Source organism: Metaclostridioides mangenotii (genome assembly GCF_018917235.1).
Taxonomy (GTDB): domain Bacteria; phylum Bacillota; class Clostridia; order Peptostreptococcales; family Peptostreptococcaceae; genus Metaclostridioides.
The window spans coordinates 403,699-461,369 of record NZ_JAHLOF010000002.1; the positions used below are offsets into that span (position 1 = coordinate 403,699).

Below are 57,671 nucleotides of genomic sequence, written 5' to 3' on the forward strand. Positions count from 1 at the left end.
GTATGATGATCTTGCTGCAATTGTTAAATTAATTATTAAAGATTTTTGTTCTTTAATTGCAATATCTATAGAATAAGAAACAGCTGCTAAAAAGTCTGATGCAGTGTAGTTTTCCTTTTCAACATAATATTTTCCGGGATATGTCCTTAATTTAACTACGATTAAGTCGGCTCCTTCAGATATACCTTTATTATTGGAATCCAACCTGCCTTCTCCTACAACTATCCCAGCTGCCATTGTGCCAGTGCCTACATCATCTCTACTTAAACTTGCATCATTTCTTGCTATAGCTGCATTTATTTCATCGCTAGTAAACTCGCTACCAAATAAATATCCCTCAGGAGGTGGATTTATACTACCTTCTTGATCCCAAAGATTTATTATCTTACTGGTTCCATTATTTCTAATCAGATCTGGATGTAGGTAGTCAACCCCTGAATCAATAATTGCAATTAAAACACCATCACCCGTAATATCATTGTAGACATTATTATATATATAATCTACTCCTGAAACTTCCCTTGCACTATCTCCTGAAGAGTTATATTCTGACATTTCTATCATTGAACTCATCGGAATAGATTCGCCATACCAAGATACTTCATATATATTGTTTAATATTTTATAATTAAAATCTTCTGGTGTATATAAAACAGCCAATCTTTCATTTAATATAATAAAATTATTTAGACCTAACGCAAAAAAAGCAGAAGCAATATCATCCTGATAAACTATATAAAAAGACTTCTCCATATTTCCCTCCTATCTAAAAACATCAAACATTTTTCTGATATCTAATACTCCGTAACCATAACTATTATTTGGGTACTGTATATTCTGATTTTGATTAGCGCCTAATTTTAAAAATGTTTTTAAATTTGACAAATATGCTTGTTTAGGATAAAATCCATCGACAAGAGTGTATTGAAAGTACATTGCCGCACCGCCAGACACGTGAGCTGCTGCAGCTCCTGTCCCTGTGATAGTTCCATATCTATTATTTGGGAATGGAGCTATTATACTTACCCCAGGAGCTATTATATCGGGCTTTAACCAATTTTGTATTGTTGGGCCTCTTGACGAACCATTCCACAAACTTCTATTTAGAGAATTATATGCTCCTATAGTAATAATTTCTTCCCTTATTCCCGGATAATTGATCGTATAATCCGGTTGCGGATTTCTAAATCTAGTTCCACTTTTTATAAATACTCTATTCGGAAGATATAAGTTATATCTTCCATTAATTATACTTATACCTGTAAGTCTAATACTCCAAACTCCACGTTTAACATTTTTTAAATATATTTGAGTATACTGTTGACCTGATAGAGCAGTCGGATATGTTGAAATTAGAGTGTATTCGGTACCTTCTAAATCAAATAAACCGCTAACTTCTAAATAACTTGAATAAGCACCTATATTTCTCGTATATTCTCCTGAAGGCGAATATACTCTAACATCCATTTGATCTGGACTTTCTACCCATAGATCTATAGTTAATTCTTCCTCATCTTCACTAAGCTCAAATTCTACATTTGCCTCTTCACCCTTAAAATTAATTCTACCAGATGTATGTGTCTGTGTATCACCTTCATCTCCCGCTCCTACAACTTCGCAGTATCCCCTATCATAATATCTTGTAGTATCGATATTTGTAAGGCCTAATAGATTATTACTTCCAAAAGATAAATTTATAACTATAGGTCTTCTCAACTGAGCTGCCTTTTTATATGCGTATTCTGATGAAACATGTAACATTGCATCATTATAAAAACCATCTATAGTAGCTAATTTTACAATAATAAGTTCTGCATCTTCTGCAATACCAGCATACTCTGCATTGATATTTCCCATACCCGCGCATATTCCACTTATCATTGTTCCTCGTCCAATCTCATCTTGTGATAGACTTGCATCGTTTTCTTGAATAGCTTTATTAATATCTTCTCTCGTATATTCTGTTCCAATGTAAAATCCCTCAGGAGGATTACCATCCTTTGTTTGATCCCATAAATAGAGTATTTTTGATGTTCCATCTGGATATATAAAGTCTTGGTGTAAATAGTCTATCCCGCTATCAGCAACTGCAATTATTACTCCTCTTCCCGTTATTGAAATGTTAGGGTTATTCTTAAAATAATTTACACCTATGTCTTCAGTTGAAACAATACCATTTGTTATATCTTCAGATACTTTAGACAATGGAGCCATCCTTACTGTTTTCTTAACATTTGAAACTGATCTCATACTTAGTATATCTTCGAGACCTCTTACGAAGTTTCTGCTATTTAAACGTAATACGCCATAATTATCACCTAGTCTAAGGAATTCATATTGATATCCAGCTGCTGTATACTCGTTAAAAAATTCAGGTGAAAATGTAATATTAAGATCATATAAAACACTGGTTTGCCTCTTGAGACTATGATTTATATTTTTATTCATTATATCATTCCTTTTTTAATTAATACATTAATAAAATACGAATTATATTATATGATAAATTGTTTAATGTTTATAAAAAATAAATTAGTATAATATTAATGTATATAATAAAAAATTGAAAAATATAACTCTATAGCTTAGCTATATTTAGAATCTTCCTATTAAAGTAGTTCCCACCTTTATATTTTCCATATATAACTTTATGCATTATAATAATATTTCCTATTAATAACATCTAAGTATAAGCCAAACACCATACATTTTATTTTCGATTATAATAATGGTACTTATTATAGTATATACATTTAAATATTGTATCATAATATAAAATTATTGATATACAATAAATTAATATTGTTTTTTGTTGAGTAACATGATAAAATGTATTTATAATAATCAAAGAAGGTGGATACAATATGGAAAATAGTAATATTAATTAAAAAATTTAATATTAAAATATATATTTATAACTTCAAAGAAAGTTGAGGAAACGTTATGAAAAAAGACTCAAGTATAAAAATATTAGATAAAATTGTTTTGATAGGAATTATTTTAACTATAATTACTCTTTTAGCTACACCATTAATATTAACAGCTTATTTTAAATCTGGTTTAGGGATATTAGGAAGTAACATGCCAATGAATATATCAATCGGAATATATATATGCGCAACACCTTATGTTATTGCATTGTTTTATTTAAAAAACTTATGCAAAATAATATCAATGGGACAAATATTTTCAAGAGAAATACCTAGATATTTAAAACAAATATCATTTTGCGCATTTAGTGAAATTTTATTATTTAATATTGTACAAATATCATTATATTACTTTTTTGATTTATACATGTATGGACTAACTGTCGTGTCATCAGTTATAATTTCTTTTGTTTCTTTAGCAATTGGATTTTTATGTTTTGTTTTAGCCAATTTTTTTGAAACTGCTATAGAAATAAAAGAAGAAAATGATCACACTATATAAGAGGTGTAATATATAATCTTAATAAAATAAAAAGACGCCAAGTTCTATAAAAAATGTAGAAGTTGGCGTTTATATTTTAATGTAAATAGAAATGGATTAAAAGAATTCCCTTTTTAATAAAATTTATTAGATTTTAAAATTTAAGCAAAATTTTATAGAGTATAGATGAAATTTGATTTTGTGGTACGATTAATCCATCATTCAACCACTCTACTAATACACCCACAACTCCAGAAACAATAAATATAGATTCAACTTCATCAAATTCAGATATATTTTTACATAATCCCTCTTGTAATACTTTATTATTAAAAAAATTCTTAAGTTTATTAAGGTTTTTTCCATTTGAATCTGACTGAATAAGAAGTAAAAAAATATCTTGATTATTTTGAAAATATTCTGTAATATTTATTGTAAATGTTAAAAGGTTTGTTGGATTACAACTCGGATAGGACGCATCAAATAATCGTCCAAGTTCACAATACAATTCATCTTCTATATGATCGTACAGATCATAAACATCATTATAGTGTAAGTAAAATGTGCCTCTACCAAGATCAGCTTTTCTTGATATTTCAGACACTGTTATGCGGTTAAGTTTCTTTTCCTTCATAAGGGATAAGAATGCTTCACGGATAGCTTTTTTTGTTTTAATTGATCGTCTATCTTTCATATATTCCTCCTAAACAATACACTTTTCAGTTAAGTGTGCAATATTGAACACTTAATAGGTAATTGCCGATTGTATGAATTAATAACTAAAAGTATAATGAACACATGAGCATAAGTCAACATATGTTCATTATATTGTAAATAGATTTTTAGGAGAGATAATTATGATTTTATATTTTACCGGTACAGGTAATAGTAGGTATGTAGCTCAAAATATTGCAAAAGAAATAAATGATGAAATAGTTTCAATAAATCATCTTATGAAACAAAAAATTAAAAAGCAACTGGTGTCAAAAGATCGTCCATTTGTATTCGTATGCCCAACATATGCATGGAGACTTCCCCATGTTGTGACTGAGTTTATCACAACAATGACTTACTCTGGAAGTAACAAGGTATATTTCATAATGATATGTGGAGCTGATACATCGAACTCAATAAGCTATATTAAACAGTTATGCGAAGATAAAAACTGGGATTTGAAAGGTATAGCAGAGGTTATAATGCCTGATAATTATATAGCTTTATTTCCTTCATCTGATGAAAATACCGCAAAACAAATAATTCAAAGAGCTAATCCTCTGATACATCAAATTGCTTCAGATATACGTAATGAACATAATTTTATCAAAATTGCTCCAAGTGGATTTAAGGGAAAAATAAAGAGCGGAATTGTAAATGTACTTTTCTATAAATTATTTGTGAATGCGAACGGCTTTCATACTACTAAACGCTGTACTGGTTGTGGAAAGTGCGTAAAGTTATGTCCTCTTAATAATATTGAGCTGAATAACAATAGGCCTTATTGGTCAAGTAATTGTACCCATTGTATGGCATGTATTTCTTGTTGTCCTAATGAAGCCATTGAGTACAAAAATAAAACACAAGGTAAAACTAGATATTATTTGAAATAAAAAAAAGGGTAGCAAAATTAGCTACCCTTTCCTATACTCAGAAAGCAGTTTATCGTCTTTTTCTCCTCTTAGTACTGTAAAACTAAGCGACTTATACATACATTTCTATTAATAAAAAAGCAAACATAATAGTGCAATAGAAAAATGAAATAACTATTTGTTTTTATGTTGCAAAATTTAATCAATAAAAATCTGTAGGCCTCAATATACTAAACCTACAGATTTTTTAAGTATAATTTTTATCCTCGTTTAAATTAAATCTCGATATTTACAACGCTTGTTGCTTAGTAAAACGATCTGTTATACCCCTAGATATCTCTGTTAGGTCATACCTTTCCGCCTTTAATTTTTCTTCTAAAAACTTAAAGGCGGTAAAAGGTTTTATTGTGTTCCCACAAGTAAATAAATCTACAGCAGCATATCCATATTCAGGCCAAGTATGAATTGCTAAATGTGATTCTTCAATAACGATAACCCCACTAACACCCCAGGGACTAAATGTATGAAATACGCTTTCCACTATTGTAGCTTGAGCCACTTTAGCAGATTCTATCATATATTTTTCAATTAGCGATGTATTTTTTAATATTTTACTATCGCATTCATAGTACTCAATTAAAAGATGTTTTCCCAATTGTTTTAGTTTCATCATGATTTCTGCTCCTTTTCAATTGTTTATTACCTTTAACTAGTTCATTTTTTTTCTTTGAATTAAATCAAATATTTGACTATTGCATTTGTAACATCCTTTTGACTTTAATATTTCTATATTAATAAATTTTTCAGAACGCCCTACCTTTATTATTTGACCACATTGTCTACATCTGTAAGAGCGTACTGTTTCCTTAATTTCTCCTGTATACATAGCTCCTTTATAAGGGGCTTTTATTAATGCTTTAGTTATATTGGTAGTTTTAAGAATAACCATTTGTCCTGTATTTCCAATTATGCTAGCTCCTTCATAGATGTTAAACCTAGGTTTTACCTCTGAAATTGTAAGTCCCATGCTTAAAAAATATTTTTGCATAGATAATTGAAATTCTTGTGAATTGTGAGCATATGAAAAATAAATATTAAGCCCGCTATCGTCTTTTAAGGCATCTATTCCTCTTGAAATAAATAGATTCATTCCTTCAATAGTATAAGGTGGATCTGTAAAAAAACAATCAAATTGATTTTTAAAATCATTGTCTAATGGATTCCTAAAATCTACGTACTCACATTTAATTGGAAGAGATTCTTTTATAGCTATATTGTTTATATAGTCTAAAATCCTTTTATCAATATCCATTACTGTAATCAATGTATTATGATGAATATTATTATCAAAAAGTTTTTTTAGTAAAAACCCTAAAGCTATGCTTACTAAATCATCGTCTCCCAAACACAAAATTCTCTTTCCTGCTAAGTTATGATTTTCTAGACACAATATAGCCCTTTTTAAAGATGTATCTATACTGGATTTCGATTGATCTATAGTTACATCTACCTGTGGACGATTGTTAAAGACCTCCTGAAGTTTCTCTTTTATTTCGGTAACTTCTATATGTTCATCCCAAGGTTCCATTAATAATCTCATATATAAATCTTTATTTATCTTCTTAAACCCTAATCCTTCTTCTACAAAATGTCTCCCCTTATCTGTAAGTCTTGTTCCCCTATCTTGAATAACTAACCCATTATTAATAAATTCTTTTTTTGTAGCGGCAACAATAGGAATAGGTAGGAGATTCTTTCTTGCTAATTCTTTAGTAGAAATTCCTTCTTTAAGGTATATTGTTATTAATATATTCTCTATGGCTTTCTTGCCCTCTTCTATATTTATATTCTTATTTATTTTTTCTATATAATTAAGCATCGTCTATTATCCTTCCATGTTTATAGATATTATTTTTATTGTTTAGTTTCTTAAAAACTAAAATACTGATTTTTATCTATGAAAATATTTAAAAGTAAAAAAAGAAACATGGACAAAAACAAAAAAGGCCATAGTAACATAAAGTCACTATAACCTTTACCATTTAATTTATATGCAAAATAGTACCCTATATTGAAATTCAAAAATAATATGTTAAAAAACATATTAAAATAAGAATTTAAAACATTTATAATATAGAGTATATAATATTTCATATAGATATAAAATAATCTTAATAAATATTAATTATTTTATTGTTATACGGTTACGGTTTAATGATATCCATGTTTCTAACTTATCCTTAAAAAGTTATCAATAAATAAACCTAGATTGTATAGGTTCAAAAACTTTTTAAGATACAACTATTTAGTTGATTTAGTTAAAAACAAATGCGGACATCAACTTCCCTCCCTAAATCTTTCTTATCATTACTCTTTCAAACTTATTATAACATATAAAAATATCTGCTTCAAGTTAACATTGTGGTACCAAATTATTAGAAATTACTATTTTATTGTAAAATATGGGTAGCTAATTAGACTACCCTATTTACATTACATTAGTTTTCTCATTTCCAACCACTCAACTACTTTTCTATAAGTCTCTTTAAAGTCTTTACCCACGAACTCAGTTACATTGTCAGGAAACTTTTCTAATCCTTTGCCAGCTTCGCCACCTATAGCGTAAGCTTTTCTACACATGTAACTCTTATAGTCTGCTATATCTACTATAGTTGCATTAGGGAGAAATTCTTTCATTATTATAGCGATTGCTTTGTCTTTACCTCCACTATATATTATAGCATTTTCAAATATCTGAGGTTTAGTTTCTTTATTACATTCACTCTCTATAGACTTATTTAAAATACCTTCTGCTATTAATTTAGCAACTTCTCCATAACCAAATTTTGTGGCTATTTCATAGTCATCTTTACTGTCACAAAAGAAAGTTTCTATCATTATAGCTGGACTATCTGTAGAGTTAAGCATGTACAAATCTGGTCTGTCTTTTACCCCTCTACTTGTAAATACAGTTCCTAATCTATTTACTACTCTTTGAGCATACATCTTGCCCGTGTTGTTGAAATAAAGCACCTCAGTGCCTTTAGCTATACCATTGTAGCTATTAAGATGTAATTCTATTACAAGATCATATTTCTTTCGGTTTATCCTACTTAATTTATAATCTTTTTCTTGATTTTTACTCGTAAATTCTCTTTCAGGACATATAATTACATCTACTTCATATCCTTCTTTTATTAAAATATCTGCTAAGATATGTGCTAATATTTTACAGTATTGGTATTCATTGAATAGTCCATCAGCACTTGTACACAAACCATTTTTTAATATACTATGACCTACCGTAATTGCTGTTTTCATTAATTATCTTCCTCCTTAATACCGATAAATGTATCTAACTTTCTTCCAATACATTTATTTCCTTCCTTTAGATTTTCGATTCCCAGACTAAGAGCATGTATACTTTCAGAAAACTGTTTTGATGTTTCCGTAAATGTCTCAACACTATGTATATATATTGCCCTATCTTCCTTCTTTTCATCTAACGTATTTTTAAATAGTATGTACTATAATCCCTACTACACCAATGTTCACGAATTGTACAACAAAATCTTCCATAAATACCTCCGGTTTTGAAAATATATATAAGGAAAAGATTAGTCTATTCTTTATTTACAATAAAAAAGCACCTACCATTTGTAGATGCTTTAATTAATGGAATTATTCTCAAAGTTATATAATTCCATTAATTTTAAAAATAAAAACATCCGCTTGGGGAACGGATGCTTTTTTAGGTCTAAACTTTTGAAAACACTTAATATATGTTTTTATCTATTCTAATAAGAATTATAACAGTTGTTATATATAAGCTGGTTAAAATTACGTTAATTTTTCAATTATAATATAATATAAAGCCCAGATAAGTAGTAAAAGAGTAGCATCAAGCTACTCTTTTACTATTTACTATTATTATCTTTTATTCAAAAATATATCGCTATCACTAATCGTTACGGCGGCAGTGACAGTGACAGTGACATTCACATCTTCTGTCTCTATCTCTATCTCTATCTCTGTCTCTATCTCTGTCTCTATCTCTATCTCTATCTCTGTCTCTATCTCTGTCTCTATCGCAACGGTCGTCTCTATCACAACGGTCGTCTCTATCGTCCCACCAATTTCTATGTCTACCACAACATCTTATACACCAATGCCAATCATTATTACATCTGTGGCAACAACGACATCTTCTTCTTCTATCTCTATCGCAGCGGTCTCTGTCTCTATCGCAACGGTCTCTATCTCTGTCTCTATCTCTATCTCTATCTCTATCGCAACGGTCTCTATCTCTGTCTCTATCTCTATCCCAATTATTACACATAAAATATCCATCCCCTTTTAGAATTTGTTGTGAGACCTATTTATATCTCACAATACTATAATATGATCTTATGTATAAAATTGTTCTAGATTATGACACTTTACAACAAGAAAATTACAAAAATTAATTTATACAATCTATGGATAGTTTTAGTAAAATGTTACGTATAATGTAAAATTAACGGAAATAATGTAATTTGAATACTATACTTTAGGAGTATTTTTATACTTCTATTAATTTAATAGGAAGGTGTGTATTTATGGAAAGATTTTTCATCTCATGTATAAGATGTTCTCGCTGTAGAAGAAGATTCTCAAGAAGACGTATATGCAACAGATGTGGTTGCTGTTCAAGATGTTGCAGATGTTGCAGAGACTAAAATTTTAAGGGTAGCAATTAGCTACCCTTTTACTTACTTTTACACTATTTTCCAACCACTCGACCACTTTTCTATATGTTTCCTTAAAATCATTCCCTACAAACTTATTTACATTATAATAAGGTTTGTACTAATGATAATGGTAAGATGGTTAATGTATTAATTTTTATTATATCAGTAAAATAGGGAAAATATTTACAATTTTATCCATAATCAAAGATAATAAAAAAGAGCAGTTTTTATCTGCTCTTATTCTTTTTAATCTTTCAGATAGTTTTTTATAAGCACAGTCAACTCATCTTGTATACCCTTTTTTGTATTATAGGTACCCAGATTAAGTGTCCCTATTTTGTCTACTTCGATGGCATTATTATAACAGGTTGCTATATCTGCAATTTCCAACCCATATTCTGCATCTCTAAGTATTCCTACTTTTTTATGTCCTTTACTTGCCATGTCTTCCAGTTTGCTTGATATTTTATCTAAGTTTATCTCTTTCATTTTTTAATCCTCCATTTTTAATCATATTTAATACATATTTATTTCTCTACGCAATCTTTTTATAGTTTATCCTCCCTTATTCCTTTTAATACAGGTTGCCTTTTGCCATGTAGTCAAACGCTTCTTGCATTTCTGCTATTAACATTGGTTTATTCCTTTTTCATCGAATATATCCATATAATCTCCTCTTAGGAATAGTATTGGCAATGAAGAATCGATATAAACGCATGATTTATTAATCTTATTCAAACTCTTATTCAAGTTTAATGAATAAGATATTAATTTATGTTATATTAAAGCTAATAGAAATAAAGGAGGATATGAAATGGCTAGAATTATTGATTTTCTATGCATACTATTTGTAGTCGGGATATTATGTGCCGGAGCATGTTTCGGATTACTTTATTTATTAGCTACATTTCAATTTTTTGACGGCGGCTGGAGTGCTACTTTAAATGTTCTGATATATCCATTTAGAATAATATGGTACATTATAAGCGAACTATTATACGGGATAATAGGAATTGTACTGATCTAATAGAAAAAATATTTGTTAAATTAATTTCAATTATATGTTTTATTTAAAAGGGTAGCTTATTTGCTACTCCTCCATTTTATCTATAAATTTATCTAGTTTTTATTCAATTCTTCCATTACCTAGCTTGTCTTTCATTATCATCTCCTTTTGTTACATTAAAAAAGAACTCTATTTCTAGAGTCCTTGTCTGTTATATTTTCTATTTAGCATTCTTTTTACCTATAAAATATCCTGTTACATGAACTACAAAATATATAACTGTTAGATCGGTTGTAACATTCCAACTTCAGTTTATGAGAAATAATTATAAATTATCAGCATTATAATTATTGGTATTTTCCAATCTATTTTTTTATAGATACAAAAGATATTTATAAATATTAAAATAGCTGGCTATCCCAAGAAGAGACCGAATATAATAATATCCATAAACTCCGAATGCATGATATTAAACTAATATAACCATAATTAATTATAACAAAAAAGACAAAGAAATTAATCTAATACTTTAATGCTACTAATATATAGTCAATAGATCTACATCTTTTCGCTCTCTATATTGCCTTTTAATCTATAAGTAATTATATATAAAATTAATAAAACCGCTAATGATATCCCTAATGATATATATAACCATGTAGGCACATATCTATCATAACTTTGTATACCTGTAATCGATGTAACTAATAAAATGATGCCAAATATTTTTAAAACAAGAGATCTAAACTTTAACAGTTTCGTTAGAAATATTTTTTTATTTTCTATATCTTCCATGTTAGCCACCACCTTTTACATAGATAATAATTTCTAATCTAATACTATAATAACAGAATTAATAATAGAATTGTGTTTGGCGACAAAAAAAGACCTAGAAATTAATCTAAGTCTCAAGAGGAGTTGTATTTAACTAAAATACAATTGTTGTTAACTCATACAGGATTCGAACCTGTTTTGACATCTACACGGATTCCCCCGCCTGCTCTTCTTATTATGTTAGTGTGCCATTTTTGTTTTTAGGCTCACAATATGGCACACATTTACATTTTTCATCACTACAAAACAGGTGAAACCAAGCTATACTATCACAAGTTTAGCAACACTTTCCACATGAGTTGAAAGTTGAGTATGCTTTATTTATTATTATTTACTATTATTTTACGTTATTTAATATTTATCTGGAATGTATTTTTGAAAGAAACAATGTTACTTATCATTATTTAACATAACTTACCAAATTTTATTATTACATCCTCATGGTTGGCAAACTGTAGGCATTGCCAACGTGATATAAAAAGAGTTAGAATCCTTTTATCTAACTCTTTTTTATTATCCTATTAAACATATTAACTGCTATTTATACCTTTATAATTTTATTATTTTTGTTGCAACATTTTCACAAAATGCACTATCATGCTCAACAAACAAAATTGTAGGCTTATGTTCAATTAACAAATTCTCAATCTGCATACGAGAGATGACATCAATAAAATTCAATGGTTCATCCCAAATATATAAATGTGCCCGTTCACACAAACTTGCAGCAAGCAATACCTTTTTCTTCTGTCCTCCACTAAAATCCTCTATATTCTTTTCGAACTGTTCTCTTGAAAAATCAAGTTTTCTAAGCATCGATTTAAATAAACTCTCGTCAATACATTGTTCATCTGCATACTCAGATAAGTTACCATATAAATCTGAAGTATCTTGTGAAACATACGAAATGATTAACTTATTATTCTTTCCTACAATTCCACTATGGGGGATGTCTTCTCCAGAAATTAATTTCAATATACTTGATTTTCCGCTGCCATTCTTTCCTTGAATAGCAATTTTTTCACCTTGCTCTATAGTGAAGTTTACACCTTCACAGACAATTCTATCATCATATTTAATTGCAACATCTATAAGTTCTACAAGCTTTTTATCATGGAAAGTAAGCGGTACTATTTTTAAGCTTTCATTAGATTCAATATTTTTAAGAAGCTTTGATTTTTTCTCAATCATGTTTTTTTGTCTAGCTTCTATATTTTTAGCACGCTTCATCATTTTTGCAGCTTTATGTCCAACATATCCTTTATCTAATTTGCTACCAGAATTAGTAGTTCCATGCTTGCTGCTTTCAACACTATCTGACCACGTAGATGAACGTTTTGCCGAGCTAGAAAGTCTGCTAATATCTTTTTTCAGTTTTTCGTTTTCTGCTAGCTCAAAACCATCTTGTAATTCTTTGTTTCTCCACCATGAAGAAAAATTACCTTTTTGTATTTCAATATTAGTTTTATTAATAGACAAGATATGGTCAACACAGTTATCCAAAAAAGACCTATCATGTGAAATAAGAATAAATCCTTTCTTTTTTTTCAAGTAATTACTTAGTTTTTGCCTAGCTTCAGTATCCAAATGATTGGTAGGCTCATCAATAAGTAAGAAGGAGTTCTCCTTCAAAAACATAGCAGCCAACAATGCTTTGGTCTGCTCTCCTTTAGATAGTGTATAAAACTGTCTATATAAAGCATCGCAGTCCATATCTAACAGAGATAATTCTTTTACTATTTCCCAATCCATTGAATTTGGACTAATCTCCTTTATTACATCTATAGTGAAATTGCTTTGTTCCTGCACCTCATAAGGAAAATATTCAAAAGTCACATCAGCTGAAATGATTCCATTATATTCGTACTTCCCAAGCAAAAGATTTAGAAAAGTTGTCTTTCCTCTTCCGTTTCTTCCAGTAAATCCTAATTTCCAATCGGTATCGATTTGAAAACAAATATTTTCAAAAATATTATCATAGCTTCCTTCATAAGCAAAGGTTAGGTTTGTAACATTTATTAAAGACATATTTTTGTCCTCCTCTGTATTTAATAGTATAAATAACAAAGTCGGAACAATAGGCTACCTTGTTATTACTCCATATAAGTATAGCCTTCAGTATCCGACTCTATATGGAGATTATCATGTGTTAGCGAAGTGTCTTTATTTATCATAATATTATTTATCCTCCTTATTCGAATTATTTATAAAAAAGTAAGAGCCGCAAGAATTAAATATTCTTACAGCTCATAGATATACATAGTTAAGCTAATCAATAGCATAACACAAGTGTATATATTAAGAGAAAAAAGAATAACTTTCTTGCATAAGTACAACAAAACAAACAGAATGCACCTGTTTATCTTTGTATTAAATGTACTTTAAAAATTAGCAAGAAAAATTAATCATTTTTTCACCTCAGATTTCAATTTTTTATAATTATACTATTATACGTCGAAAAAGTCAACTAAGAGTGAATCAAGAAAATCTATTTCTTCTCTATCTTTACAACACACTCTACATGAGTTGATAGAGATACAATGACTAATATAATTTCTGACGAATTACATCATATAAATTTATATAATTCTTTAATTAATCAATTCGCAAATATAGAGTAAATAAAAATAGGGTAGCAATTAAGCTACCCTTGTTTACTGTCTGCATTCATTCGGTAATTTATCTTCTCTAATACCCTTTAATACTGGTTGCCTTAAACTTCATTATCATTAGGCATATACTCCACTGTACATACTAAGGTAGGCTCTAGCCAGACAGCATCTTCGTTATTAGATCCAGTAGGTACGTACTTAATTGGTGGTTCACTAACTTTTTTATATTTATATTGATTAAGTTTTCTAAGACTAACACCTAATGTAACATGTCCTTTATATATCAATTCGTTTTCTTCATTATATTGCGCAATTACTAAACTAGTCATGTTGTTTTCTTTTAATATATAACCACATACAACAAAGTCTTCATCTTTCATGTATTTAATCTTAATCCAGTCTCTACTCTTTTTACCAAACCAGTATTTACTTTGTTTGTCTTTAGCGACTATACCTTCTAGCTTTTGATTTACTGCAACTTGTTATAAGGCTTTTCCCTTTCCTTCTATATATCTAGATATTGCAAATCTATCCATTTCTTTAACAGTCTTCTCTAATAACTTCTTACGTTCTATTAGTGGTAAATCTGTTACTAATTCATCTTTATAATAAATAATATCGTATGCAATAAAAGATACTGGATATTTCTTGGCAGATAATTGCATTTTAAAAGGATCACTTAATAAAGTTCTTCTTTGTAATTCGTAAAAGTCTGGTACTCCATTGTTCATAGCGATTAGTTTTCCATCAAGTATACACTTTTCATTTACATACTTATGTAGATATTCTAGTTCTGGAAATCTTGGTATCAACTTAAAATCCCTTTTATTTATCAAATCCGTACTATCTTTATCTAAATATGCTATGCATCTAATTCCATCTAATTTTAATTCAAATATATAACCCTCTGAGTCAAAAGCCTCTTGCATTTCTGCTATTAACATTGGTTTGATTCCTTTTTCATCGAATATATCCATACTATCAACCTCCTGATTTTAGTATGGTCAATGTATGGTTATTTTAAGCCTCTTTTCAATGTATGTACCCAAACTTTAAAACATATACCTATAGTAAAACACTTTGGAGGTATATTATGTATCAAAATATTTACCCAAATCCCATCCAATTACAAAACTCAATAAATTTAATATCAGAAACAATAAATTATATGGAGAAAGATTTACTTATAGTAGATTGGATAAATGATAAATTACCTATTTCACAATTACAAACACTTCCCTTACCTAATGCCCAAAAGGTTAATGAAATTATAGAAATTTTTGAATCAATAGAAACTAATATCATTAAAAATATCAATTTGTTGAAAGAAATTTATTATCAACTGACAGGTACTTATGCACAAATTGATCAAGGTTATTATTTCGTTCCACCTAGGGATTTATTTATTGCTATAGACTATTCCATTGTGAGAAGTACAGAATATGTAAAACAATTAGAATTAATAATGTTCGGATTACCAAATTTCTACTATAGAGATGCACTTTTCAGTATAATATCTGACGAGTTAAATTATGGAACTTTGTTTAATTATGTGTATATAAAAATAATCCAAATTCAAATTGAGCAAAATTTAAACTTACCTATACCTATACAATTATAATAACTTAATTATATGTTATATAATATGGCTGACAAGAATCACAAAAATTAAGAGTAGCAAAAATTTTGCTACTCCTTAAAACTAATCTTAAGATGGTTTGTATTGTTTCATACTTTCACAACATCTACATCAATTTACTATTTTTTAACCACTCTACTACTTTTCTATATGTATCATTAAAGTCATTCCCTACAAACTTAGTCACATTATTAGGATGCTTCTCTAATCCTTTTTCATCGAATATATCCATCTAATCACCTCTTAGATTAGTATGGTCAATGATATGTGATTTTAAGCAATTAATGATAACGGAAAGTATACAAAATTCAATTATATCATATATCTATAGTAAAACGTCTAGGAGGTTTAATATGTATGAAGGTCTATACCCAGATCCGAATTCTTTTCAGAATACAATAGATATGCTAGTGGAATCTATAATATTAAAAGAAAGACACTTACAGTTTTATCAGTGGTTGATTGATCAAATTAAAATAGATGAACTTTCTCCTATACCTACTCTTTCTCCAGCTCAGACAAAAGAATTATTAGCGATTTTAGAATTTATTAAAGATGAAGAGTTAGATCACGCAAACATACTGTATAATATGTATTATCGACTTACAGGCACTCACGCACCATTATATGAAGGAATTTTTCAGCCACCTGAAAATCTTATAGGAGGATTGCGAAACATTCTTGTAGAAACTTTAGAATCTGTCCAAAAATATAGAAGCATTATGAATGGATTACAATATCCTTCTGATAGATATTTGATTTCAAATATAATATCTGAAGAACTAAATCACGTTGACTTGCTGTCTAAATTACTTTCTACTTAAATAATCTGTTAACTTAGATATAGTATAGTATAAAAATAAAAAAATAGGGTAGCAATTTAGCTACCTTTTTACGTTACATTAATTTTCAAGTACGCATCTAGAGTTATACATTATAGTCTGGGTATAATTTTTAATTTTCATAGCTTAAGGCATACTCACGCTACTACTCTTATTGAAAACGGTGCTAATATTAAAGATGTTCAAGCAAGACTTGGACACAATAATATCGAAACTACTTTAGGAACATATACACACGCTACTACAAAAATGGCTGAACAGTTGTAGATATTTTCGAGAATGCAGTTAATAAAATTTCAATTATAAAATAATTTGCCAACGAGAAATATTTCACGTTGGCAATATGTTGGCAAATCATATATTTTTAATGTATTTAAATTCTGAACCCAAGCTATACTATCACGAGTTTAGCTACACTTTCCACATGAGTTGAGTGTGGAAACATATCAACTGGTTGTATCTCTTCACATTTAAACCCATGTTCTTCAAGGTATCCAAGATCTCTAGCAAGAGTGGCAGGATTACAAGAGACGTAAACAACTTTTTCAGGCTTCATAGATATTATTGTATCTAATACCACTTGATCACAACCTTTTCTAGGAGGATCAACTACTACAACATTTGCAACTTTTCCCTCTTTATACAACCTCGGTACTACTTCCTCAGCTTTACCTGCATAAAACTCTGTATTGAATATATTATTAAGCTCAGCATTGATTTTTGCGTCTCTTATAGCTTCTTCAACTATTTCAATTCCATATACTTTTTTTGCATGTTTTGCTAAAAATAGTGATATAGTTCCTATCCCACAGTAAATATCGTATACAATATCATCTTTTTTTAGATTAGCGTACTCAAGCGCTTTGCTGTATAATACTTCCGTCTGTACAGGATTCACTTGATAAAAAGATAGCGGTGATATTTTAAACTCCAATTCACCTATAGTATCACTTATTTTTCCGTCTCCATAGATTACTATATTTTCTTTTCCGAGTACTACATTTGTATCCTTTTTGTTTACATTTAGGACCAATGTTTTAAACCCTGGTATATTCTCTCTAAGTATTGAACAAAGCTCATTTAAGTAAGGCAATTCACGACCGTTTATTACAAGTATTATCATTACTTCATTTGTAGAAAATCCAACCTTCGTCACTAAATGTCTTATAAGACCTTTATGAGTCTTTTCATTGTATAAACTAATTTTGTATGCTCTAATATATGTCTTAATAATTTTAACAATTTTATCGTTTACTTCATGCTGAATAACACACTTGTCAGTCGCCACTATATTATGACTCTTCTTCTTATAAAATCCTACAGCTGGTAAACCGTCTATATTCTGTATAGGAAATTGGGCTTTATTTCTGTATCTATAAGGTTTTTTCATACCAAGAGTACTCTTTATATTTATATCCTCTAATTTTCCAATTCTCTCTACAGCCTGTTTTACTTCGTTAGCCTTTAATTCAAGTTGCTTGCTATAATCTAACTCTTGAATCTGGCATCCTCCACATTGTCTTAAATCTTCACTGCACTCTCTCGTTACTCTAAATGGAGATTTTTCTATAATATTTACTATATCTCCTACAGCGTAATTTTTTTTAGATTTTTTTATTTTTACCTTTATTTTATCTTGAATTAGTCCACCCTCGACAAAGACGGTAAATCCATTATATTTTCCTACTCCTACTCCGCCTTGACCTATGTCGACTATATCAACGACATACTCCTCGTTTTCTAAAAGCATATTTCTTCCTCCGTACAATTTTCACCTAAGCCAAACCATTTATCTTAGTTTGATTTAGGTGAATTGATTCTTCTTATTAAACCACAATACTTTATTTTAACAAATATTGTCGTACTATTAAAGGTCTAAAACCTATAATTATTTAAAATAGAGAAATTATTTAATGTATAAGTCTTATTTGGGCGGTTATAGTTAAACATATCATTTTATAAACTAATTTATAGAACTCTAGATGACCCTCTATATACTACTCCTCTAGATGCATCAACAGTAATAGTTTCACCTGTTTTAACTTTTTCTAGTATCCCAGTAGCATTTAATATTACCGGTATGTCCATAGATAGCCCAAAAATAGCGGCATGTGAAGTCATTCCACCTTCTTCAGTTACTATAGCACTTGATCTCTCCAAATAAGAGTTCATATCTGTATTTATCACAGGAGCTACCAAAATATCACCATCTTTGAAATCCTCTGCCTCTCCTTTGGCATTCATTAAACAAACTCTGCCTTCTACAGTTTGAGTTCCTACACCCATGCCTTTTACAATTTCTTCACTAATAACATGAACTTTAATTAAATTTGTAGTACCGCTTACTCCAACTGGGACACCTGCAGTTACTACAACAAGTTGGCCATCATATATATATCCAGCACCTCTTGCACTGTCAATTGCAAGTTCTATAACCTCATCAGTATCTTTTCCTTGAGGACATTTAACCGGGTATACTCCCCAAGTTAAAGCTAGTTTTCTCATGACTTTATCATCGCTAGTTGTAGCTATAATTGGAGCCTTAGGTCTAAATTTAGAAACCATTCTAGCTGTATGGCCAGAAGCTGTAGCCGTAATTATAGAAGATGCATTTAAATCAACTGCAGTTGAACAAGTCGCATGACTTATTGCATCAGTAACACTTATCTCGGCGAATTCACTAGTCTTAAGTGACTTGACATATTCTAATGTTTCTTCAGTCCTTTTAGCTATTGTAGCCATCATTTTAACAGCTTCAACAGGGTATTTACCGGCAGCAGTTTCACCTGACAACATAATAGCATCTGTTCCATCGTAAATAGCATTTGCTACATCAGTAACCTCAGCTCTAGTAGGTCTTGGGTTCCTAATCATAGAATCCAGCATTTGAGTTGCAGTTATTACTGGCTTCGCAAGCTCATTACATTTTTTTATCATCATTTTTTGAACTATTGGCATTTCTTCTGTAGGTATTTCGACACCAAGATCTCCTCTTGCAACCATAAGTCCATCTGAAACCTTTAGTATTTCATCTAGATTTTCAACACCCTCTTGATTTTCTATTTTTGAAATTATTTGGATATCTGTAGCATTATTGTTCTCCAGTAATTCTCTAATCTCAAGTACGTCTGATGCTTTTCTAACAAATGATGCCGCAATATAGTCAATTCCTTCGCTTATTCCAAATTTTATATCTTCGACATCCTTCTCTGTAAGAGCTGGTAGGTTTATCTTAACTCCTGGTACATTAACTCCTTTGTGATTTTTAACCACACCTGAGTTTTCAACTACACAGTTAATTTTTTTTCCATCAATATTCTTTACTCTAAGTCCAACTAAACCGTCATCAATTAATATAACATCGCCAGCTTTAACATCATTAACAAGATTTTTGTAGCTTACTGTACATATACTTTTGTCACCAATTACTTCTTCCATTGTAATTGTAAAGTCTTGTCCATCTTCTAAAAGCACTTCCGGATCTTTAAAATTTCCTGTTCTTATTTCTGGACCTTTGGTATCTAAAAGCATTGCAACAGGTTTATTCAGTTTGGAACTAACTTTTTTTGCTATGTCTATTCTCTCTTTTTGCTCTTCATGGTTACCATGTGAAAAGTTAAATCTACATACATTTAATCCCTCTTCCATGAGTTTAGTCAGTATTTCTTCACTTTGTGAAGATGGACCTAATGTACACACTATTTTGGTTTTATTTTTCTTTTCTAACATCTAAATCCCTCCTTGCCACGTCTATAATGTATTTTGTAAATGCTACAACATCTATTAAATAGAAAGTATCTTCGCCATTTCGTAGACATCTCTATCAAATTTTTTCTCTTTAGATAGTGCATCTAATATTCCTAAATCCACTATGTCGTTATCTTTAATTCCAACAACTCTATTGCTAATTCCATCTAGAAGTAATTCTACCGCTCTTACTCCCATTTTACTTGCAAGAATTCTGTCAAATACAGTAGGACTTCCACCTCTTTGTACATGGCCTAAAATAGTAACTCTTAGTTCAAGTCCAGACGCGTCTTCTATCTTTTGTTTGAGATTTCCTGCACTATCCGCCCCTTCTGCTAGTACAATAATACTGTGTCTCTTACCTCTTTTTTGAGTAGTCTTAAGTCTGAATGCGATATCATCAATATTTATAGGCTCTTCTGGAACTACAATTGTCTCTGCACCACCTGCAAGCCCTGCGAAAAGAGCTATATCGCCACAATGTCTACCCATAACTTCGACTATATTTACTCTCTCATGAGAAGATGATGTGTCTCTTATCTTACTTATCGCATCTACAACAGTGTTCATGGCAGTGTCAAAACCAATTGTGTAATCCGTATACGCAAGATCATTATCTATAGTTGCTGGTATACCTATTGTAGATATACCTAATTCACTTAATTTACTTGCCCCTATAAATGAACCATCTCCACCAATTACAATAAGGCAGTCAATATTATGTTTTTGTAAGATTTTAACAGCTTTAATTCTACCTTGATTAGTTTTAAACTCTTCACTTCTAGAAGATTTTAAGATTGTCCCGCCTCTGTGAATTATATCCCCAACAGAAGATAAATTAAGCTCCTCAAAATCTTCCTCCAAAAGTCCATTATAACCTCTGTTGATTCCATAGACTTTACAACCATAATAAATTCCCGACCTAACAACAGCCCTTATTGCTGCATTCATACCAGGAGCATCTCCACCACTAGTCAACACGCCTATACTTTTCATCCGATTAGCCTCCTTATACTTGTCATTCATCTTAATAAGTTTTGGTATTAATTTTTTATAAATATTTATAATAAGTATCTCTAATATAAATTAATTTATTTAATAGATTAATGTAACTTAATTCTACTTTTTGTATTAATATATTTAGCTTACTTAATTTTTATATTTTCACTTGGCATTATCTTCCCTAAACTGTATATAAGTTTATCATCTGCGCTCGTACCCACATCAGTAATTTTATATGTCTTCTTATTTCCTGAAGCATTTTCATCTTCAGGGAATAAATATATTTCATCATGTCCCGGATGTCTATACGCTATATCTGTGATAGTATCTGTCAATTCTGTATTTTTCAAACTATCTATTTTTAAATATATTTTTTTTGAATGAATAGCTTTTTTAAACTGTACAAAATTTCCATTAGGTCTTTTGTAATTATTTTCATCAAACTCACTATAATCCGAAATATCTTTAATTTCCCTCGCTATAAGTTTTGCTTCTTCCTCTTCTTTTATACTTAAAGTTCCTTTTATTACAACGATTCCGTCTTCATTTAAAACATCATTGTACTTTTGAAGTAATTGCGGAAATACTATTACTTCTATAGATCCGTATAAATCCTCTAAATCAACAAATGCCATCAAATCATTTTTTCTAGTAGTTTTTACTGATTTTTTGACTATCATACCGCCCATTATTACATTGGTATCATTTAATCTTAAGAAACCTACTTCATCGTCTTTTAATGCATTTAGCTTTCCGTTATCAGTTGAAGTTCTCTCTAAAAGTTCTTCCTCGTATTCAGACAGTGGATGTCCACTTACATATATTCCAAGAACTTCTTTTTCAAGGTTTAATTTCACTTTTTCATTGTATTCTTTTACAACAGGCATCGTATATAGATCTTGAATCGTATTGGATTCTTCATCTGTTCCAAGCCCATCAAATAGAGATATTTGACCTTTTATATTTTTCTTTCTATCCATTGCTATACTATCTAAAAGAGGTTCGTATCCTACCATCAGACTTGCCCTATTTTCACTTATTCCATCAAATGATCCACATTTTATAAGACTCTCTATTACCCTCTTATTGGTATCTTTTTGATCGAGTCTTTTAATAAAATCCATAAAATCCGTAAACTCTCCAACACTTTCTCTTTCATCTATTATATTGTTAATTATATTTATACCTACATTTTTAACTGCAGCCAATCCAAATCTAATATTATTCCCTTCAACCGAGAATTTAGAGAAACTTTTATTGATATTAGGCGGAAGAACTTCTATACCCATAGATTTGCATTCTCTAATATACTCAACAACTTTATCGGTATTTCCCATAATACTAGTTATTAAGGCCGCCATAAATTCAACAGGATAATAGGTTTTAAGATAAGCTGTCTCATACGCTAAAACTCCGTATGCAGCTGCATGTGATTTATTAAATGCGTACTTAGCAAAGTCAATCATATCATCAAATATCTCATTTGCAATTTCTTCAGGAACGCCATTTCTTACACAACCCATTATTTCTACATTACCTTCATTGTCGTATTTCCCATGTATAAAATACTGTCTCTCTTCTTCCATGACATCCATTTTTTTCTTACTCATAGCTCTTCTAACTAAGTCACTTCTTCCATAGCTGTACCCACCTAGATCACGTACCACTTGCATTACCTGTTCTTGATAAACTAGACAACCATATGTAACGTCCATTATAGGTCTGAGTTTATCATGAAGATAAGTAACTTTCTCAGGATTGTTTTTGTTTTCTACATACTTTGGTATTGAATCCATTGGACCTGGTCTGTAAAGTGATATTCCGGCAATTATATCCTCAAATTTATCAGGTTTAAGTTGCTTCATAAAACTTCTCATACCAGCACTTTCCAGTTGAAATACTCCAAGTGTGTTTCCAGATGCTAGTAGCTCGTACACTTTTGGATCGTCGTAGTCCATCTTTGAGAAATCTATAAATTCAGTATAACCTTTAGCTTCTCTATTTTTCTCAATTAACTCTAAAGCATCGTTAATAACTGTAAGAGTCCTAAGTCCTAGGAAATCCATTTTTAATAGTCCCAATTCTTCAAGTGTAGTCATAGTGAATTGAGTTGTTATAGAATCTTGATGCTTGTAAAGTGGAACGTACTCATCAACTGGGTTTTTAGATATAACTACACCAGCTGCATGTGTTGATGCATGTCTAAGCATACCTTCTATCTGTTTTGATAATTCTATGATTTCTTTGGTTTCACCATCCTCATCATACATAGATTGTAAATTCGGATTTGTGTCTAAAGCCTTATCTATAGTCATTCCTAATGCAAAAGGAATCTCTTTTGCTATTCTATCAACTTTGTTGTATGGAGTATCTAAAACCCTTCCAACATCTCTAATTGCAGCCTTTGCACCCATTGTCCCAAATGTAATAATTTGGGCAACGTGATCTTCGCCATATTTCCTCTTAACATAGTCTATAACTTCCTCTCTTCTCTCATAACAGAAGTCGATATCTATATCGGGCATGGATACACGCTCAGGGTTTAGGAAACGTTCAAATAGTAGTGAATACTTAATTGGGTCTATATCTGTAATCTTAAGTGTATATGCAACTATTGATCCAGCAGCACTACCCCTCCCCGGGCCAACTATAATATTGTTTTGTTTAGAAAAATTTATAAAATCCCAAACTATAAGGAAGTATTCAACATATCCCATTTTTACTATTACATCAAGTTCAAAATTTAGTCTATCTACTGCATCCTGTGAAGGATCTCCATATCTCTCTTCAAGTCCTTTGAAACAAAGTTCTCTCAAATAACTTTCGGGTGTTTTTCCATCGGGTACATCGTATTTTGGAAGGTGAATAGTATTGAAATCAAACTCTACATTACACATTTCCGCAATTTTAACTGTATTATCTAAAGCCTCTTCTATATATGAAAATGAATCTTCCATTTCTTCTCGAGATTTTAGGTAAAATTCATCGCTACCAAATCTCATTCTATTTGGATCGTCTACTGTCTTGCCCATTTGAATACACATGAGCACATCGTGTGTCTTTGAATCCTCTTTTCTCACATAGTGCACATCATTTGTAGCTACTAAAGGTATACCGGTCTCCTTAGATAATTTTACTATACCTGCATTAACCTCTTTTTGCTCTGGTATATTGTGATCCTGAACCTCTAAAAAGAAGTTTCCCTCACCAAATATTTCATTGTATTTTGTTGCATAGAATTTTGCTTTATTATAATTTCTATTCATTAGAGATTTGGCTACATCCCCTGCTAAACAAGCGGATAAAGCTATTATCCCTTCGCTGTGTTTTTCTAATTCTTCTAAATCTACCCTTGGTTTATAATAAAATCCCTCTGTATAGGAAATTGAAACAAGCTTTATCAAATTTTTATAACCCTGCATGTTTTTTGCAAGTAGTATTAAATGGCCTTGATATTTATCGTAATTCGGATCCTTATCCCTAATCGTTCTAGGTGATGTATACACCTCACATCCAATGATTGGTTTGATCCCTTCTTTCTTTGCTGTTTTATAAAAATCTATAACACCAAACATGTTTCCATGATCTGTTATAGCAATCGCGTTCATATTAAGTTCTTTTGCCCTATTTATAAGATTTGAAACCCTTGAAAATCCATCTAGCAAACTGTATTCCGTATGCACATGAAGATGAACAAAATTTTTACTCATTTAGACACCTCCTCCTGTATATTAATTTTACCATAAAAGTCTAGTCTAAAACTTCCTATACAAAATATAACTAGTAATTAAAATAGATTTTTATATACTTCATTTATAGACTCTTCTAGCCTTAATTCATCAATACCCAATATTGGAATATCTATTTTATATTCATCTAAAAGTTCAACTAATTCTTCGATAAATACCCCTGTACCATTTATTAATTTAATATTTTCTATTTTCTCATCTAAATTTTTACATCCGCTAAGCTCTCCATACCAAAGTTTAGAAGAACACGTTCTGTTGTATCCACAACTAGGACTTCCATCTATTGCTATTACAGCCTTTACCTCATATGCATTATCTATATACATCTTAATTTGATATATATAGCCTAATAATAACTCTCTGCACTTTTCTCTATATATAATATTATCAAACTGTTCTTTTGAATGCCCCCATCTATTGATTCCGTACATCATTAATTCAGGGCACGGAAGTTGAATAATTCCAAATCCATTGTCAATTAATTTCTTATTAAAGTACATTGCCCCTTCGTAATCTGAAGATCCTTCTACTTTGCTATTACAATTTAAAATACAATGGCATAGCACAACAATTTTTTTATTTCTCTTCATGGTCTACCTCCAATATATAGATATAGAAATGTGTTATAAAAGCAACATCTAAATAGTTATTATCTATACTTCATACTTTCTTTTGTAGAGTCTTGTATAATTATATAGTAATAATATCATATTATGAGTTTAATTTATACGAAAGGATTTAGATTATGAGAACAAAAGCCTTAACTTTTAGTGCAATGTGCATAGTTTTAAATGTAGTTGTTGGTTCTATTATGCAAGTTATAAACATACCCCTATTATTTTTAGATACCTTTGGAACTATAATGGGTGCTATTTTACTTGGGCCAGTATACGGAGCGGCTATAGGCGGGGGTACAAACTTAGTTCTTGGAATAATACTAGGGCCTATAAACTTTCCTTTTGCTTTAGTTAATATTGCTCTTGGGCTTTTTGTAGGATTTATATCAAAGAGATGGAAGTTTAACTACATGACTGCTATATTGACAGGAGTAGGACTAGCTGTTTTATGTCCTTTAATTGGAACTCCTATATCTATAGCTGTCAGCGGTGGATTAAGTGGAAGTGGCGCTGATCTATTGGTTGGATTTTTAAGACAGAGTGGAGAAAGTATATTTCAAGCCGCATTTATCGGTAGAATCACAAGTAACATAATCGATAAACCAGTATCATGTATACTTGCAGTATTTTTAATTTCTAGATTGCCTAAATATTATTTAAATCAACTTAAAAAAGCTGTAGCATAGACTCAGTTTATTAAAATAAAATGGACTCCGTATATTAGTAACTTAAGTTCCTAATATACGGAGTCCATTTTTATTTAATATATATTCTTTACAATTTATTCTCTTCTCTAAGCTTTTCAGCAATTACCCCGATTTTTCTAAGCCTGTGATTTACACCTGATTTACCAATTGGTGGATCAAGTATCTCACCTAATTCCTTTAGAGTCATATCTTCGTACTCAACTCTTATCAGTGCAATTTCTTGTAAGTTTTTGGGTAAATTGCTAATTCCGATTGTCTTCTGTATTAAATTTATATCCTCAACTTGTCTAACTGAAGCGTTGACAGTCTTTGAAAGATTTGCCGTCTCACAATTTACGATTCTATTTACATTATTTCTCATTTCTTTTAAAACCTTTGTGTTTTGCAAGCTTAAAAGCGCTTTATGAGCCCCAATTACGCTCAGAAGATCCGAAATTTGTTCACTCTCTTTGAGATAAACAATATAATTGCTTTTACGAGGAACAATCTTACTGTTTAATCCCAGTGAATTTATTAAATCTTTTAATGAGATGGCAAATTCCTCAGAGTTTGTCACAAATTCCATGTGATAGCTCTTATCAGGATCGCTTATAGATCCTCCTCCTAAAAAAGCACCTCTTAAAAATGCTCTTTTACATTCATCTTCTTCTACTAATTTTTCTGGAACCTTGTTAACAGTGAAAAATCCATCCCCTGGTTCTAACACTCCAAGCTCTCTAAGCAGTTCTGTAGCTCCCATTTCGTCCGTAACTGTAAGTACATAACTGTTATTTCTTTTTAACATTTGGTTTTTGTTTATAGAAATAGTAGTATTGATGTCAAAATTTACTTTAAGTAATTTAAAAACTTTACGTGCTATCGAATTAAGCTCAGTTATTATTTTTAGGTTTATTTTTTTATAACCTACTATTTGTATACTCCCAGCTGATTTGATTATTGCAGCTAATTCTGCAATAGCTACTTTGCGTCCATCAGGTAAAATCCTAGCTAATTCATTTTTTGCATCTGTAGAAAACGACATGTCAATCACCTATTAATTAGTTTTTCTTGATTCTCTTTTTTATCTCTTCTAAAGCAACTTTTATAATTTCCTTCTCGTCGTCATATCTAGCCATATCCACTACTCTATCCAAATGTACAAATTTAGCATCTATAAAACCCTCTTCTTTTTGAGGAACTGTATCCATATTTTTAGATTGCATTAAATACCAAAATACTGTCTTGTGAACTGCTTTATTTTCATCCCAATTTTCTTTAAATGTGTAATGAATCTCACCTAGATATTTGAGTATATCCGCTTTTACTCCTGTTTCTTCACTAACCTCTCTAAGAGCTGCCTCCTCGTTACTTTCGCCTTCTTCTACCTTACCTTTTGGCAATACCCAATCGCCATTAAACTTCCTCAGCAGAAGAACCGCGTTACCAAATAAGACAACACCTCCAGCACTGACCTCTTCTCTCATAGATGTTCACTCCTTAAAACTAACATAATAATAAGGATTTCTACATTTAATTTTAAAACCCTTTTATAACGACTACATATAGTTGTGATTTAGTGCTAGCTCTATTATTATGTTAGATATGTATTTTGCATCATGTCTAATGTAGTTATTCTTTATCTCAACCATATTTTTCTCAATACATTTAATACCCATATTTTTTAACCCCTCAGTTTGCTTTTTATCTAACAAAACTTGTTGTGCTCCATCATGTTTATACAAATTTAAGACTTTATTTGGTAGCTTTTCATTATTCACAATAACATAATCTATTATATTGCTACCCGCGTGCTTTTCTATAGCTTTTACGTGATCTAATACATTGTATCCGTCTGTCTCTCCGGGTTGAGTCATTATATTAGATATGTAAACTTTAGGTGCTGAAGAGGCTTTTATAGCCTTTACAACATCATCAATTAATAAATTAGGTATTATACTAGTATACAGGCTTCCTGGTCCTATGACAATAATATCTGACTCATAAATTGAATTTATCACATCTTTTAATGGCTTTACATCAGCTGGTTCGAGACTTATTTTATATATAGAAGTTTTTCTTGCTTTTGCTTCTTTTGGAATAACAGACTCCCCTTTTATAACACATCCGTCTTTAAGCTCAGCTATTAATTTAACGTCTTCTAGAGTTACAGGGAGTACCCTACCAGTTATTGCGAATATTTCACTCATTTTATATACTGCAGTTTCAAAATTTCCGTATAGTCCATTCATAGCAGCTAAAAAGAGGTTTCCAAAACTTTGACCCTTAAGCTGACCATCTGAAAATCTATACTGCATAATTTCATTCATAGTAGGTTCAATATTTGCTAGTGCCAGCAGACAATTTCTTATATCTCCAGGAGGTAACATCCCCAAATCCTCTCTTAAGACTCCAGAACCTCCCCCATCATCTGAAACTGTAACTACTGCTGTAATATTTTGAGTATTGTGTTTTAGCCCCCTCAAAAATACTGATTGACCTGTTCCCCCTCCTATTACTACTACTTTGGGATCATAGCACTCTGTAGTTGATCTAGTAAATAGCTTTATTTTCTCACGCTTGGCTTTTTGGTACAAAAATAGTGTAACAAATAAGCCGAGCCATCCTAGTATACCTACTAAAATAAGTATTTTATTCATAATAGCCTCCACACTATCTCAACATAGAATCTCTGTGCTTTTTAACAACTCTATAGCCTTTGTCAATCAAATCGTCTGCTAAAAGATTTGTAATTGTTACAGATCTATGTCTACCACCAGTACAACCAATTCCGATTACTAGATGTTGTTTTCCTTCTTCAATATACTGCGGAATTAGAAAATGTACCATATCCAATAGTTTATTATAAAATTCTTTACTTACTGGAGAATTCATAACATAGTTTCTGACTTCTTCATCATCACCTGTCTTAAGTTTAAGCTCTTCAAGGTAATATGGATTTGGTAAAAATCTTACATCAAATACTAAATCCGCATCTGAAAGTATACCGTGTTTAAATCCGAAAGAAACTACTGATATTGTAATATTTAAATTATCTTCACCTTTATAATAAATTCTCTTTATCTCATCCTGTAAATCTTTTGGCTTCATATTAGAAGTATCAATTATACAACTCGCTGAATCCTTAAATGGCTTCATTATATCTCGTTCTTTTTTTATACCTTCTGAGATCTGCATGTTTCTTGCCAAAGGATGATTCCTTCTTGTTATCTTATATCTCTTTATTAAAACATCATCATTACAGTTTAAATAAAGCATTTCATAAGCATAATTTTCTTTTTTTAGATAGTTTAAACTCTCATGAAAATCTTTAAAGAACTGTAGTCCTCTTATATCTACTCCAAGAGCAACTTTATCGATACTAGAATTAGGTTGGTAGCATATCTCTGCAAATTTAGTTATTAATGCAGGCGGTAAGTTATCTACACAGTAAAATCCTAAGTCTTCCAAAGCTCTCATTACTTCACTTTTTCCAGATCCTGATAACCCTGTAACTATAACAAATTTCATGATACTACCTCCCTCTTATAATATAATATTTTCTATCAGTGAAACATCTAACCCTGATTCTCTTACAGTCTTCATAGCCAGATTGAAGTTCCCAACTTTAATTGGTGCATGTGCATCTGATCCAATTATAAATTTATTATTTATATGCTTTATATTTTGTATCTGATTCACATTTAAAAATCTATGACTGCTATTAATCTCTAGTCTAGTATCTGTCTCAAATGCTATCTTTGCAATCTCTTCAATATAAACATCCCCTTTATCACCTGGGTGAGTTATACAAAATATGTCGTTGTTTTTTATAGCATTTATTACTGCATTTGTATTGTAAATTTTTGCTTTTTCACTCTTTATAGTATAGTTGTCGAAGTGATTTAATGCCGCTACTAACGATGTAGGCTTAGATCCAAAATGGTAGCCTGCCATTACATAGTCTAGAAATTTTCTATCATCGTCATCAACATCTATATTACCTTTATCATCAAGCACATTACATTCAAGACCCAGAAGAATTTTTATATTGGGATATTTCTCATTTAACATGTCTATTTCTTCTCTCATTACTGGGATATCACTCTTCTTTACACCATAAGTCATATGTTTATAACTGTGGTCTGAGATTCCAAGTATCTCTATTCCCTTTTCTAGGGCTACCTTTACATTATCCTCAATAGTCCCCTTGCCATGGCTAAATACTGTATGTGTATGATAATCAGCTAATATTTTCATTTTCTAGTCCTCTCCAAGTATCTTTACTTCTTCTTCTAACATAACTCCAAATTTTCTATATACTGTACTTTTTACTATATATATAAGATCTAACAAATCTTTTGCTGTCGCATCTCCAAGATTTATAACAAATCCACAATGCTTTTGTGAAACTTGTGCCCCTCTAAGTGTAAGACCTCTAAGCCCACTTTCATCTATTAATTGACCAGCGTAGTGACCAACTGGCCTTTTAAATGTACTACCCGCACTAGGATAGTTTAATGGCTGCTTTGTAACCCTTCTGTCTGTAAGGTCGTCTATATGGGCTTTTATATCATCGTAATTGCCCTTTTCTAGCTCTAATTTACAAGATAAAACTATGCACTTTATGTTAGCTACAAGACTGTTTCTATACTTAAACTCCATCTCTTCATTAGAAAGATCTTTAATGTTACCATCCATGTCTATTATTCTTACTGTTTTAACTATATCTTTCATTTCTCCACCATAGGCTCCAGCATTCATACAAAGCGCTCCACCTATAGTACCCGGTATACCTGTCGCAAATTCAAATCCTTTAAGTGAATTTCTTAAAATTTCTTTTCCAAGAGTTGATAAAAGTGCTCCTGATTGAACTTCAACTATATTACCCTCTACTTTAGACTCATTAAAGTTATCAGCTATTTCAATAACTAATCCCCTAAGGCCACCGTCTTTTACCAACATATTCGATCCATTTCCTATTATTAAGTATGGAATATCATCTTCCTTTATAAATTTAAGAATTTCTCTGATCTCTTTTTCTGTTCTAGGTCTAACCAACACATCAGCTGGTCCACCTACTTTAAAAGAAATGTGATTTTTCATAGGTTCATCTATTTTAATATCTTCCTTGTTTACTATTTTTGACAATTTTTCAAATACATACTCTTTATTCATGATTATAAGTTTCCTCCAAAATTTTGTTTCGCTTTCATATTTTAAATCGTTGGCTAAATAAACTTCAGCCCCAATTATTTCCCCATTTTCTATTAATTAAACCCTGGCTTAATTTTTCATTTATCTTCTTATCTTATTTCTATTTTTAATAAATTATTATAATTAAATATATAATAATGTATTGAGTTAGAAATAACAATATACTAAAGCAGACTAGACTTTCTGCAATTATAGTATATATACTATTATATCATTGCTTTCAGGTTCTGTTTTAATTAATATTAATAATTCTATAAATTTTCTACTATAAACTGATTTTTTATTTGTTATTTCGGAATAATTATATATAATAGTACTTATTACTAAGCTATAATTTAACAATATTTTTAAAATATAGGAGGAAAAAATTTGTTTGATCTAGAAATTTTCAAAGCTTCAATATACGAATTCTCAGTTACTGCAGTATATATAGTTAACTTTTTAGTTGTGCTAAATTTAGTATTTAGAGAAAAAAGGAATATAAACACTACTCTTACTTGGATAGCTATTCTAGTTTTAGTCCCAGTAGTAGGTTTTGTACTATATATAATATTTGGCAGAGATTTATCAAAAAATAATATGTTCCAACTCAAAGAACAAGACGATAAAATTTTAAAAAGCAATATATTAAAAACTCAGATAGCCTTGCATTCAAACTTAAAGTTTGATAGATCAGCCAGTGAACATAAAGATATGATTTCTGCACTTGCAAACTCAAATAATGCTCATTATACAACTAATAATAATGTAAATATCTATCCAGACTCTGAAAAGTTTTTTAGAAGTCTTATAACAGAATTAAAAAAAGCCAAACATTATATAAATATTCAGTTCTATATTTTTAAAGATGATAATATAGGTAAAGAAATTGTTGATATACTAGTTCAAAAAGCGCAGGAAGGTGTTGAAGTAAGATTATTGTATGATGCCGTAGGAGGCAGAAACTTTAGCAAAAATTCTATTGATCTTCTCAAAGAAAATGGTGTAAAAGTAGCTAGTTTCTTCCCATCTATTTTAAAAATTGTAAATTTCAACCTAAATTATAGAAATCATCGTAAAATCGTTGTTATTGACAACTGTGTTGGATTTGTAGGTGGATTTAATGTAGGTGATGAGTATCTTGGAAGAGATCCCAAATTTGGAGAGTGGAGAGATACACATACCAAACTTACTGGTGATTGTGTGATGGATCTAAATATGAGATTTATGCTGGATTGGAAATATACTACTAAAGAAGATTTGGATCTATACAGTCATTTTCAAAATAGCAGCACTAAATGTGACTGTGAAGAAGGAAACGTCGGCATACAAATAGTTTCTAGTGGACCAGATATTATAAACCTAGACGAAATAAAATATGGATACATCAAAATAATACAAAAGGCAACTGACTACGTATACATTCAAAGCCCTTATTTAATACTTGATACTACGCTCTTGGATACTCTTAAAATAGCTTGTCTATCAGGAGTAGATGTAAGAATAATGATACCTTCAAAACCAGACCATCCTTTTGTGTATTGGGCTTCATATTCTTATGCTGGAGAGCTACTTAATTTTGGTGCTAAAATATATACATACGGTGAAGATGCATTTTTACACGCAAAAACAATAGTTGCTGATGACTCAATCTGTTCTATAGGTACAGCAAATATGGATATAAGAAGTTTTGAGCTTAATTTTGAAGTAAATGCTTTTATATATTCACAAGAAAAATCTACAGAATTAAGGGAAATATTTGAAAGAGATATGCAAAACTCAAAAGAAATAACTCAAGAAATATACGATGCTAGATCTACATATATTCGATTTAAAGAATCAATATCTAGATTACTTTCAGCCGTTTTGTAACTAAATTAAAATTATAACTGAAAATTTGAAAAAATATAAATACTTTGTTAAATGATTGTTAATAAATGATTTATTTTTCTATACTTTTTGATATAATACTGTAAATGGAATATAAATCTAAATGAAAGAGTGATGCAGATGTGTAATTTTTATTCACAGAACGAAAAGCTATTTTCAGACTTAAATGATTTTATAGACAAAGTAGATCCATCTGAAGGTGCCCTAATCCAAGTGCTACACCATGCACAGCAAATTTTTGGGTACCTTCCAAAAGAAGTTCAACTCCACATATCAAAAAAACTAAACATTCCACCTTCCAAAGTTTATGGAGTTGTAACATTTTATTCATATTTTAAAACAGAGCCTATTGGTAAGTACAAAGTTAGTGTTTGCACCGGTACAGTATGCTTCGTAAAAGGAGCTGACAAAATACTTGCTGAATTTGAAAAACAACTCGGCATAAAATCGGGAGAAACAACTGATGACTTAGAATTTTCATTAGAGAGTTTAAGATGCATAGGGGCATGTGGTCTCGCCCCTGTCGTTACCGTAAACGATAAAGTTTATGGAAATGTAACACCCAAACAAGTTTGTGAAATTATAGATTCTTATAAAGAAAAAGAACTACACGCAAATTATTAGAATGAGAGGTGTAAACGATGCATAAAATAAATTCCTTTGTTGAATTAAAGAATATGGCTCAAGATCTTAAACCTAGACTAAATCTTAGATACAATCACATCAAAGAAAACATAAAAAAGAGAGAAATCCTGGTCTGCAGCAATACAGGATGTATATCATCAAACAGTCTATTAATTATTGATAAGTTTAATGAAGAAATTGAAAAGCTTGGTATTAGTGATAAAGTCTCTGCACATCCCACTGGATGTTTTGGATTCTGCCCTCAAGGCCCTATAGTTAAAGTTTTTCCGGATGATGTTTTTTATGTTAAAGTCAAACCAGAAGATGTCCATGAAATTATTCAAAAACATATTTTACATGATGAAATTATTTATCGTCTATTATATGAAGAACCTTCAAAAGATCATGAAAAAGTTAAGTATCAAGATGAGATGGATTTTTATAAAAAGCAATCTAGGATTGCCCTTAAAAATTGTGGTATTTTAGATCCTAGTGAAATAAGTGATTACATAGCAAATGATGGATATTTGGCCCTAGGGAAATGTTTAGAGTTACTTACTCCAGAAGAAGTAATATACAAAGTAAAAGAGTCTGGATTACGTGGCAGAGGTGGTGCAGGATTTCCAACTGGAGATAAATGGAAAGCATGTGCTTCAAACCCATCTGGACCTGAAGGTAAAAAATACGTTGTTTGCAACGCTGATGAAGGAGATCCAGGAGCTTTTATGGACAGATCTATACTAGAGGGAGATCCTCACTCTATTGTAGAGGCTATGACAATATGTGGATACGCCATTGGTTCAGATACAGGGTACATATACATAAGGGCCGAATACCCTAAGTCCATTGAAAGATTAGGGATTGCAATTGAACAAGCCAAAGAATATGGACTTCTCGGAAAAAACATACTTGGTAGTGGATTTGATTTTGATATAGAACTAAAACTTGGTGCTGGAGCATTTGTTTGTGGTGAAGGAACAGCACTTATGCACTCTATTGAAGGAAAGCGCGGAGAACCTAGGATGAAAACGTACAGTTCATCAAAAAGCGGCCTGTGGGAGTCTCCAACATGCTTAAATAACGTAGAGACTTTTGCGAATATTCCGCCTATTGTGTTAAAGGGACCGGGTTGGTTTTCAAATTACGGAACAAAAGATTCTTCAGGAACTAAAGTATTTGCTCTAGGAGGAAAAATTAATAATGTAGGACTGGTTGAAGTTCCAATGGGGCTTTCTATAAGAGAGGTTATATATGAAATAGGAGGAGGAATACCAGAAGGAAGAAAACTAAAAGCAGTTCAGACAGGTGGTCCTTCTGGCGGGTGTATTCCAGTTAAGTATATAGATACTCCTATTGATTTTAAATCACTTAATTCTATAGGATCTATGATGGGTTCTGGTGGAATGCTCGTTTTAGATGAACAAGATTGCATGGTTGATTTAGCTAAATTCTTTTTAGAATTTACTGTTGAGGAATCATGTGGTAAATGTGCACCATGCCGAATTGGAACTACAAGACTTCTAGAAATTTTAACTAGAATAACTGAAGGAAAAGGAACTTTGCAAGATATTGATGACCTCAGAGATCTATCAGAGGTAATAAAAGATGCTTCTCTATGTGGTCTTGGTAAATCAGCCCCAAATCCAGTTATTACTACTCTGCAGTACTTTATGGATGAATATATAGCGCACGTTATGGACAAAAAATGTCCATCTGGTAAGTGTCAAAGTCTACTGTCATTTTATATTACAGAAGATTGTAAAGGATGTACAAAATGTGCAAAGGTTTGCCCTGCTTCTTGTATTTCTGGCTCACCAGGTAAAATGCACTGTATTGATATATCAAAATGTTTAAAGTGCAATACTTGTATTGATAACTGTAAATTTAACGCAATAATAAAAAAATAATTTGTTTGGGGGAATTAAAATGAATCTAGTTAATTTGACTATCAATGGCAAGCCAGTTTCAGTTCCAGAAGGTACCTCCATACTGGATGCTGCTAAAACTATAGATATAAAAATACACAATTTATGCTATCTTAAAGCCGACGAAATTAGAAGACTAGAAACATGTGCTTCATGTCGTGTTTGCATGGTCGAAACTGATAGAGGGCTTGTTCCTTCATGTGGTACTCTAGTTAAAGAAGGTATGAAAGTTGAAACCAACAGTTTAAGAGCTTTAAAAACTCGTAAAAAAATTGTTGAGCTAATTCTATCGGATCATCCTCAAGATTGCCTCGTATGCGAAAAAAATGGTGAGTGCAGACTCCAGGAAATCGCAGCAGATCTTGGTATCAGACAAATTAGTTTTAAGGGTGCAAAATCTATAGATAAGATGGACACATCTAGTAAATCAATTGTAAAAGACCACAGTAAATGTATACTTTGCAGAAAATGTGAAGCTGTATGCAACAAAATCCAAACTGTTGGGGCAATTTCAGGTATAAATAGAGGATTTAATACAGTAGTCGGAACATTTTTTGATGCAGATATGGTCGACACCGAATGTACATACTGCGGACAATGTGTAGCTGTCTGTCCTACAGGTTCACTTAAAGAAGTGAACAATATCACTCAGGTTTGGAGAGAATTGAAAAATGCTGTTAAAACTGTCGTAGTTCAAGTTGCACCTGCTGTTAGAGTAGCTCTTGGGGAAGAATTTGGGCTAAAATCCGGAGAAATGTCTACTGGCAAAATAGTTGCAGCTTTAAAAGCTTTAGGATTTAAGTATGTATTTGACACAAACTTTGGGGCTGACCTTACGATAATGGAAGAAGCATCAGAACTAATACACAGAATAAAAGAAAATGAAAATCTTCCTATACTTACGAGTTGCTGTTCTGCTTGGGTTAATTTCATAGAATACAACTATCCAGAAAAACTTGATCTAATATCAAGCTGTAAATCACCTCAACAAATGTTCGGTTCCATAACAAAGAGTTACTTTGCTGAAAAATTAGAAATTGAACCAAAAAATTTATGTGTCGTCTCCGTGATGCCTTGCGTCGCTAAAAAATACGAAGCCAACAGAGAGGAACTTGAAGTAGACGATATTAGAGATAATGATATATCTATTACTACTAGAGAACTTTCCCATATGATAAAAGAATCTGGTATCGATATTCTTAACCTACTTGATGAAGATTTCGACTCCCCTCTTGGAGAATCGACAGGCGCTGGTACAATTTTCGGAGCAAGCGGTGGAGTTACAGAAGCTGCTCTTAGAACATCCTATGAATGGATCACAGGTAAAACTCTAGATAGTGTAGATTTTAGAGAAGTTAGAGGTTTTAGAGGTATTAAGGAAGCAAGTGTGCACGTTGGAGGATCTGAAATAAAGGTATGTGTAGTCAACAGCCTAGGAAATGCCCGAAAAATAATGGACGATATCGTCGAAGGAAAGTCTGACTACCATATAGTTGAAGTTATGGCTTGCCCAGGAGGATGCATAGGTGGTGGAGGCCAACCTTTCCACTTTGGTGACTATAATATAGTTAAATCAAGAGGAAAATCACTTTATAAAATTGATGAAAATAAAGAAATTAGAAAATCTCATGATAACCCTTATATTAAAAAATTGTACGATGATTTCTTAGGCGAACCATATAGTGAGACTTCTCATAAATATCTTCATACGACTTATAAGGATAAGAGTACTATATATTAGATATTAGGTATTTTCGTCACAACCTCTTCTGACTACTGGTAAAGGTAATGCAGATGCTTTTAAATAAAGAGTGCAGATTCGCACTCTTTTTATTTCTTTGATGTTTTTTATTTAAAGTAGGACTTTAAAACATATATTTCTAATTATGGTACGAATTATCTTTCTCCATAATAAAATTTTTCAATGTTACTCCTCTCACTTTTACAAGGTTATCTTTCACCACATGATAACCTTGATTTTCAAAGAATGGCTTAGCAGTAATTGAAACATGCGACGTGAACTTACTAGCATTTACGTAAAATTCAAGATTCCTCATAATTATAGTCGCTATATTTTGACCTTGATAATTTTTATGAACAAAAAGTCTATCTAAATAACCTGATTTATCCATATCACCAAAACCAACAATAATATTATCTTTTATGGCAACAACGGAATAATTATTTAGTAAAAATCTATTCCAAATAACAGGATCTAATTCATAACCACCCCAAGCTTGGACCTGTTCCTCGCTATAATCTTTGCTATTTATATATAATACCGTCTCTCTAAACAACTGAATTGTACTTAAACAGTCCTCTTCTTGATATTTTCTTATTTTCAATGTCATACCTCCAATATCCTCTTAACTCATATATTTTCAATTATCTGATTATTAGGCTTATCACTTTAACTATACTCGAAACTTACCTAAGAAAATGTTCCTACCGTTTATTACTAAATCTCCGTCATAATAATATCCGAGGCTTTCTAACCATTGTCTTATAATATCATAAAGTTCTTTCCAATGAGATTTAAGAAAATCAAAAATAGATGATTTTGCAACTAATGTAATTAACACTGAACCTTATTAATACAAAAATATAAAAACAAAAAGGTGCTCTAAATAATCTTAAAGCACCTTTTCTTAGTTACTTTTTATATACTTAACAAAATCCTACTACCTTAAAGCTTTTGACATTTCCCAATCATAATGGTTAGTATGAAGCAATTTATGAGACTTATGAGAAAGTGGTTTTTCTAGATAATTCTTGTAGATTTCTACTATTGATGGATTTTCGTGCGAGAACCTTAAGCTATCTCTTCTATCAAGATCATATAAAACACCGCATCTCTCTTTGCCTAACTCTTCACCTGCATGTATTGGTTGACCCCCTCCTGAAGCGCAACCACCTGGACATGCCATTACTTCAACAAAATCGTATTTTTTCTCACCACTTCTTATTGATTCTATAAGTTTTCTAGCGTTTCCGAGACCACTCGTTATAGCAATATTTAAAGATGTTCCATTTAAATCGATTGTCGATTCTTTTATTCCATCCATCCCCCTTATATCCATAAATAGGTCAGCATCTGGATTTTCACCCATTACTAAATAGTAAGCTGTTCTAAGAGCTGCTTCCATAACTCCTCCTGTCGCTCCAAATATAACTCCTGCACCTGATCCTATTCCTAGTGGCATATCAAACTCCTCTTCTTCTAAGGCATCTACGTCAATATGCTCGGATTTTATAAGTCTTACAATCTCTCTTGTAGTCCAAACAAAATCTACATCTTTTGGAGCTTCACTATCATTTATACTAGGTATATCACACTCATGCTTTTTAGCAACACATGGCATAATTGAAATACAGCATATTTTTGAAGGATCAACTCCCAGGATATCTGCATAGTAACTCTTTGCAACTGCCCCGAACATTTGTTGTGGAGATTTTGCAGTAGATAGAGAATCTACCATATCAGGATACTGAGATTTTAAAAATCTAACCCATCCGGGACAACATGATGTAAACATAGGATATCTACTCTTTTCTCCACTTCCAAGTCTTTCTAAGAACTCGCTTCCCTCTTCCATTATTGTCAAATCTGCTGAGAAGTCTGTGTCAAAAATATAATCAAATCCAATCTTCCTTAGTGCTGATACAAGTCTTCTGACAGTGGCAAATTCTCTAGTAAGTCCTAAAGCTTCTCCCCAAGCTGTTCTAACTGATGGCGCCACTTGAACTATTGTTATTATATCTGGATTGCTTAGTACACCGTTCATTCTTAAAATTGGACCTACATCGTCTCTCTCGTGGAGTGCTCCCGTCGGACAGTGAGTGATACACTGTCCACAAAGTGCACAATCAGCATCTTTTATGTCCCTATTGAGTGAAACATCTACTGTTGTACGCGAGCCAGTCTGAGCAATATCCCAAACATGAAGGTCTTGTATCTTGTCGCACACCTGTACACAGCGCATACATTTTATGCATTTACCTTCTTCTCTTATTAGAGGAAAGTCTTTTGGCCAATTTGAATGTGGTACATTTAATTTGTAGTGATTTTCAGGAAAATTTAAGTTATTAGCTACTGTTTGCAATTCGCAGTTTCCACTTCTTACACATGTAGGGCAGTGACAATCATGTTGAGATAGTATCAATTCTACATTTGTACGGCGAGCTTCCCTTACTTTTGGTGAATTAGTCAAGATCTCCATACCTTCTGATACTATATTATTGCATGCTGTAATCAGCTTTTCTTTTCCCTTCATTTCTACAACACATACTCTACATGCACCTATCTCATTTATTCCCTTTAGGTAACAAAGGCTTGGAACTGGCATCCCAACAAGTTTACTAGCTTCTAAAATCGTTGTACCTTCTGCAACTTCAATTTCTGTATTATTTATTTTTAATTTTACCATTGAGATACTCGACCTCCTTTGAAAACTCCATATCCAAAATAATCACATCTTAAGCATCTATTCGCTTCTTGTTTTGCTTCTTGGCAAGACATAGAAAGTTCAACCATTTCAAAGTCTTTTATTCTTTCGTCAGCATCTCTTTCCGTCATGTTTACTCTTCCACAAGCTTGGCGATCATCAAGCCTAGCAGTAGGTATATCTACATCTGTTGAAATTATATGGTCGTACCCTAGGTATGAATCTATATTTGCAGCTGCAACTTTCCCAGCTGCGATTGCACGTATTACAGTAGCTGGACCAGTAACACAATCTCCTCCTGCAAATACTCCCTCGGTATTTTCAATAGCACTCCAAGCTGCCGCGTCGATTCCACCCTTTTTAATTGGGATTCCTGCATCTTCAAAGTGAGGAGTTTCTATTCCCTGCCCAATTGCAACTATTACGACATCACATGGTATTCTAACATTTTCTAAGTTAGAATCTGCAGGTCTAGGTCTTCCATCTTTACCTACAAGGCCTACCATTTTAGGAGAGACCCAAAGTGCCTTTACATTGTTATTTTCATCTTTCTCGATATACTCAGGAGAGTGTAGTTCCAATACATCAGCCCCTTCAGCTATTGCACCTTCAACTTCTTCCATAAGCGCAGTCATATCAACTTTACGTCTTCTGTATACAACATTCACCTTTTTGGCACCTAACCTTATTGCTGAGCGGGCAACATCCATAGCAACATTTCCACCACCAATTACTGCAACTGTCTTATCTTTAAAGTTAGGCATCTCATTATCACCTATATTCCTAAGCATCTCAACAGCTGAGATTACTCCATTTGCATCTTCATTCTCTATACCAATTTTTTTGTCGGTGTGAGCGCCTATTGAAATGTAAACTGCATCGTATTCGTCTCTTAATTGGTTCATTGAAATTTCATCGTCATTACTTCCTATTGATGTCTCCATCCTAACTTCTGCACCAGTATCTAGTATAGTTTTTATATCCTCTTCTAAACGCTCTCTTGGCAATCTATAACTAGGTATACCGTAAACTAACATTCCACCAAGCCTCTTTCTCTTTTCAAATACGGTAGTTTGGTGGCCCATTAACTGTAAATAATAAGCTGCACTAAGCCCACTTGGCCCACCACCAATTATAGCTATTTTTTTACCTGTAGATTCTGCATTCTCAGGATTAGGTACTTCTACTGAATAATCTACAGCCATTCTCTTAAGCCCTCTTATATTCACAGAATCATCAATCATGTTTCTTCTACATCTTGCCTCACAAGGATGTTCGCAGACTAATGCGCAAGCTGTAGGGAATGGATTATCTTTTCTAATAAGCGTAACAGCATCAGCATATCTCTCCTCTCCTACTAATGCGATATATCCTGGTATGTCAACTCCAGCTGGACATAAAGCTACACACGGCACTGGCTGTTCTAAATGACAGAGGCATCTTCCCCTCAAAATGTGCTCTTCGTAATCATTTCTAAAACCCTCCAAGCCTTTTAGTACCATTTCAGCAGCTTCATAACCTATTGCACAATCTGCAGAGTTTGAAATAACACGCGCTGTTCTCTCAATTAATTCAATAGTATCTAAAGTTGCATCCCCATTCAATACATCTTCAAGCATATTCCCCAATTGACCAAGCCCAATTCTACATGGCACACATTTTCCACATGTTTGTGCATGACACATCTTTAAAAAAGACGAAGACATATCTACTGGACATAACCCTGGAGGACTGGCAACAATTCTTCTTTCTAGATCTTTGTAAAGTTCTTCCACAACCGTTTGAGCTTTACTTCTAGTAATTATACTCAATCTACTCATAAACTTACTCCTTTCGTATTGATAAAATATTGATTTCGTAAACGTTAATTTATTATCATATTATTCATAATTTTATGAATTTTCGATTATAAGATATTATATCAACGACAAATTATTTTTACAACTTAAATATACTTTTAACAAAACTTTTTAATTTCAAGTATTTTAGCTATTTTAATATAGAAATAAAGTGTATTATAGTCTTACAACCTTTAGTCAATCAATTAATCAATAGAAAAGCTTTATAGTAATGGTATTAACTTTTTAAATACTAAAATAAAAAGCCCCCTAATGGGGGCAATTATAATTATTTTTTAAAAACTATAAAATTAAGAGTAAACTTTATAAATAATCTGTAATCATAATATAAATTTTTATTAGATATTTAACAGATTAACTAAAACTCTTCACTGTTATTAGACTTTTTATCTATCATATTTAAAAGTTTATTGTTGAATTCCTCAGCTGCATCATAACCCATTCCCTTTTGTCTGAAGTTCATCGCAGCAACTTCTATAATCATTGATGTATTTCTACCAGGCCTTACTGGGATTATAAGCTTTTCAAGATTAACTCCTAGTATTTTTTCGTAGTCTTTATCTAATCCTAATCTATCATAGTATTTGGTGCTATCCCAAGCTTCAAGATATACAACCATATCAATAGATTTAGAGTTTTTAATTGCTCCTACTCCGTACAAACTTCTTACATCAATAATTCCTATTCCTCTGATCTCTAATAAATATTTTAAAATCTCTGGAGATTTTCCGACGACTTTATTATCATCATGCCTTCTGATTTCAACTGAATCATCCGCAACTAACCTATTGCCTCTTTGAACTAACTCAAGTGCCGTCTCTGATTTTCCTATATTGCTATCACCTTTAATCAAAACCCCTATTCCATATACATCAACTAATACACCGTGTATAGTTGTGGTCGGAGATAATTTGCTCTCTAAATAACTCAAAAGTTTACTAGTGATTTTACTTGTATTTTTTTTAGTACTAAGTAAAATTTTATTGTACTTTTTTGCATATTTAATAAAGTCTGGACTTGCATCAAGACCGGATGTTATTATTAGAGCTGGTATATCGTAAGAAAAATATTTATCGAGTATCTCTTCTCTTTTTTTAGAATCGACTTTAGCAAAATAATTATACTCGGTTTTTCCTACTATCTGAATTCTATCATTAGAAAAGAACTCAAAATATCCAGCTAACTGCAAACCAGGTCTATTCAATTCAGTAGATTCCACATAAATACTAGAATCTTTTGGCATATACACAATGTCTAGACGTAAATCCATTATTAAGTCTTTAATTGGTATCTTTTTATCTGTATCCATTGATTATCTCTCCTCAATTTATCTTATATCATCATATAATTTCCTTTTTATTTATCCTTGTGAAAGAAATTATATACACTCTCTGAAGATGACTTGTTCATACCATCAACTTCGTTTAGTTCCTCAAAAGTAGCAGCTTTTATTGCGTCTATTTCTTTAAAATGATTTAACAGAGCTTTCTTTCTCTTATCACCTATACCTGGTATATTATCCAGTACAGATTTTGTAAGAGCTTTGTTTCTAAGGCTTCTATGGTATGAGATAGCGTAATTATGAACTTCTTCCTGAATACTTGCAACAAATCTATACAAGTTTGACGTTTTATCTAATTCTATTTCCCTATCTTTATTAACAAGTCCTTTTGTCCTATGGTTGTCATCTTTATACATTCCCCATAATGGTAAATCAATTTCATATAAATCCAATATTCTTTTTACAGCACTGACTTGTCCCTTACCCCCATCTAACAACATCAAGTCTGGCAAGTTGCCGTACTTAATTCTTCTTTCAACTATTTCAGCCATCGAATCGTAGTCATTTGGCCCTTCTACCGTCTTTATTTTATATCTTCTGTACTCTTTTTTATCCTTCTTTCCTTTTGTGAAAACAACCATACTTCCAATAGAATCCACCCCTTGAATATTTGATATATCAAATGACTCTATTCTATTTGGAATTTCTTCTAATTCAAGAAGCTTTTGAAGCTCTTCTAACGCTCCTACGCTCTTTTCGTACTTTCTCTTATTCATATCCGAAAACTTCTCAAGATATTCTATCGCATTTTTACGAACCATCTCTACAAGACTCTTCTTTTCACCTTTTTGCGGCACTCTTATAGTTACTTTTTGTCCCTTTTTAGATGTAAGCCACTCCTCAAGCACAAAACTATCTTCGATTTCGTCTTCTATTATCAATTCCTTTGGAATATATTCTTGCTCCATGTAAAACTGTTTAACAAAAGATCCTAATATAGAAGATCTTGGACTATCCAATACTCCTTCTAGTATGAAGTGTTCCCTTCCAACTATCTTACCATTTCTTATAAAAAACACCTGTACACAGGCTTCATCATGAGCCCTCGCCATTGCAATAATATCTTGATTTAAATCCGAAGCTACATTGTCTATCTTCTGCTTTTGGACTAGTTCTTCAAGGCTCATAATTTTATCCCTATACTTAGCTGCATCTTCAAAATTAAATTCCTCAGAACATTTTTGCATTTTCTCTGTTAAAATATCTATTAGTTTCTCCTCTTTTCCAGATAAACAGTAGATTATTTCATCGATCATTTTTCCATACTCTTCTTTACTAACAGTACCTGTACAAGGTCCAACACATTTATTTATATGTTTGTTTAAACAGGGTCTCATATTGTTTCTAATTGCTTTATCTATATCTATGTTGCAACTTCTAATCGGATATACACTTCTTAGTACTTCAATAGTATCGTTGACTGCTGCAATATTAGTGTATGGTCCAAAATACTTCGCTTTATCTTTAAGAACTCTCCTTACTTTTAAAAGTCTTGGATAGTCTTCGTTAACCGTGACTTTTATGTATGGATAAGTTTTATCATCTCTGAGTAGAACATTGTACTTAGGTCTATATCTTTTTATTAAGTTACACTCTAAAATCAGCGCCTCAAGTTCAGAATCTGTTATGATGTACTCGAATTTATCGATATTCGTAACCATAGATTTAACTTTAGAGGAATGATTTTTAGATGATTGAAAATACTGTCTTACTCTGTTCTTAAGTGAAATAGCTTTTCCTACATATATTATATTGTCGAATTTGTCTTTCATTAAATAAACACCAGGTTCAGCTGGTAAATTTTTTAAATGTTCTTGTATATCAAACAAACTTATTCCTCCATTTTTTAATTTCTCTATTTAAATTATACCTCAAATACAATCTTTTAAAATATATTTTATAAATTTTAGAACTTATATTCTATACTCTTTAAGTAGATTAATTATTATGATGTAAATCAAATTGCATTTTATTATGTTTAGTATTTGTTGCATATTTTATATTATTATGATAAATTTTAGTAGTTAACTTATATTAAGTGATTTAGTAAATTAAATTTTACATAAATAAAAGGGAATCAGGTGAGAATCCTGAGCGATCCGGTCACTGTATTCAGGGAATCTAGTTTTGTACGCCATTGCAAAATATTGTGAGAAGGTAATTCTAGGTATTGATCTGTAAGTCAGGAAACCTGCTTAATATTGAGATGAAGCTTCCGTGTAAAGCATAACATCTAATTCATTGTATGATGCACATACGTTGTTTTTAAGATGCCTGCTTTTATAGCAGGCTTTTTCACAACTGAGGCTTCTTCTGTTAATAGTATTATATATTAAGAGGAGAAAATATGAAAAAACAAAATTTATTCACAAGAATTATATCTGTATTGTTAACTACAATACTACTACTAGGCTCTACTGCTTGTAGTCCTAAAGATTCACAAAAGGAGAACAAAGAAGTAAATAGCTCTACATCAAAAATTGAAACAAATTCAAAACCTGAAAAAACAAAATATCCACTTAAAATTACAACTTATGGGTCAAATGGTGAAGAACTAAAAACAGTATATAAAAAATCTCCAGAAAAGGCATTAGCAGTTTATCAAGGTTCAATTGAAACTTTACTTGCCCTTGGATTAGAGGATAAGATTGTAGCTGCTGCTGGACTAGACAACGAAGTGCCCAGTGATTTAAAATCAGCATTTGATAAAGTCAACTATCTTACGGAGTTTACACCTTCTAAAGAATCTGTAACAATGTTAAGTTCAGACTTCATACTTAGTTGGGGGTCTTACTTTAGCGATAAAACATTAGGAGATGCTGCTGGTTGGGTGGATAATGGTACAAATATTTATATTAATTCTAATACTCGTATAAAAGAGGGTGAACCTAGAACTCTTGAAAATGAGTTTTCTGATATTATAAATTTAGGTAAAATTTTCGATGTTCAAGAAAAAGCATATAAAATAGTGGAAAATATGAAATCAGAAATTAAAAATGTTACTGAAAAAACATCCAAAATAGACAAAAAACCTACTGCCTTAATTCTTGAATTCCAAGGTAATACTATCGTAAACTATGGAGCCTCAAGTCTTGGTGGAGATATGGTTAAAACACTTGGAGGACAACTTGTTAAAGAAGACGGGTCTGACCTTGGCAAAGAAGATATAATAAATTTAAATCCTGATGTTATATTCGTAGTTTATATGCCTTATTCTGGAGATGATCCACAAGCAGTAAAAAATGAAAACATAAATAAAATAATAGCAGATAAAAGTTTAGCCAGCCTATCAGCAGTAAAAAATAATAGAGTAAAACCGATTATGTTAGGCGATATGTATGCTAGTGGTATCCGTACAAAAAATGGGATCATTAACTTTGCAGATGGTTTATATCCTAATCTGTAATAGGATTTATTGAAGGAAAAATATGAAAACCCTTATTAAAAGAAACCTCGACAATAAATTTAATGGTGGCCATTTTTACTGGACAGCCTTTATAGCATTGATATTTGTCTTGCTATTTTCTATACTAGCATCTATTACTTTTGGTAATGCCGGAATATCTATGAGAGATGTTTACAGTGTAATATTTTATGAATTATTCCACATAGATACTTTTTCAAAGTTCTCAAATGGACCTATACATGATGTAGTATGGCTTCTTAGATTACCTAGAGTACTACTTGCAATATGCATAGGAATGGGATTATCTGTATGTGGAGTTGTAATGCAGGCAGTTGTTAAAAATGCACTCGCTGATCCATATATACTTGGTGTTTCATCCGGAGCATCTCTAGGAGCTACAACAGCTATAATGCTTGGTTTTGGAACTATATTTGGCAGTAATTCTATAGGTATAATGGCATTTTTAGGAGCTCTTATTGCTACATTTGCGGTTATGGCATTATCAAATATAGGGGGGCGTTCTAGTTCATCAAAATTAGTTCTCTCTGGTATGGCTATTGGAGCTGTTTGCACTGCATTTTCTAATTGTGTTTTATACATTACTAATAATAAAACTGCCGCCATTGAAGTAGCCTATTGGACAATGGGAAGTTTAGCTGGTGCTAACTGGAACAAAGTATTATTATTGCTACCGATGTTCATACTCGGTGCTGTCTTCTTCTCTACACAGTTTAGAAATCTCAATCTCATGCTTATGGGAGATGAAGTATCTATAACTTTGGGAACTGATTTATATAGATATAGGATAATTTATATGATTATCTCATCTGTGATAATTGGTTTTTCAGTTTATGCTGCTGGTATGATCGGTTTTGTTGGACTTGTAATTCCACATATAATACGAATGATCTTCGGTACAGACCATAGAAAAGTAATACCTCTTAGCGCCGTAACAGGATCAATATTTATGATCTGGTCTGATGTGCTTTGCCGTGTTTTAATACCAAATTCAGAAATACCTATAGGTATACTGGTTTCTATGATTGGAGCACCATGCTTTATATATCTAATGGTCAAAAAGTCCTATGGATTTGGGGGTAATAAATGATGAGTATTGACGTAAAGAATATTGAAATATCCTATGGAGTAGAAAAAATTCTTAAAAATGTAAGCTTAAATTGTGATTCTCAAGAATTTATAGGTATAATAGGTCCCAATGGTAGTGGTAAATCTACTTTACTTAAGTGCATTTATCGAATTTTAAAACCTTCACATGGATGCGTGTATATTGATGGAGTTGCTCTGGATTCTATCAGTATTAGGGACTCTGCAAAAAAAATTGCTGTAGTTTCGCAACACAATGACTATAGTTTTGAATTTACAGTTAGAGATATTGTTCTAATGGGTAGATCACCACATAAACGAACTATGGAGCGTGATAATCTTAATGACTATAGAATTGTTGAAGAAGCATTGGATGTAGTAAATATGAAAAGTTATGCAAATAGGAATTTCTCTACATTATCTGGCGGTGAACGTCAAAGAGTGATTCTAGCTAGAGCATTCGCACAAAATACCCCCTATTTAATTCTTGATGAACCTACTAATCATCTAGATATATCCCATCAGCTACAAATGCTTAGAACTATTAAAGGACTGAATAAAATTGTTATTTCTGCAATACACGACTTAAATATAGCAGCTATGTTCTGTGATAGAATCTACGCATTATCAGATGGTAAAATAGTTGGAGAAGGAAAACCGGAAGAGATTTTAACATCAAATTTTATTTCTAAAATTTATAATGTGGAATCTGAAATTATAAAAGATTCAAAAGGTCAGATGCATATTCTGTACACATAAATTAACAATAAAAATTTTTATAAGAACAGGGAGTCATAAAATGAGATTTTATCACATTTAGACTCCCTGTTTATATGAGTTTTATTCAAAATATTTTTTTAGGAATTGTCCAGTATATGAAGATTCTACTTTAGATACTTCTTTTGGAGTACCTGTCGCAACTATAGTACCTCCCTTATCTCCACCTTCTGGCCCTAGATCGATTATATAGTCACAGGCTTTAATAACATCTAAGTTGTGTTCTATAACTATAACAGAGTTTCCAGTATCAGCTAATCTCTGCAATACCTGGATTAACTTGTCAACGTCAGCTATATGAAGTCCTGTCGTTGGTTCGTCTAAAATGTATAAGGTCTTTCCTGTTGGTCTCTTACTCAACTCTGTTGCAAGTTTAATTCTCTGTGCTTCTCCACCTGACAACTGCGTAGAGGGTTGACCCAACTTAATGTATGAAAGTCCGACATCTATAAGTGTTTCAAGTTTTCTTCTTATATTTGGGATATTTTCAAAGAATTCGACGGCTTCCTCAACGTTCATATTTAGCACATCTGATATTGTTTTATCTTTATACTTAACTTGCAATGTCTCTCTGTTGTACCTATCCCCTTTACAAACTTCACAAGGTACGTATACATCTGGAAGGAAGTGCATCTCTATTTTAATAATCCCATCGCCTTTACAAGCTTCACATCTTCCACCTTTAACATTGAAACTAAATCTTCCTTTTTTATATCCCCTAGCCTTAGCTTCATTTGTAGAGGCAAATAGATCTCTTATCTGATCAAATACACCTGTATATGTTGCCGGGTTTGAACGAGGCGTTCTCCCTATAGGGCTTTGATCAATATTTATTACTTTATCTATATTTTCTATTCCCCTTATCTCTTTGTGTTTGCCTGGTCTCTTTCTAACTCTATTTACTTCACTAGAAACACTTTTATAAAGTATGTCATTTATAAGTGTACTTTTTCCAGATCCGGAAACACCAGTTATACTAACAAATTCTCCAAGAGGTATTTTTACATCAATATTTTTTAAGTTGTTCTCTGAAGCCTTGATAATTTCTAAGAAATTTCCATTTCCTATTCTTGTATCTTCAGGTATTGGAATTACTTTTTTACCACTTAAATACTGTCCTGTTATTGAGCTTTCATTAGCCAAAATATCGTCTAAAGTACCTTGCGCTACAATCTCTCCACCGTGTATTCCAGCTCCAGGTCCAATATCTACAATATGGTCTGCTTCCTTCATAGTGTCTTCATCGTGCTCAACTACTATAAGTGTGTTGCCTAAGTTTGTTAAATTTCTAAGCGCTGATATAAGTCTATCGTTGTCTCTTTGATGAAGACCAATACTTGGCTCATCCAGAACATATAGTACTCCAACTAACGCTGAACCTATTTGAGTCGCAAGTCTTATACGCTGTGCTTCTCCACCTGATAGTGTTCCAGCTTTCCTCGATAAATTAAGGTAGTCCAGTCCTACATCTCTTAGGAATGTTGCCCTTTCTTTTATCTCTTTTACTATCTCTTTAGCTATAAACTTCTGTTTTTCTGTAAGAATCAATCCATCCATAAAAGCTATTAACTCATTTACAGAAAGATCTGTTACATCCATTATATTTTTTCCATTAATAAGTACTGCAAGAACCTCTTTCTTAAGTCTTTTCCCCTTACATTTTGGGCAAGCTCTCTCTGCCATGTACTCTTCTATTTTTTCTCTTGCGTATTCTGAGTTGGTTTCGTTGTATCTTCTCTCAAGATTTACTACTACTCCTTCAAAGTACGATTTGTACTGTCTAACTCCACCGAATTTGGATTCGTAAGTAAATTCTACCTTTACATTACCTTTTCCGTAAAGAAGTTCCTCTATAAAGTCTTCTGGAAGGTCTTTAAAAGGTGTAGTTAATGATACTCCAAAATGTTCTGCAAGGCTCTTAATCATCTTGCTGTAGTATGTGTCATCGTTAACTCCAGTAGAACCCCATGCTGCAATTGCTCCTTGTTTTATAGATAAGTCCTTGTTTGGAACAACTAAATCAGGGTCAACCTCTCTACTCTCACCTATCCCCTTACAAACATCACATGATCCAAAAGGAGCGTTGAATGAAAACACTCTAGGTGATAGTTCTTCAATTGCTATTCCGTGTTCGGGACAAGCAAATTTAGTTGAAAACAGTATTTCTTGTCCATCAATAATCTGCGCTATAACAAGCCCATCTGCAAGTTTTACTGCAGTTTCTACAGAGTCGGCTAGCCTTGATTCTATTCCGTCTTTTACTACTATTCTATCTACAACAACTTCTATACTGTGTTTCTGATTCTTGTTTAATTCTATATCATCTGTTACTTCGTAATTTTCTCCATCAACTCTAACTCTTACGTAACCGTCTTTTTTAATATTCTCTAGAACTTTTTTATGAGTACCTTTTTGTCCTCTAACGACAGGAGATAGTATTTGTAGCTTTGTTCTATCTGGTAGTTCTAATATTTTGTCCACTATCTCTTGAATAGTCATCTGACTAATCTTTTCTCCACAAGTAGGACAGTAAACATCGCCAACCCTAGCGAATAGCAGCCTTAGATAATCATATATCTCGGTAACTGTTCCAACTGTAGAACGTGGATTTTTTGAAGTAGTCTTTTGATCTATAGATATTGAAGGAGAAAGTCCTCCTATATACTCGACACTAGGTTTTTCCATCTGCCCTAAAAATTGTCTAGCATATGAAGATAAACTCTCTACATAACGTCTTTGCCCTTCTGCATAAATTGTATCAAATGCTAAAGAAGATTTTCCAGAGCCTGATAAACCAGTAAATACAATAAATTTATCTCTTGGTAGCTCTATATCCACATTCTTTAGATTGTGTTCTCTAGCTCCTTTTATAACTATTTTATCGTCCATTTATTTTTGTATCCTCTCTTCCAACTCTTTTATCTTATCCCTCAATTGTGCCGCTCTCTCAAATTGTAGATCTTTAGCAGCTTCAAGCATCTCTGCTTTTAACTTCTCTAAATTTTCTCTGATTTCATCTATATCGTCTGTATCTTTTATTCCATAGACAACCTCATCTTCTGCAACTGCAGTCGCCTCAATGCTGTCTCTAATATTTTTTACTATTGTTGTCGGTGTAATATTGTGCTCTTCGTTATACGCATTTTGTATTTCTCTTCTTCTCTGTGTTTCGTCTAATGCATTTTTCATAGAATTTGTTATCTTATCTGCGTACATTATAACTCGTCCATTCTCATTTCTTGCCGCACGACCTATCGTTTGTATCAACGAAGTCTCAGAACGCAGGAATCCCTCTTTATCAGCATCTAAAATCGCTATTAAAGATACTTCTGGTATATCAAGTCCTTCTCTAAGTAAGTTAATACCAACAAGTACATCGAACTTGCCTAGTCTCAGATCTCTAATTATTTCAGTTCTCTCTAAAGTAACTATATCTGAATGCAGGTACTTAACCTTAACACCAACTTCTTTTAGATAATTCGTAAGGTCCTCACTCATTTTCTTTGTTAGAGTGGTAATTAAAACTCTCTCAGATTTCTCAATTGTCTTATTAATCTCTCCTAGCAGATCGTCTATTTGATTGTTTATCGGTCTAACTTCAACAATCGGATCAAGTAGGCCTGTAGGTCTTATAATTTGCTCCGCAACAGTCTCTGAATGTTCTATTTCATAAGGTCCAGGTGTAGCACTTACAAATAACATCTGATTTATATTTTCCTCAAACTCTGGGAAGTTTAGAGGTCTATTATCAAGTGCTGATGGAAGTCTAAATCCATTCTCTATAAGAGAAGTTTTTCTTGATCTATCTCCTGCATACATTCCTCTTATCTGTGGAATTGTAACGTGCGACTCATCTACTATTATTAAATAGTCATCAGGAAAGAAATCCATTAGTGTATAAGGTTTCTCTCCTTCAGATCTTCCTGTTATATGCCTTGAATAGTTTTCTATGCCTTGACAAAAACCTATCTCTCTAAGCATCTCTATATCGTAATTTGTTCTCTGCTCTATTCTCTGAGCTTCCAACAACATGTCCTTTTCTTTGAATATCTTTATCGTTTCTTCTAACTCTTGTTCAATTGTCTTTATAGCGTTCTCAATTCTCTCTGGAGTTGTTACATAGTGAGATGCTGGAAAGATAACAACATGGTTTCTTACACCTTCAATTTTTCCTGTTAAATAATCAATTTCTGTAATTCTATCTATTTCATCGCCAAAAAATTCTATTCTAATAGCTTTTTCATCGTTGCTTGCGGGAAAAATTTCAAGTACATCCCCTCTAACTCTAAATGTACCTCTAGTAAAATTGATATCATTTCTCTCATACTGAATCTCTATAAGTCTTTTGATAACCTCGTCTCTGTCTCTCTCCATTCCTGGTCTAAGTGATAGCATCAGTTCTTTGTAATCCTTTGGGTCCCCCAAACCATATATACATGAAACAGATGAAATTATTATTGTATCTCGTCTTTCAAGTATAGAAGCAGTTGCTGAGTGTCTAAGTTTATCTATCTCGTCATTTATACTAGCATCTTTTTCTATATAAGTATCACTGTGAGCTACATAAGCCTCAGGTTGATAGTAGTCGTAGTAACTAACAAAATACTCAACAGCATTTTCCGGAAAGAATTCTTTAAATTCACTGTAAAGTTGTGCTGCAAGAGTCTTGTTATGAGCCATTATCAACGTAGGTTTATTAACTGACTGGATAATATTTGCCATAGTAAATGTTTTACCAGACCCAGTTACTCCTAGCAAGGTTAAAAACTTTTCCCTTTTGTTTATCGACTCAACTAATGAATTAATAGCTTCTGGTTGGTCTCCAGTAGGCTTAAAGTCAGATTTTATCTTGAAATCCATACTAATCACTTCCTTTTTTCGAACATTAGTTCCTTATCTATATCATTATATCACAAATAAAATTATTTTTTAATCAATTTTCGTATTTATTGTAAAGAATTCTTTTCCTTTTTTGGATATGTAATCAATAATATTATTTTATAAATAAAAAGGCCTCTATGGGGGATAGAGGCCTTTATGGGGGAGATTGAGTAATCTATTTTGCTTATATATTACGTTTACATTATATATTATGTCCCAAAAGTTTGGTTCTCAAACATTTATCGAATAAAATTTTTTAAAACAGAGAAATATTTTAATTGGGTCTAGTAATTTTAACCTAATGCAAATATCCCATCAATTCTCAGACTACATTGTTTGACATGTTGGGATATTTAAATTACAATCCAATATTTTAACCTAATTAATGCAACCAAAACTTTTTATATGACTTGATTTTGTCTTTTTGTGAAATACTGATATAATTATTTCTATACATTTTAAATTATCTAAGTTTGCTTTAATATAAAATTTATTAAACTTATTAAATGTTTAAGATTACTTTAAATGGATTATTTATAAATATAGAGCTAATTAAATACGTATTATAAGCGAGGTATATAGATGAGTTTTAAAGAATTGGCTATTATTACACTAAAAAAAGATGCTGGAGAAATATATAAAAATCAAATAACCTACTTTCTAGGAAATTATCTTAAAATTAATCTTTACTCCTTTGAAGAGAATAACTATCATTCAGTAAAAGAAAAATTGATACTTCTGTCTGTTTATATGAAGCACGACGAGATTGCGAGAATATCATCTCCAGAGGCTCAAATCCTTATTCCCAAGCTTACTTTTGAGAAATCTAGCGTTGATACATTGACTGTACTATCTAAAAACGAAGCAGTTTATATGTATAATTTAACACGAGATATGGCTTTAGAAACTATATCGTTAGCTTATAGATTGGGTATAGATCACCTAAATATGCTTCCTTGTTATCCACACATGAACAATCCTCCTGTGGACTCAACGATTTTAACTCCTGGAGAGAAAGTTCTATTTGATACAAATACATGCGATATCATAGATTTAGGATATAGAATTATTGATATTAGTTGCATTGTTGAAATCGCAATTAAAACTAAACTAGAACACATAATCAAAGATGATTTAATCAAAAAGTATATGGATAAGGTAACTCCTACTAGTTACTGTACAGAAACATTACTGTCCAACAGAAATAAATTAGAAAATCAATTTGACTTATTACTATCGACAATAGATGATGGGATTATATGTATTAATCATAGTGGAATAGTTCAATTTTATAGTCATATAGCTAAAAAAATCCTCGGTATTGACGATAATCAAATGATAGGAAAGCACATAAGCAAATATATAAATGATATAGAATTTGATAATATAATAGAAAACAAAACCCAGATTTTTGGAAAACTTATTAAAATTAATAAGATAGATGTAAATATAGAGGTTAAATACGTACAACTTAATATATTCGATGGATTTATAATAAAAATAACTAAGTTTTATCAGGCAGAGAAAAAACAGGCAGCATTACGTGCACAGCTTGCAAATTCAGGCAATATATCTAAATATACATTCGAAGATATAATCGGCTGCTCTAAAGAAATTAATAATACAAAAAAACTTGCATACAAAATGTCACAGTCTAACTCCTCAATATTAATTATTGGAGAAAGCGGAACTGGGAAAGAGTTATTTGCCCAGTCTATTCATAACACATCAAATAAGAGTTATGGGCCTTTTGTAGCTTTTAATTGTAGTACTTTTCAAGAGAGTCTCCTTGAAAGTGAACTATTTGGTTATGATGAAGGAGCTTTCACGGGCGCAAAAAAAGGAGGAAAAATCGGTCTATTCGAGCTGGCAAACAACGGAACTATCTTCTTAGACGAAATAGGTGAAATGGATCTAAACTCTCAAGCTAAACTTTTGCGCGTGATACAAGAAAAGCAGATCAGAAGAATTGGTTCTGATAAAGTAGTAAATATTGATGTAAGAATAATTGCAGCCACAAATAGAGATCTAAATGAGCTCGTCCATCAAAATAAATTTAGAAAAGACCTGTACTTCAGGTTAAATGTTCTCCCTCTTAAGATAAAACCTCTCAGAGAACGCACAGATGATATTTCTCTTATTTTCGACTTCTTTAAAAAGAAATTAAACACTAACTTTAAACTCAACGAAGATGTCAAGAACATATTTACCCATTATTGTTGGGAGGGTAATGTAAGAGAGCTACAGAATTTAGCTGAATACTTTTCATATTTAGATAAAGACGTTATAGAAGTATGCGATTTTCCTGAATATATATTAGATACTATAAAAGCAGGAAACAACAATCAACCGCTGGAGCTAAGCGAACCAATAGATTGTGATAAAAGTTCTAACTTGCCAAGATTCAAAAGACCTTTAAGAGAATACCTCTTTGTTCTTAATCAGCTAAATACTGCCTACAATTTAAGACAGAGAATTGGTAGAAGAACGCTTCATAATCTAGCATCCTCTAACGGGATATTTTTAACAGAACAACAAATAAGGATTATTCTTATAGACTTACAAGAACAAGGATTTGTTGATATACTAACTGGTAGAGGCGGAACTGTAATAACTGAATCTGGAATAGATTATTTAAAAAAATATAAAAGGGTTTAATTGGGTGTATATTTACCCATTAAACCCATTGTTTTAATAAAAATCCCTCTACTATATATATAAATTAAATTATTATTATTATATTTTAATATAAAATCTCATTGAATATTTGTAATTGCAATACTTGTGTCCATTTTTATGTTATTTTTATGTAAAATAAATTTTTATGGCACATTTATTGCTTATTCTTTAAGTATAGAATTTTATATAATCATGGAGGTAAAACATTATGAAATACAATTTTGATACTGTAGTAGACAGAAGCGACAATTTCGCAGCAAAGTGGACAGAAATGGATAAAAAATATGGAACTAACGATCTCCTACCAATGTGGATAGCAGATATGGATTTCAAAGCAGCTCCTTGTATAGTCGAGGCTATAAGAAATAGATTAGATCAGGAGATATACGGATATACAACAAGACCAGATTCTTATAATGAATCAATAGTTTATTGGGTATCTAAAAGATTTGATTGGAACATTAAAAAAGAATGGCTTATATTCAGTCCAGGTGTAATGCCTAGTATAAGCTTAATAATTCAAGAACTAACTGATAAGAATGATAAAATAATGATTCAAGAGCCTGTTTACAGCCCATTTAACAGCATAGTTAAAGCCAATGACAGAGAGCTTGTTATAAGCCCTCTAATAAAAGAAGAAAATGGAAATTATGTAATGAACTACGCTGAAATTGAAGCAAACATTAAAGATGTAAAATTATTTATCCTTTGTAATCCTCATAACCCAGTTGGTAGAGTTTGGACTAAGGAAGAGCTTATAAAACTAGGAGATATATGCATTAGAAACAATGTAAAAGTTATCTCAGACGAAATTCACTGCGATATAATACTAAAAGGACACAAACACACTCCTTTTGGATCAATCTCTGAAGAATTCGCTCAAAATAGTATTACATGTATGGCGCCAACAAAAACTTTTAATATAGCAGGGCTTCAAATGTCTCAAGTCATACTTCCAAACGAGGATGACTTCAACAAATTAGATACAGCATTCACAAGAATCGATATTAAAAGAAATAATGCATTTAGTTTAGTTGCTACTGGAGCAGCTTATAATCACGGCGAAGATTGGTTAGATGAATTTC

46 protein-coding genes, 1 pseudogene and 1 riboswitch (2 of these 48 only partly in view) are annotated in these 57,671 nt (G+C 31.7%); of the genes and pseudogenes, 16 read left to right on the forward strand and 31 right to left on the reverse strand.

All coding sequences use genetic code 11. From position 1 onward, the window contains the following. Positions 1-753: the 5' portion of a S8 family serine peptidase gene (locus KQI18_RS05110; RefSeq protein ID WP_236887646.1), read on the reverse strand. The gene continues 552 nt to the left of window position 1, outside the view; only the first 753 of its 1,305 coding nucleotides appear in the window; it begins with the start codon at positions 751-753; its stop codon lies off the left edge, out of view. 9 nt (positions 754-762) lie between these two features. Next, positions 763-2,448: a S8 family peptidase gene (locus KQI18_RS05115; protein WP_216466595.1), complete on the reverse strand. Its 1,686-nt coding sequence runs from the start codon at positions 2,446-2,448 to the stop codon at positions 763-765. Positions 2,449-2,943: 495 nt separating this feature from the next. Here KQI18_RS05115 and KQI18_RS05120 point away from each other — a divergent pair, with 495 nt between their 5' ends. Further along, positions 2,944-3,432, forward strand: coding sequence for a DUF2975 domain-containing protein (locus KQI18_RS05120; RefSeq protein ID WP_216466596.1), 489 nt, complete (start codon positions 2,944-2,946; stop codon positions 3,430-3,432). A gap of 133 nt (positions 3,433-3,565) precedes the next feature. On the opposite strand, the gene KQI18_RS05125 is transcribed toward KQI18_RS05120, so the two are convergent. After that, positions 3,566-4,105 carry a TetR/AcrR family transcriptional regulator gene (locus tag KQI18_RS05125; RefSeq protein ID WP_216466597.1) on the reverse strand — a complete coding sequence of 180 codons (540 nt, stop codon included), beginning with the start codon at positions 4,103-4,105 and terminating at the stop codon, positions 3,566-3,568. 163 nt (positions 4,106-4,268) lie between these two features. Here KQI18_RS05125 and KQI18_RS05130 point away from each other — a divergent pair, with 163 nt between their 5' ends. Continuing rightward, positions 4,269-5,018 carry an EFR1 family ferrodoxin gene (locus KQI18_RS05130; RefSeq protein ID WP_216466598.1) on the forward strand — a complete coding sequence of 250 codons (750 nt, stop codon included), beginning with the start codon at positions 4,269-4,271 and terminating at the stop codon, positions 5,016-5,018. 268 nt (positions 5,019-5,286) lie between these two features. On the opposite strand, the gene speD is transcribed toward KQI18_RS05130, so the two are convergent. The 5 genes from speD to KQI18_RS05155 form a co-directional block, all read right to left on the reverse strand. Further along, positions 5,287-5,670, reverse strand: a complete 384-nt coding sequence (speD, locus tag KQI18_RS05135) for an adenosylmethionine decarboxylase (protein WP_330648089.1) — start codon at positions 5,668-5,670, stop codon at positions 5,287-5,289. Between the two features lie 36 nt (positions 5,671-5,706). Next, positions 5,707-6,876, reverse strand: coding sequence for a bis-aminopropyl spermidine synthase family protein (locus KQI18_RS05140; protein WP_216466599.1), 1,170 nt, complete (start codon positions 6,874-6,876; stop codon positions 5,707-5,709). Positions 6,877-7,490: 614 nt separating this feature from the next. Continuing rightward, positions 7,491-8,318: an N-acetylmuramoyl-L-alanine amidase gene (locus KQI18_RS05145; RefSeq protein ID WP_216466600.1), complete on the reverse strand. Its 828-nt coding sequence runs from the start codon at positions 8,316-8,318 to the stop codon at positions 7,491-7,493. Positions 8,319-8,958: 640 nt separating this feature from the next. Continuing rightward, positions 8,959-9,336 carry a hypothetical protein gene (locus KQI18_RS05150; RefSeq protein WP_216466601.1) on the reverse strand — a complete coding sequence of 126 codons (378 nt, stop codon included), beginning with the start codon at positions 9,334-9,336 and terminating at the stop codon, positions 8,959-8,961. A 637-nt stretch (positions 9,337-9,973) separates the two neighbouring features. Continuing rightward, positions 9,974-10,216 carry a hypothetical protein gene (locus tag KQI18_RS05155; protein ID WP_216466602.1) on the reverse strand — a complete coding sequence of 81 codons (243 nt, stop codon included), beginning with the start codon at positions 10,214-10,216 and terminating at the stop codon, positions 9,974-9,976. A gap of 325 nt (positions 10,217-10,541) precedes the next feature. On the opposite strand from KQI18_RS05155, the gene KQI18_RS05160 reads away from it, so the two are divergent. After that, on the forward strand, positions 10,542-10,754 hold the full coding sequence (locus KQI18_RS05160; protein ID WP_216466603.1) for a hypothetical protein: 213 nt from the start codon (positions 10,542-10,544) through the stop codon (positions 10,752-10,754). A gap of 537 nt (positions 10,755-11,291) precedes the next feature. Here the strand turns inward: KQI18_RS05160 and KQI18_RS05165 are convergent. The 4 genes and pseudogenes from KQI18_RS05165 to KQI18_RS14155 all read right to left on the reverse strand — a co-directional run. After that, positions 11,292-11,528, reverse strand: coding sequence for a hypothetical protein (locus KQI18_RS05165; RefSeq protein ID WP_216466604.1), 237 nt, complete (start codon positions 11,526-11,528; stop codon positions 11,292-11,294). Between the two features lie 588 nt (positions 11,529-12,116). Then, on the reverse strand, positions 12,117-13,595 hold the full coding sequence (locus KQI18_RS05170) for an Lsa family ABC-F type ribosomal protection protein (protein ID WP_216466655.1): 1,479 nt from the start codon (positions 13,593-13,595) through the stop codon (positions 12,117-12,119). Between the two features lie 685 nt (positions 13,596-14,280). Continuing rightward, a complete protein-coding gene (locus tag KQI18_RS14150) occupies positions 14,281-14,559 on the reverse strand; it encodes a hypothetical protein (protein WP_236887647.1) in 279 nt (92 codons plus the stop codon). A 15-nt stretch (positions 14,560-14,574) separates the two neighbouring features. Next, a pseudogene (locus tag KQI18_RS14155) lies at positions 14,575-15,156 on the reverse strand (hypothetical protein); the annotation flags it as partial. Between the two features lie 116 nt (positions 15,157-15,272). On the opposite strand from KQI18_RS14155, the gene KQI18_RS05180 reads away from it, so the two are divergent. Then, the gene (locus tag KQI18_RS05180) at positions 15,273-15,800 is read left to right on the forward strand and encodes a hypothetical protein (protein ID WP_216466605.1); all 528 of its coding nucleotides are present in this window, start codon (positions 15,273-15,275) and stop codon (positions 15,798-15,800) included. A gap of 124 nt (positions 15,801-15,924) precedes the next feature. Here the strand turns inward: KQI18_RS05180 and KQI18_RS14290 are convergent, their stop codons facing one another. Continuing rightward, positions 15,925-16,050 (reverse strand): hypothetical protein, encoded by a 126-nt coding sequence (locus KQI18_RS14290; RefSeq protein WP_272876211.1) that lies wholly within the window; start codon positions 16,048-16,050, stop codon positions 15,925-15,927. 121 nt (positions 16,051-16,171) lie between these two features. Between KQI18_RS14290 and KQI18_RS05185 the strand changes: the two genes are divergently transcribed. Then, positions 16,172-16,642 carry a ferritin-like domain-containing protein gene (locus KQI18_RS05185; RefSeq protein ID WP_216466606.1) on the forward strand — a complete coding sequence of 157 codons (471 nt, stop codon included), beginning with the start codon at positions 16,172-16,174 and terminating at the stop codon, positions 16,640-16,642. A gap of 117 nt (positions 16,643-16,759) precedes the next feature. Next, positions 16,760-16,927, forward strand: a complete 168-nt coding sequence (locus KQI18_RS05190) for a tyrosine-type recombinase/integrase (protein ID WP_420372064.1) — start codon at positions 16,760-16,762, stop codon at positions 16,925-16,927. A gap of 124 nt (positions 16,928-17,051) precedes the next feature. Here KQI18_RS05190 and rlmD read toward each other — a convergent pair whose 3' ends face one another. From rlmD to KQI18_RS05215, 5 genes are all read right to left on the reverse strand, one after another. Then, positions 17,052-18,410 carry a 23S rRNA (uracil(1939)-C(5))-methyltransferase RlmD gene (rlmD, locus tag KQI18_RS05195; protein WP_216466607.1) on the reverse strand — a complete coding sequence of 453 codons (1,359 nt, stop codon included), beginning with the start codon at positions 18,408-18,410 and terminating at the stop codon, positions 17,052-17,054. 218 nt (positions 18,411-18,628) lie between these two features. Then, entirely contained in the window at positions 18,629-20,389 is a 1,761-nt protein-coding gene (pyk, locus tag KQI18_RS05200) for a pyruvate kinase (RefSeq protein WP_216466608.1), read from the reverse strand. A gap of 54 nt (positions 20,390-20,443) precedes the next feature. After that, the gene (gene pfkA, locus KQI18_RS05205) at positions 20,444-21,403 is read right to left on the reverse strand and encodes a 6-phosphofructokinase (protein WP_216466609.1); all 960 of its coding nucleotides are present in this window, start codon (positions 21,401-21,403) and stop codon (positions 20,444-20,446) included. Positions 21,404-21,552: 149 nt separating this feature from the next. Beyond that, on the reverse strand, positions 21,553-25,119 hold the full coding sequence (locus KQI18_RS05210; RefSeq protein WP_216466610.1) for a DNA polymerase III subunit alpha: 3,567 nt from the start codon (positions 25,117-25,119) through the stop codon (positions 21,553-21,555). A gap of 77 nt (positions 25,120-25,196) precedes the next feature. Continuing rightward, complete coding sequence (locus KQI18_RS05215) at positions 25,197-25,748, reverse strand: CD3072 family TudS-related putative desulfidase (RefSeq protein ID WP_216466611.1); 552 nt, start codon at positions 25,746-25,748, stop codon at positions 25,197-25,199. Positions 25,749-25,903: 155 nt separating this feature from the next. On the opposite strand from KQI18_RS05215, the gene KQI18_RS05220 reads away from it, so the two are divergent. Beyond that, on the forward strand, positions 25,904-26,461 hold the full coding sequence (locus KQI18_RS05220; RefSeq protein ID WP_216466612.1) for a CD3073 family putative ECF transporter S component: 558 nt from the start codon (positions 25,904-25,906) through the stop codon (positions 26,459-26,461). An 88-nt stretch (positions 26,462-26,549) separates the two neighbouring features. On the opposite strand, the gene whiA is transcribed toward KQI18_RS05220, so the two are convergent. The 6 genes from whiA to murB form a co-directional block, all read right to left on the reverse strand. After that, positions 26,550-27,503 (reverse strand): DNA-binding protein WhiA, encoded by a 954-nt coding sequence (whiA, locus tag KQI18_RS05225; RefSeq protein ID WP_216466613.1) that lies wholly within the window; start codon positions 27,501-27,503, stop codon positions 26,550-26,552. 16 nt (positions 27,504-27,519) lie between these two features. Further along, positions 27,520-27,945: an NUDIX hydrolase gene (locus KQI18_RS05230; RefSeq protein WP_216466614.1), complete on the reverse strand. Its 426-nt coding sequence runs from the start codon at positions 27,943-27,945 to the stop codon at positions 27,520-27,522. Between the two features lie 72 nt (positions 27,946-28,017). After that, positions 28,018-29,118, reverse strand: a complete 1,101-nt coding sequence (locus KQI18_RS05235) for a gluconeogenesis factor YvcK family protein (protein ID WP_216466615.1) — start codon at positions 29,116-29,118, stop codon at positions 28,018-28,020. Positions 29,119-29,131: 13 nt separating this feature from the next. After that, positions 29,132-29,989, reverse strand: coding sequence for an RNase adapter RapZ (rapZ, locus tag KQI18_RS05240; protein ID WP_216466616.1), 858 nt, complete (start codon positions 29,987-29,989; stop codon positions 29,132-29,134). A 15-nt stretch (positions 29,990-30,004) separates the two neighbouring features. Beyond that, entirely contained in the window at positions 30,005-30,718 is a 714-nt protein-coding gene (locus tag KQI18_RS05245; protein ID WP_216466617.1) for a PHP domain-containing protein, read from the reverse strand. Positions 30,719-30,721: 3 nt separating this feature from the next. Further along, positions 30,722-31,636, reverse strand: a complete 915-nt coding sequence (gene murB / locus KQI18_RS05250) for a UDP-N-acetylmuramate dehydrogenase (RefSeq protein ID WP_216466618.1) — start codon at positions 31,634-31,636, stop codon at positions 30,722-30,724. Positions 31,637-32,044: 408 nt separating this feature from the next. Here murB and cls point away from each other — a divergent pair, with 408 nt between their 5' ends. The 4 genes from cls to KQI18_RS05270 all read left to right on the forward strand — a co-directional run bounded on the left by cls (position 32,045) and on the right by KQI18_RS05270 (position 37,834). Further along, the gene (cls, locus tag KQI18_RS05255; RefSeq protein ID WP_216466619.1) at positions 32,045-33,526 is read left to right on the forward strand and encodes a cardiolipin synthase; all 1,482 of its coding nucleotides are present in this window, start codon (positions 32,045-32,047) and stop codon (positions 33,524-33,526) included. Positions 33,527-33,664: 138 nt separating this feature from the next. After that, positions 33,665-34,168 (forward strand): NADH-quinone oxidoreductase subunit NuoE, encoded by a 504-nt coding sequence (gene nuoE / locus KQI18_RS05260; RefSeq protein ID WP_216466620.1) that lies wholly within the window; start codon positions 33,665-33,667, stop codon positions 34,166-34,168. Positions 34,169-34,185: 17 nt separating this feature from the next. Beyond that, on the forward strand, positions 34,186-36,075 hold the full coding sequence (locus KQI18_RS05265; protein ID WP_216466621.1) for an NADH-ubiquinone oxidoreductase-F iron-sulfur binding region domain-containing protein: 1,890 nt from the start codon (positions 34,186-34,188) through the stop codon (positions 36,073-36,075). A gap of 19 nt (positions 36,076-36,094) precedes the next feature. Next, positions 36,095-37,834, forward strand: coding sequence for an NADH-dependent [FeFe] hydrogenase, group A6 (locus KQI18_RS05270; protein ID WP_216466622.1), 1,740 nt, complete (start codon positions 36,095-36,097; stop codon positions 37,832-37,834). A gap of 139 nt (positions 37,835-37,973) precedes the next feature. On the opposite strand, the gene KQI18_RS05275 is transcribed toward KQI18_RS05270, so the two are convergent. From KQI18_RS05275 to uvrC, 5 genes are all read right to left on the reverse strand, one after another. Further along, entirely contained in the window at positions 37,974-38,438 is a 465-nt protein-coding gene (locus tag KQI18_RS05275; RefSeq protein WP_216466623.1) for a GNAT family N-acetyltransferase, read from the reverse strand. Positions 38,439-38,774: 336 nt separating this feature from the next. Continuing rightward, positions 38,775-40,520 (reverse strand): NADH-dependent [FeFe] hydrogenase, group A6, encoded by a 1,746-nt coding sequence (locus KQI18_RS05280; protein ID WP_216466624.1) that lies wholly within the window; start codon positions 40,518-40,520, stop codon positions 38,775-38,777. Further along, the gene (locus tag KQI18_RS05285) at positions 40,514-42,358 is read right to left on the reverse strand and encodes an NAD(P)-binding protein (RefSeq protein WP_216466625.1); all 1,845 of its coding nucleotides are present in this window, start codon (positions 42,356-42,358) and stop codon (positions 40,514-40,516) included. The genes KQI18_RS05280 and KQI18_RS05285 overlap by 7 nt, the downstream gene beginning before the upstream one ends. 397 nt (positions 42,359-42,755) lie before the next feature. Further along, positions 42,756-43,706 (reverse strand): HPr(Ser) kinase/phosphatase, encoded by a 951-nt coding sequence (gene hprK / locus KQI18_RS05290; protein ID WP_216466626.1) that lies wholly within the window; start codon positions 43,704-43,706, stop codon positions 42,756-42,758. 47 nt (positions 43,707-43,753) lie between these two features. Further along, the gene (gene uvrC, locus KQI18_RS05295; protein ID WP_216466627.1) at positions 43,754-45,568 is read right to left on the reverse strand and encodes an excinuclease ABC subunit UvrC; all 1,815 of its coding nucleotides are present in this window, start codon (positions 45,566-45,568) and stop codon (positions 43,754-43,756) included. A 207-nt stretch (positions 45,569-45,775) separates the two neighbouring features. Further along, positions 45,776-45,953: riboswitch (cobalamin riboswitch) on the forward strand. A 133-nt stretch (positions 45,954-46,086) separates the two neighbouring features. Here uvrC and KQI18_RS05300 point away from each other — a divergent pair. The 3 genes from KQI18_RS05300 to KQI18_RS05310 are packed head-to-tail and all read left to right on the forward strand — an operon-like array spanning position 46,087 to position 49,008. Beyond that, the gene (locus tag KQI18_RS05300) at positions 46,087-47,145 is read left to right on the forward strand and encodes an ABC transporter substrate-binding protein (RefSeq protein WP_216466628.1); all 1,059 of its coding nucleotides are present in this window, start codon (positions 46,087-46,089) and stop codon (positions 47,143-47,145) included. A gap of 22 nt (positions 47,146-47,167) precedes the next feature. Then, positions 47,168-48,253, forward strand: coding sequence for a FecCD family ABC transporter permease (locus KQI18_RS05305; RefSeq protein WP_216466629.1), 1,086 nt, complete (start codon positions 47,168-47,170; stop codon positions 48,251-48,253). Continuing rightward, positions 48,250-49,008, forward strand: a complete 759-nt coding sequence (locus KQI18_RS05310) for an ABC transporter ATP-binding protein (protein WP_330654359.1) — start codon at positions 48,250-48,252, stop codon at positions 49,006-49,008. Before KQI18_RS05305 ends, KQI18_RS05310 begins: the two co-directional genes overlap by 4 nt. An 81-nt stretch (positions 49,009-49,089) precedes the next feature. On the opposite strand, the gene uvrA is transcribed toward KQI18_RS05310, so the two are convergent. Together uvrA and uvrB are read right to left on the reverse strand one after the other, a co-directional pair. Further along, the gene (gene uvrA, locus KQI18_RS05315) at positions 49,090-51,915 is read right to left on the reverse strand and encodes an excinuclease ABC subunit UvrA (RefSeq protein ID WP_216466630.1); all 2,826 of its coding nucleotides are present in this window, start codon (positions 51,913-51,915) and stop codon (positions 49,090-49,092) included. Then, positions 51,916-53,886: an excinuclease ABC subunit UvrB gene (gene uvrB, locus KQI18_RS05320; RefSeq protein ID WP_236887649.1), complete on the reverse strand. Its 1,971-nt coding sequence runs from the start codon at positions 53,884-53,886 to the stop codon at positions 51,916-51,918. 603 nt (positions 53,887-54,489) lie between these two features. Here uvrB and KQI18_RS05325 point away from each other — a divergent pair. Together KQI18_RS05325 and KQI18_RS05330 are read left to right on the forward strand one after the other, a co-directional pair. Further along, a complete protein-coding gene (locus KQI18_RS05325) occupies positions 54,490-56,565 on the forward strand; it encodes a sigma-54 interaction domain-containing protein (protein WP_216466631.1) in 2,076 nt (691 codons plus the stop codon). A gap of 229 nt (positions 56,566-56,794) precedes the next feature. Next, a protein-coding gene (locus tag KQI18_RS05330; RefSeq protein ID WP_216466632.1) for a MalY/PatB family protein crosses the window boundary here: on the forward strand, positions 56,795-57,671 show its 5' portion. The gene runs 299 nt beyond the window's last position; only the first 877 of its 1,176 coding nucleotides appear in the window; the start codon lies at positions 56,795-56,797; its stop codon lies off the right edge, out of view.

What these genes read in the sequence shown, in the direction of transcription:
- murB (WP_216466618.1), bottom strand. Translation starts at nt 31,636, where the DNA reads ATGAATAAAGAGTATGTATTTGAAAAATTGTCAAAAATAGTAAACAAG.
- KQI18_RS05285 (WP_216466625.1), bottom strand. Translation starts at nt 42,358, where the DNA reads ATGAGTAGATTGAGTATAATTACTAGAAGTAAAGCTCAAACGGTTGTG.
- uvrA (WP_216466630.1), bottom strand. Translation starts at nt 51,915, where the DNA reads ATGGACGATAAAATAGTTATAAAAGGAGCTAGAGAACACAATCTAAAG.
- pyk (WP_216466608.1), bottom strand. Translation starts at nt 20,389, where the DNA reads ATGTTAGAAAAGAAAAATAAAACCAAAATAGTGTGTACATTAGGTCCA.
- whiA (WP_216466613.1), bottom strand. Translation starts at nt 27,503, where the DNA reads ATGTCGTTTTCTACAGATGCAAAAAATGAATTAGCTAGGATTTTACCT.
- KQI18_RS05305 (WP_216466629.1), top strand. Translation starts at nt 47,168, where the DNA reads ATGAAAACCCTTATTAAAAGAAACCTCGACAATAAATTTAATGGTGGC.
- rlmD (WP_216466607.1), bottom strand. Translation starts at nt 18,410, where the DNA reads ATGCTTTTAGAAAACGAGGAGTATGTCGTTGATATAGTCGACATAGGT.
- KQI18_RS05185 (WP_216466606.1), top strand. Translation starts at nt 16,172, where the DNA reads ATGTATGAAGGTCTATACCCAGATCCGAATTCTTTTCAGAATACAATA.
- KQI18_RS05180 (WP_216466605.1), top strand. Translation starts at nt 15,273, where the DNA reads ATGTATCAAAATATTTACCCAAATCCCATCCAATTACAAAACTCAATA.
- hprK (WP_216466626.1), bottom strand. Translation starts at nt 43,706, where the DNA reads ATGGATACAGATAAAAAGATACCAATTAAAGACTTAATAATGGATTTA.
- KQI18_RS05300 (WP_216466628.1), top strand. Translation starts at nt 46,087, where the DNA reads ATGAAAAAACAAAATTTATTCACAAGAATTATATCTGTATTGTTAACT.
- KQI18_RS05245 (WP_216466617.1), bottom strand. Translation starts at nt 30,718, where the DNA reads ATGAAAATATTAGCTGATTATCATACACATACAGTATTTAGCCATGGC.
- KQI18_RS05120 (WP_216466596.1), top strand. Translation starts at nt 2,944, where the DNA reads ATGAAAAAAGACTCAAGTATAAAAATATTAGATAAAATTGTTTTGATA.
- KQI18_RS05140 (WP_216466599.1), bottom strand. Translation starts at nt 6,876, where the DNA reads ATGCTTAATTATATAGAAAAAATAAATAAGAATATAAATATAGAAGAG.
- KQI18_RS05160 (WP_216466603.1), top strand. Translation starts at nt 10,542, where the DNA reads ATGGCTAGAATTATTGATTTTCTATGCATACTATTTGTAGTCGGGATA.
- uvrB (WP_236887649.1), bottom strand. Translation starts at nt 53,886, where the DNA reads ATGGATTTCAAGATAAAATCTGACTTTAAGCCTACTGGAGACCAACCA.
- KQI18_RS05150 (WP_216466601.1), bottom strand. Translation starts at nt 9,336, where the DNA reads ATGTGTAATAATTGGGATAGAGATAGAGACAGAGATAGAGACCGTTGC.
- KQI18_RS14150 (WP_236887647.1), bottom strand. Translation starts at nt 14,559, where the DNA reads ATGAAAGATGAAGACTTTGTTGTATGTGGTTATATATTAAAAGAAAAC.
- KQI18_RS05230 (WP_216466614.1), bottom strand. Translation starts at nt 27,945, where the DNA reads ATGAGAGAAGAGGTCAGTGCTGGAGGTGTTGTCTTATTTGGTAACGCG.
- nuoE (WP_216466620.1), top strand. Translation starts at nt 33,665, where the DNA reads ATGTGTAATTTTTATTCACAGAACGAAAAGCTATTTTCAGACTTAAAT.
- KQI18_RS05165 (WP_216466604.1), bottom strand. Translation starts at nt 11,528, where the DNA reads ATGGAAGATATAGAAAATAAAAAAATATTTCTAACGAAACTGTTAAAG.
- KQI18_RS05170 (WP_216466655.1), bottom strand. Translation starts at nt 13,595, where the DNA reads ATGTCTTTAATAAATGTTACAAACCTAACCTTTGCTTATGAAGGAAGC.
- pfkA (WP_216466609.1), bottom strand. Translation starts at nt 21,403, where the DNA reads ATGAAAAGTATAGGCGTGTTGACTAGTGGTGGAGATGCTCCTGGTATG.
- KQI18_RS05270 (WP_216466622.1), top strand. Translation starts at nt 36,095, where the DNA reads ATGAATCTAGTTAATTTGACTATCAATGGCAAGCCAGTTTCAGTTCCA.
- KQI18_RS05210 (WP_216466610.1), bottom strand. Translation starts at nt 25,119, where the DNA reads ATGAGTAAAAATTTTGTTCATCTTCATGTGCATACGGAATACAGTTTG.
- KQI18_RS05220 (WP_216466612.1), top strand. Translation starts at nt 25,904, where the DNA reads ATGAGAACAAAAGCCTTAACTTTTAGTGCAATGTGCATAGTTTTAAAT.
- KQI18_RS05265 (WP_216466621.1), top strand. Translation starts at nt 34,186, where the DNA reads ATGCATAAAATAAATTCCTTTGTTGAATTAAAGAATATGGCTCAAGAT.
- KQI18_RS05325 (WP_216466631.1), top strand. Translation starts at nt 54,490, where the DNA reads ATGAGTTTTAAAGAATTGGCTATTATTACACTAAAAAAAGATGCTGGA.
- KQI18_RS14290 (WP_272876211.1), bottom strand. Translation starts at nt 16,050, where the DNA reads ATGGATATATTCGATGAAAAAGGATTAGAGAAGCATCCTAATAATGTG.
- KQI18_RS05115 (WP_216466595.1), bottom strand. Translation starts at nt 2,448, where the DNA reads ATGAATAAAAATATAAATCATAGTCTCAAGAGGCAAACCAGTGTTTTA.
- speD (WP_330648089.1), bottom strand. Translation starts at nt 5,670, where the DNA reads ATGATGAAACTAAAACAATTGGGAAAACATCTTTTAATTGAGTACTAT.
- KQI18_RS05235 (WP_216466615.1), bottom strand. Translation starts at nt 29,118, where the DNA reads ATGAATAAAATACTTATTTTAGTAGGTATACTAGGATGGCTCGGCTTA.
- KQI18_RS05130 (WP_216466598.1), top strand. Translation starts at nt 4,269, where the DNA reads ATGATTTTATATTTTACCGGTACAGGTAATAGTAGGTATGTAGCTCAA.
- KQI18_RS05310 (WP_330654359.1), top strand. Translation starts at nt 48,250, where the DNA reads ATGATGAGTATTGACGTAAAGAATATTGAAATATCCTATGGAGTAGAA.
- KQI18_RS05280 (WP_216466624.1), bottom strand. Translation starts at nt 40,520, where the DNA reads ATGGTAAAATTAAAAATAAATAATACAGAAATTGAAGTTGCAGAAGGT.
- KQI18_RS05145 (WP_216466600.1), bottom strand. Translation starts at nt 8,318, where the DNA reads ATGAAAACAGCAATTACGGTAGGTCATAGTATATTAAAAAATGGTTTG.
- KQI18_RS05125 (WP_216466597.1), bottom strand. Translation starts at nt 4,105, where the DNA reads ATGAAAGATAGACGATCAATTAAAACAAAAAAAGCTATCCGTGAAGCA.
- rapZ (WP_216466616.1), bottom strand. Translation starts at nt 29,989, where the DNA reads ATGAAATTTGTTATAGTTACAGGGTTATCAGGATCTGGAAAAAGTGAA.
- KQI18_RS05215 (WP_216466611.1), bottom strand. Translation starts at nt 25,748, where the DNA reads ATGAAGAGAAATAAAAAAATTGTTGTGCTATGCCATTGTATTTTAAAT.
- KQI18_RS05155 (WP_216466602.1), bottom strand. Translation starts at nt 10,216, where the DNA reads ATGAAAGAGATAAACTTAGATAAAATATCAAGCAAACTGGAAGACATG.